Source organism: Flagellimonas abyssi (assembly GCF_019457905.1).
Taxonomy (GTDB): Bacteria; Bacteroidota; Bacteroidia; order Flavobacteriales; family Flavobacteriaceae; genus Flagellimonas; species Flagellimonas abyssi.
This window is the reverse complement of record NZ_JAHZSV010000020.1, coordinates 1-57,671: the sequence shown is the minus strand read 5'-3', so window position 1 is coordinate 57,671 and position 57,671 is coordinate 1. Positions and strand designations below refer to the sequence as shown.

The following is a 57,671-nucleotide window of genomic DNA, read 5'->3' as shown; positions in this document are numbered from 1 at the left end:
ACCCTAGCTTGCTCTTCGGTCATCTCGCCAATAAACTTTATCTCATCTGTATTGTTATTACTAGAATCGAGCTTATTTCCTTGATGTAGGATGGTTTTAATATCTTCAATAGCTTCCTTGATCTCTCTACAGGTTTCTTTGATGCCCTTTCCCGTTGCCATGGAAATGGCTTTATACTGAAAGCCATATTTCAAACACAGATTGATCACATGCCTCTTACTGTCATCCAATAAGGGCAGGACGCGTATGATACTTTCGAACTTTTCCTGTTCTCCTTCTTGTAGTTTAAAATTGGTATTGTCTTCATCAGGGTCATACCCGACCATATAGTCTTGGTAATTCTCAAAACTCTCCAACGAGTGGACTTTCCTGAAAAACCTGTTCTTAGGGCGCGTATAGTATGAAATACACTCCCTTTTCATCACAAACCGCAAGAAAAAATAAATATGCTTAGGGGATTCCAGACTGTCCCTATTCACCCACAACTTCAAGAATACATCCTGAACCAATGTTTGCACAACAAAACCATCATCGAGAAAGCTCTTTCCCAGCCAGTAAATTGGTCTATTGTATTTTGTATAGATTTCTGCAAAAGTCGAAGGGCAACCTTTCTTCAATAATTCAAGATGTTTGTTGTCGATATTTGAAATCACGAGCATAAAATTTTAATGAATACTTACCAAATGTAATCATTTATTTATTAATCGTAATTATTAACTTATTATAAGTATATTTTACAGTACTATAAATGAATTACTTGTCATTTTAGGGTTAACAAATACGCCCATGACAAAAAAAGATGATAATAAAGACCCTGCACTGGTTTCCATAGGTTCAATGTTCGAGACGGGAAAAATTCGAAAGATGTACACACTTGCAGAATTATATCCGACCCGAATTGCGAAATCCCTTGGCATAAATTATGGCAGGTATATGGTCAAGCTGAACCATCCCGACAAGTTCACTATGGGAGAAATAGTTAGACTTGCAGACTTACTAGATATAGAACCTGAAATGATTACCAAGGTTATATATGCAGAGTTGAAGTAAAAATTGAAACTAGCTCAGGAGTAACATTTTTTCCTGACTATTCCTTTAGAGGTATTTCAAAAGCTCAATAAACGATGAAACTCCATCCAATATTCAAATCTAGAACTGAAAATTTTAGATTAAACACAGATTTAGCAGTTTTAAAAAAGCATTTGAATGACGAAAGCAAAAAGTTTCATTTCATATGGCTATCGTAAAACAGTTTCATTATAAGTCTGAATTTCTCGGTCGGGACCAATTTAATCTTTGACACTAACTACCCAAGTACTAAAAGTGATATTATTTATTACGGGGATTTATTCGAAAATATAACATAGGCTAAAAAAGACAAAGAATTTGATTATTAGTCCTTATGATTACTGAATCTTTCATCCCAAAATTTGTGGCTTTTAAATTCTTTATTTTCTTGCCATATGAAATACTTTTTAACTCGCTGGGCATAAAAGTCCTTGTCTAATTTTTCATTAAATGGGTTCTGTCTCGAAAAAAATTGGGAAAACCACAATATTTGAAGCCCTTTGGCCTCCAATGCTTTTCGCAACATGTCCCATTTAACAACAAGCAACTCCTGTCGGTCTTTGAATGAGCCCTCTGAAACCTCGGAGATGGACCCGACAACTGTATTGGTGGTATCCAAAAATTTATCGTCTTTATAATCACTGATTCCTAAAAGGGCTCTTACTTTTTTTGCTGGGATAAAAACCTCCTTTTCTCCCTGGGTATCATTTTTAGTGACACTGGTTCGCGTAAAGAAGAAGGAAATTTCGTCAGTTATCCAAATTTCATTTTGGCTTTCCCCAATCCAGTCCATCCATACGATATCCGTTGGATTGGCATATACATAGGTGTCTGCCGAAGCTTGGTAGTTGTCACTGCCTCCCAGCCAATATCTACCGCCAGGTTGGTTGATAACAATGTCCTTGAGTACTTCAAAATTCCTTTTTTCTATTATACAAGCCTGAGTCTTCAAGGAAGTAATAAGTGTTTCCGACCTATTGTTCAACTCTGTCCACCCGTAGAGACTTACGGCTAATTCGTTTTTATTTAAGAATTCAAAATCTTTAAAAAAAAGCCACTTTTTGAAATCCAGATCGGGATCCTTTAGAACAGCTTTTTCTATATCTTCCCGAAAGCTATCAGATGGGACTATTTCTTTTACAAGGGACTCCTTGATTCGCCAAATGCTATTCCGTTTTTCTAGTTGATGGTTTATGGTTTCCTCATCCATAACATTTTCAACCGGATTGTGAATCGGTGTAAGCAAGTTATAGTTGGCAATCCAGTCCCTTTCCACACTATAAGAACGTTCCGCATAGGGCAAGTAATCCGATAGGTACCCCTGCAGATAATGAACCGCCAACCAAGTATATTTTTCCTCATAGGTATAAATCTTGCTTTTTGATCCATGAGAGGCATCAGTGAACCAACTGCCCTTAGTTCTGGTCAGCCCCAGCCCTTTAATATAATGAAGTGCTGCAGACATGGTCCAGGATCGCGGATATATCTCCTTATTCCCATAATTCTTCCGGTATTGGTCAAGAAATTGGTGTTCTAGCCTGATACTTTTATTCTCGGCCTCGTTCTTAGCCTCGTGACCCGTCAAAAAATTTTGATAGCCCTTTTCAATAACATACCATGCCAGGTCATGGACAATTGGATAATATTCTCGTTGGGCCTTGCGAAAATAGTCCGTATCCAATTTCAAAAGCCTAAAATCCTCCATGGGCCTTGGTCTGGCTAGGGCCACTTTTTCCTCGGAAATTAAACCAAACCGGAATGCCCTTTCCACTATGGACCTAAAACCTTGGCGGACGATAACATTTCGATGTACGCTACGATGTTCAAATATGGTGGACAGAGCCCATCCGGACAGTTCTTGGAGACCATCGAAGTCCTTCAGCCTGCTGGCAATTCCCAATGTAATGGAGGCCAAATCTTCTTGGACTTGGGGGTCGTTGCAATTAAAAATTTTAGTGAGAAGTAGCTTGTACTCCCTAGGGTTTAGGATACCCCATTGGGTTAGGGCGGAAGAAATACCCTCCCGTAATTCCCTGTCTATGGTAGAAAGCCCCCAAGCAAGGATCAAAGGGAACCCTTCATGTGTAGCATCATCGGATACCCTAGCCCTATCAAGGATATTGTCGGTCAAAAGTTTCCTTAGAGTATAGTTGGCCCTATAAAGATAACGTTCAGACTCACTAAAATCGTTCATTTCCTCATTGTCTAGATCCGACCAGAGTTTATCCCTTTCAAAGACCGTGGACTGCCCCATCAAGATTTCGTGCAACCAATTGGCATTAAAAAATTTGCCATTGCCTTTTGAGGAAGGGATGATCAGTTTTTTAATTACTTTAAAACGGATTTCGTAATTTTTGAAAAAGAGACCCCTAACAAATGAATCATATTTTACGGCCAAAGATTCGGGTGCTCTTAGCAATGCCTCAAATTGCAAATCCAGAACTTGGTCCTGGGAAAGCCCATCTACTAAGAAATCTTCCTCACCAATGAGTTTTTCCTGTTCATTGAAGATCCGTGAAACTAGATTTTGAATTATTTGCCTGTTTGGGGCAATTGATTTTCTCCTAAAATCCTTAATGGGCTCCTGGTGTTTTGGAAGGGCAAGGGGCCTAAAAAGTATATCCGGAAGTTTATCCTCACTCTCCACTTTTATGTTTTCATAGATTTCCTCGCTGATCAGTATCTCGATAATGGATTGGTACGTGATGCTGTAATTTGTTACTTTTTTTTCTAGAATACCTGTCTTTTCCAACTGTTCATATTTTGTCAAGACACCATTGTTAACTAAGAACTGTATAAGGCTCGCAGCTGTTTCAGGGGTGAAAAAGGCAGCTTCGTCTTGACTAAGCAGTTGGACCAACTCCTGATGCGTTATGCTTCCACTTTCATAGAATGCTTTGGATAATATGGACAAACCGTCCGTCACAGGGTTTTCAATTATGGTCATACCCGTTCCGACGTTCTTGGTGAACTCCGCATTTAAACGCGCCACTTTCAGGTTCAGTAGCTTTTGAACGGTTGTCTCGACCTTCCCGAGATTATCTAGGTTTTGACCCTCATATTCCTCGCAAAACAGCCTCAGGGCAAAAAGACTAGTAAGCCCCTGTATTGGGTGTGATAGTTTTCCGGTAATCCGATATTGTTCAAAATACGCGCCGATGACCTCGTATATCTGAACGTCACCATCACCCTCCAGGTGCACCTCTTCCGATAATGAATCGATACCCTTGGAATTGTCGTAAAAATAATGTCGTGCGGTAAATACAAATTTGATTCTCGGATATCGTAGGGTGATTTCCTTGGTTTCCGCTATTCGGTCATACCATTCCTCTTTCTTTTCAACGGCTTCCTCAAGTCCATCAATACAGATGAGTGCAACCGTTTTGGAATAATCGGTTTCTACACCATAATCTAGGGCCATGGCCTTTTGTATGTCCTTTTTGATTGCTAGGGCCTCCAATGCCGAAAAAAGCTCGTTCTTGTTCCATCCCCTAACATCCATAGCCTTCTCCAAAAGACTGGTCCAATTACCACTATTGGCGGTTTTGGCTCTGATCAAGATTGCTGGGTAATCATTGTCAATTGCCAGTTCAACAACATTGGCCAAACCTTGGGTCTTTCCAGTTCCGGGGCCACCAAAGATAAACTTTCTTGAGACGTTCAATAAATCCCCAATATCCATGAAAAAACCCATGGGGCGTATCCGAAGGAGGTCCTGTACTAGCCCTTTTAGGTCATAGACCGTATTTTTTTCAATGCCAATGGGCTTGAAGTCATCGAGATAATTGGCCAAAATAGAAATGCCTTCCGGTTCCTGACAATCCGAAATTACCCGGTAATTCATATTGGAAGCTACAATTTCCCTTATCAGATCGGAAGCGACCACATTTGTTTTGGCCAAATACGCTTCCACTTCCTTTATGGCTGGCAATAGACTTTTTTCGGAAACCGAATCGCTAAAACTTTCCAGCAACTTAGCCGTTTTTTGGATTTTTGTCTGTACATCCCTGACTCTGGAAATAAGTGCCACACGGTACTTCTTGGAAAAAATCAGTTGACCCACTTGTTCATGGATGACACCTCTTGTATGCAGGGCAGGAACATAACGTTCCTTAAGCCAATTATTGGTTTTCTGAAACCTGAATTGCTCCGTTAACAACGAAAAGTCTATGGTTTCCTTATCAAACCAATAGCGGTGGATACCTTCGTTGGCCGCTAGTTGTAATTCTCTTAGAATTCCATCTGTAGTCCACCAGGTCAGTTTTAGGTCGTTGTAAAGCTCTTTTATATCAGACACGAGTTTGTTTACCCTATCCTCTTCTGTATTTTTGGGAATCTTACCCTCTTTCCCTCTTTTTTTTGAAGCAAAATTTCTTGGGACACAAATGATATATTCCGAAATATTTGGCCTTATCTCCAATGCTGTGGTAATGGATTTCTTAATTTGATTGATCTGGGAAGTCTGCATCGCGGTAGGGAACCATTTGGACTGTACTGCCACAATACCTCCGACATGGAGTTCACCATAGGCTTCAATACCTCCGTCTCCCCCAGCTCCATTAATTACCCTAAACCTCGCGAGGTCTTTTTTATAATTTCTGTGCATAAACCTTTCAAAAAGTTGATTGCACAGTGTCTCGAAAGCTATTTCGGGACTATCTCCATAAGTTTTGAAGTTATTCCACATGTTTAGTCCATTGGAGCATTTTGAAAAATAGGCTTTCTAAAATAATAAATTAGTTGAGCTTTAACATATTGCTTTTGATACTTTTCTTATTTAAAAATAGTAATACGAAGGATTTCTTAAGAAATCGAATGCGTATTTTTCGAAGGTTTCCGTGGATATCGGAATGGTGTAGAAAACAAGCTATGAAAATCGTTTGCTCTTTTCCTATTCGCCAATTCAAATAATTAGGGAGTCATAAATGACTAGTTAGTTTATATTTATTTTAGATATTAACGGAGATAGGCATGATATGCTAAACACTCAAATGCCTAAGAATCATAAATTAATATCTTAAATTAATCCTAACGAATAGATATCTTTAAAGAGCAACACTTAACAAGATACTTTTTAACTAACATTAATAAGTTAAAAAAAACAATAGAAAATCAACCCTCCAAATTCTATTAAAAATCAAGAATTTCATCTCAATATCACTGCTTTTTACCACGTTGTTTCTGTCATGTAATGATTCTGGAAAAGAACAAAACTTGACAAAGGAACAGATAAAGGAAGTCCATCAATTTGTTGGGAACTTGAACGATGCTCTTAAAAATTTTGAATTCGATTTCATTAAAAATGCTTGGAACCATACCCTGTTCAAACAGAGAATCGGAAAATTGGGCAATATAGGTCACGGGGTATTTAACCATGTTTATGAAACTACGGTAAAGGGAAATGTTGAAAACCACAATTTGGACTTGATCAACAGGGTCAAACATTCAGGTGCTACTTTGATGCATATCAAAACCAATATCATAGATACCTATGCAGAAATAACTTATATCCTTATCGAGGATGGATATTACCATTTAACGAGGTACAGAGTTGATTTCCATCGAGGGAAACCATATCTGACCGACATATATAGCTATAAAGATGATCAATGGTTCAGTAAAAGCATGCGGGATGTTGTGCTATTGAACACAAAATACACAGCCTTCTCCCCAAAACGTCATGAAGCCAATAGGGCACTGGTGAACTACCGCAGTGCAATAAACAGTGGCGATTTTGAACTAGCACTGCTCTCTCTTGAACAAATACCGCCAAGCCTACAGATTACCAATGAATTTAAGATTGCCAAAATCAATACGGCCGCAAATATCAGTGATTCACTTTTGCTGAAAACCATTGAAGAAGTTGACGATCCACAAAACGGGAACAATATTTACGTGGATTACTTAATGGCATTATACTTAAATGACTCACTTTATCAAGATGATGTGAACGTAAGGATGCGTATGGAAATTGGGATTTCAAAACCTTTGTTAGATTCTCTAAATACAGAGGGCCTAATATGGAACTAGATTCAGTAGAAATCAATGCAATAATTAGAATCTAAATAAATGGCGAACGGAACGCAGTGAAGTGCTGCAAGCGTCCCAAATCCTTACCCCAACTTTTGCGCATGGATCCTGTCGGGTTTTTGTAGTGTTCCGGTAGATAAGCGTATTGCAAAAACCCGATAGGGCGCAACCTACCTTTTTCATTTCAGTAGCCCATGTCCTCACCAGCTCCCCTTGCCTTATCTATTCCCCTACCTAGAGCTTTGATGATCTTGGCTGCCATTTGCACTTTATTGGTCGGGATACTAGGAGCCTTTACCCCCATTGTTTTAAGTAATTTAAAGGCCATGTCCTTTTCCTTGGTGGGCAGTCCCATGACCTTGGCAAAGAACTTCCCAGGTTCCTTGGCATGGGCCTTTCTCCCAACATAGGATTCCACATAGTTCCTCTTGAACCCTGTTGTCCTGTCAAAGGTCTTTTCCGCAGCTTGGTAAAAGCTGTCCCTATCAAATCCTCTCTTGACCATCTTTCCGTTCAGTTCCACTTCGGATGCTTTGTGCTTTGCCATTGGGGAAAGTGTATAGGTGTTCGTTACGTCCTTTCTACTGACTATGATATGAATATGGGTCTGAGGTCCCTCTTTCTGCATTCCTGCGGCCACCAATTGTCCATTCTGTTTGTGCGGGGCCAATCTTGTTTGTTCTTTGATCCTCTTTTCAAGCTCATTGACATTCCCAATTGATTCGCCCCGTTCCACTTTCCGTATCTCGTTCCTGAGCCTTGCTATCTCACCTCTGTAGGGAGCGTTCTCCTGAACCTGCCTGTCAAAGCCCCGATAGGTGCGTTCATGCTCTATCTTGGCGTAATATTTCAGGTTCTCGGCCTTGACCTCTTGGTTCCTATGGAAACTCTTGGCATAGTCCTCCATCAGCTTCCTTGTGTATTCCCTTAACAGGTTCTGGTCATTGCCGATGGCCTTCAGTTCCCTTTGGTTGGGGCTGACCACTATGGAATAGAATTTCGGGTCTTTCTGCCTTAATTTGGCCGTATTGGCATCTATTTCATCGATGACCGTTTGAGGGCTTACGCTGTCGTTCTCTTGGTCAAAGAATTCCTCCCTTTGTTCGGGCAACCTATCTTGGTTCTCCTTTTCCAGATAGTCCACATAGTTCCCTACACTGGAGTTGTAGGTACTGCCCATTTTCTGAGCTGAGATGGTAAGGTACATGGTTGTTATTTTAATTGATGTTTCAGGCTTTCAAAATCCCCGATACCCATATTGATTTTCAGATAGGGCTTTCCCATCATTGGTTCTACCTTCTCCACATTTTGGAGCATTTCATTGCAGTGCTCTTTATAATCTTTGAATTCTTTTAGAATTCTGTCGTGCTCTGTTTTTGGAACGGAATTTCTAGGCTCCAAAAAATCTATTCGTTCTTCCTGTATCTGGATAGGTTCAGGCTTGGGTTTCCTCCCATCTTTTACATAGGCCTCATAAAGAATGAGTACCATTTCATAGGTGGGCCGGATACTCGTCTTTTCCATGTTCTTGATAATGGCGATGAGCCTATCGAATTTTTTCATCATCTGACGCTCCATCTTTTTGATACTGTCAAGGATAATCTTTGTTCCCTCTCCAAAAGGATCAAGGTTGTTCTCTTTGAAGTATTGTATCATTCCATCCAAAACATCGCTATGGGATTTGTTGAACTTTTTGGAATAACTGCGAAAGCGTGTGGCCGTTTCTTTCTTAAAAGTGATATTTGAATAACCACCTGTCCCTTTCTTTGTTTTACCGTTTATAGAATGCTTTTCCATAGGTGAGATTTGGTTTTTAGTGAAATTGCGTCAATTTTTGCGTCAAAAATTTCCAGTGTTTATAGGGCTTCCCAAAGGGTTTACTGTAGATTCCGGAAAAGTCTACTGTAACCCCTGATTTTGCACAGAATTCCAAAATCTGTTCAATCAACTGGTTTTCAACTTGTTGAAGACCCGAAAACAACCGTGATGGCGCAAATTGCGCATCACCCTCTTGCTATTCCTACGTCCCGCAAGCGGGACCGAAGAAATACATCCTTATCATCCTTCGGCTGCTTTTTTGGTCTGCATATGATTTATCAGATTTTGCATGTCCTCTCCTATCTTATGTTCCAATACTCTGGCATAGATTTGGGTAGTGGTCAGTTTTGTATGGCCCAGCATTTTGGAAACGGTTTCTATCGGTACTCCATTGGATAGGGTTACCGTTGTGGCAAAAGTGTGCCTGGCAGTATGGAAAGAAATATTCTTATAGATTCCACAGGCTTTTGTAATCTCCTTTAAATAACTGTTGGTCTTTTGGTTGCTCAATACAGGTAGCAACTTTCCGTGTACCAATCTTTCATTGCAGTTTTTATATTTATCCAAGATTTGTTTTGCTTTGGGGAGTAAGGGAACCTTGACCGCTTCATCAGTTTTTTCCCTTTTCGTATGAATCCAAAGGTTCCCATCTATACCGAACCGCATATGATCAATATCCAGTGCCTTTACATCTCCATAGGCCAATCCTGTATAACATGAAAAAAGAAAGGTGTCCTTGACCCTCTCATACCCCCTTCCTGAAAATGTTGTTTCCTCAATGAGCCTGAGTTCCCTTTCGGTCAAAAAAGAGCGTTCACTCTTCTTATAATGCTTTTTATAGTTTACAAACGGGTCTTTGTCCAACCATTCCAACCTAACGGCAAGGTTTACCATTTTCCTTAACCGCTCCAAATGTTTCATTGCCCCATTATTGGTACACTTCTTTCCCTTTTGCAGATCAGGCCCATTTATCAAATAGTTCTCAAAATCAGTAATGAACTTATAGTTCAATCGCTTTAAGTTGATGTCTTGAATTTTGCGGGTATGCTCCAAAAACCTTTTGAGATATTTTTCTGTACCATAATAGTTTTTCATGGTTCCCGGACGAAGCTTACTCTTTTGTGATTCGTAATGATACTTGATAAGCTCCATAAGGGTCTTGTGCTCTTCATCCTGTCCCAGATAACGGGCTTTGATTGCTTGTGAGGTTATAATCTTGTCCTCACGTAACAACTGTTTATGGGTATCCATGATCTCGCCATACACCTCATCCAGATAGCTGTTCAACAAACGGGCCTTGTGGGTAAGTCCATGTAGCCTTCCCTTATTTTCATCCCATTCATTCACCGAAACATAACGTTTCAAACTTATCTCGGCACGTTTTCCATTGACGGTGATACGGGCATAAATGGTCAATTTTTCAGGGTTGTTGGAAATGTCCCTAGTGAAGATTAGAACCTTTAAAGTGTTGGAATTGCGCATAATACATAATTTTTGGGTTTGACAAAACTGGTTTTGCAAAACACCCATAAACAGCGTCAAACTGAAGCTAAATTATGCACAAGAAACGTACCGAACCATTCACCGAACTCTACACCTTTTATATGGTTTTATTTGATATCAGATGAATGCATAAAAAACAAAAAGCACTGTCAATCAGTCGATTAACAGTGCTTTAATACCACCTATTTAGTGGTTCGTCGGGGTGGCAGGATTCGAACCTGCGACCTCCTGCTCCCAAAGCAGGCGCGATAACCGGGCTACGCTACACCCCGAAAATTTTGGAAAAAGCGGAGAGACTGGGACTCGAACCCAGGCAGCACTTACGCGCTGACAGATTAGCAATCTGCTCCGTTACCACTCCGGCACCTCTCCTATTATGTTCTATGAACGTGCACCCTAAAAATGCGGATGCAAATGTACCTTTTCAGATGTAAGATCGCAACTATTTTTTCACTTTTTTAATGGAACTTTTATAATACCCCTGCTATTCAGGATATTCCACACGCAAATGATAAATATTTGTAAGCTTTTGTTTGAGTACTTTCTTTACCATCTCAATCTCCTTTAGGGTAATATTGGCGTTCAAGTATTGATTGGCCTGCATCTGACCTTTTACGATTTTCTCCACAAACTCGTCAATAATGGTAAATGTAGGATTCTTCAAACTTTTTGATGCTGCCTCAACGGCATCGGACATCATTAATATAGCTGTTTCCTTGGAAAAAGGTATGGGACCCGGATACTCAAAATCACTCCTATCCACATCCTGTTCCAACTCTTGTTGTTTTTTATAGAAATAGTAGACCAATGTTGTTCCATGGTGGGTTCTGATAAAATCTATCACCCTGTCGGGCAGCTTATTTTTTCTTGCAATCTCTATTCCATTGATCACGTGGTCAATAATGATCTTGGCACTTTCTTTCGGAGGAAGGTCATCATGTGGGTTAACATTAGTGATTTGATTCTCCGTAAAGTAAGTAGGTCGCTCCATTTTACCGATATCATGATAAAGTGCACCTACCCTTACCAGCATGGCATTTGCCCCTATTTCGTTGGCAGCTGCCTCCGCTAGGTTTGCAACTTGCAAAGAATGATGAAAAGTTCCGGGCGCCTTGTCCGAAAGCTCTTTAAGCAATTTGGAGTTGGTGTCAGAAAGCTCCAATAAGGACACGTCGGACACAAGTCCAAAAATTTTCTCGAACATGTATATCAATGGTTGTGCAAAAAGTGTCAACAACCCATTTAGAACAAACACACCGAATAATATCCATTCAATGTTGTCCATATTGCCTTCATGTATCGCATGGAAAGCGAAATAACCAACAATATATATCAAGGTTATCTGACCTACGGAAATAAACAGGTTCGCCCTCTTATAAAGCTCAGAGGCAGTTAATATGGTAACTATACCCGTTATTATCTGCAAAAAGATGTACTCAAAACTATTGGGCACTATAAAACCAAGGATAAGTACCGTTAGTACGTGTACAAAAAGGCCTAATCTAGCATCAAAAAAGTTTTTTAAGATCAATGGTAGGATGCACAACGGAACCATATAAATAAAATCCTCATAATGCTTGACCATCAACGTTGTGGCGACAACCATTAATAAGATGTTGAAGAAAATGAATGTTACCTTGTTGTTGTTCTGAAAGATCTCGTTCCTGTAACGTTTTAAAAACAAAAACAACATAATCAACACCAAAGCCACCAAAATGGTGTATCCCAATAAAATGAAATAGTAATTGCTACCCATCCACAGATCGGACTCATATTCATCCTTAAGGGAATTAAGGATTTTAAAGTCATCATTCTCTACAATCTCACCTTTGGAAATAATCAATTGACCCTGATCGACCTCTCCTCGTGTGTAGGATACTTTAGAAAGTTCTTCGTTCAAGGCACTTTCCGTAAGCGTGTCATCATAAAAAAGATTTGCCTTGAGACTGCTCCTCAGTATAGGTTGAACACGTTCCGCCCCATCTACCCCCACGTTCGAAAAAAGCTCGGTCACCTTCTTTTTTGCCTGTTCAAGGCTCAAGTAATCACTTGGAGAAATGGGCTGTACTTCATTGCTCTTGACCACCACGGTAGATTTTGATTGTGGCAGGTTTTGAAAAATACCGCGAAGATATATTTCATCAATAACTTCTTCAGAAGCGTTTCTCAGGGATTGTCGTTCCGAAGTGGTGTAGTTTCCCGATTGAAGAAGTGCATTTAATTCTTCCCGTACTTCTTGCTTTACATCAGAAATCAAGGACGCATTGTAGGTATAATAATCTGTTTTGTTGGCTCTAATGGAAGACTGCTCCTCCTGTATTTCTTCTTGGGTCTTTTGTATGGAAAAATCTATTGGGGCATAAAGGTTTTCATATTGCCAAGGTTTTCCTTTCTGGAACTCATACTTAAACTTGCCTCCTTTTGGAAAGAAAAAAACAATGAGTGCCACCGATACTACATACAGGAAATACTTGTAGACCAGTGATTGATGTTTATATACATTATCCAAAGTTTTTCCCATTCCGTAAAACTGTTAGCTTCAAAAATAGAAAATTAATATATAAGAAGTGAGTTGCCCCAGCTCTTATCCGTTTGCATTTAAATTTAGTATTTTCGCAGGAGTAAAAATGCACATATGAAAAAAGTAGTAATCGTTTCCGCAGCAAGAACCCCAATAGGAAGTTTTATGGGAGCTTTGTCCTCTGTGCCCGCACCCAAATTAGGTGCCGTTGCCATTAAGGGGGCATTGGATAAAATAGGCCTTAAACCTGAACTTGTAGAAGAAGTTTTGATGGGCAACGTGGTACAAGCTGGTGCTGGACAGGCACCCGCCAGACAGGCTGCAATATTTGCCGGAATACCCAATACCGTGCCCTGTACCACAGTGAACAAAGTATGTTCTTCCGGAATGAAAACGATTATGCAAGGGGCACAATCCATCGCCTTGGGCGAAAACTCGATTGTTGTTGCCGGAGGCATGGAAAACATGAGCCTTATTCCCCATTACGCCTACATGAGAAGCGGAACCAAGTTCGGCCCCGCAACTTTGGTGGATGGTATGCAGAAAGACGGCCTAGTAGATGCTTATGACCAAAATGCCATGGGAGTTTGCGCCGATGCATGTGCAACCGAATATAAATTTAGCAGGGAAGACCAGGATGCCTATGCAATCCAATCTTACAAAAGATCTGCAGAAGCATGGAAAAGTGGAAAATTTGATAATGAAGTTGTTCCTGTAGAAGTACCTCAGCGAAGAGGCGAACCCATAATCGTTAGCGAAGACGAAGAATATAAAAATGTTAAGCTGGAAAAGGTAGCGTCATTGCGTCCCGCATTTTCAAAAGATGGCACGGTAACCGCTGCAAATGCCTCGACCATTAATGATGGTGCTGCCGCAGTTATCTTAATGAGCGAGGAGAAAGCCAAAGAACTTGGTTTGACACCATTGGCGACCATTAAAGGGTATGCCGATGCCGCACATGAGCCAGAATGGTTCACGACCGCTCCGGCAAAAGCGCTTCCAAAAGCGTTGGACCGCGCAGGGGTATCCATCGAGGATATTGATTATTTTGAGTTCAACGAAGCGTTTTCGGTAGTGGGTCTGGCCAATATGAAAATCCTTGGCCTTAATGATTCAAATGTAAACGTTAACGGTGGCGCAGTTTCCTTGGGGCATCCCCTGGGCTGCTCAGGAGCAAGAATCACCATCACCCTCTTGAATATATTGGAGCAAAACAATGCCAAATTGGGAGCTGCTGCTATTTGTAATGGCGGTGGTGGAGCATCATCCATTGTTTTGGAAAGAAATTAGTGATTCAATCTGTACAGTAAATGCAATATGGAATTTGTCCTCTAAGTATTGTTCCCATTAGAACAAATCCGGACGATTGTGCCGAAATGTCTTCCCAGTTATTATACGGGGAGCATTTTAAAGTTTTGGAGAGTAGGAAAAAATGGAGCAAGATCAGGTCGGCTTATGACAAATTTGAAGGTTGGATTCCCAATAACCAATTTCGATTTATCACCGAGGAGGTCTATGACCAAATAGGTAATCAGGTTCCACAAAAGATATCCTCTGACATTATTTCACACATCTGCACTAACGATGGCATGCTATTGCCCATCCTTTTGGGCTCTATGATAAATTCTTCTGCCCTGCTCAACCATACTTTTGAAGGAAATGTATGCATGGATAAAAATCCAAAGGAAAGCTTGGTGGATATCGCTGTCATGTACCTTAAAGCACCATATTTAGCGGGAGGAAAAACTCCGTTCGGAATCGACTGTTCCGGCTTTACACAAATGGTATATAAAATAAATGGCCATATGTTGGAACGTACGGCGGAAGGTCAGTCCAAGCAAGGAGAAGCGTTGAGTTTTATTGAAGAAAGCGAACCTGGCGACTTGGCTTTTTTTGATGATAACGAGGGTGTTATAGACCATGTCGGCATCATTCTAAAGGATAATTACATCATCCATGTAAACGGTCACGTGCGTATTGACAGAATAGACCATACGGGCATTTTCAATTCCGAAGAAAAACTGTACACCCATCAATTACGGGTCATCAAAAAAGTGATATAAAAAAAGCCCCGAATTATCGGGGCTAATTTTTTTATAGGAAGCGAAAGTGATTACTCTCCCAAAAGCTTTTTGATTCTCATGAAGTTTTCATTGTCTCCCAAAGCTCCATAAATATTTTTCAACTGGGTCAAGATGCTTTCGTTATCCGGGTTTGATTGCAAAGCATCTTCCAATACAGCAGCTCCTTCTTTGAACAAGCTATCTTTTTTCTCCTTAAGCTCATCGTACTTGGCGATATCGGCTTTGGAGGTTCCCAATGCGTTCATTTCATCAATAAGACCATTACCTTCGTTCACATAGGTAGTAGAAAGGTTCAATAGTGCATTGATATAACCTGGATCAATGGCCAACGCTTTCTTGTACGCATCCCTTGCATCTTGCAAGTTTCCTTGTTCCATATTGATCACACCGATATTGTACAGTAAATCGGCATTGTCGGGAGCCATAGCAGAGGCTTGCCCCATCAATTCTTTGAATTTGTCCTTATCCCCGATGGCATAGTATAAGTTAGCTTCACCCAATACCAAGTTTACATCTTCTGGATTTTCAGCTCGTGCATCTGCGTAAGCTTCAATAGCTTTTTCGTTCTCTCCCATTTGTTGGTAGATCAAAGCGATGTTCTTAACGATCTCAGGTTTTTTGGATGGGCTAACTTCCTCTTTAGGATCTTTGTGCGTACCTGCTTTTACATAAAGGTCACGGGTTGCCTTGTCCATGGTTTCAGTTTCACCGGACTCAACGTTTACAGCAGTATATGTTGTAGACTCACCATTGTAACCCAAATCTTTAAGCTCTTTGTAATATTTCAAGGCTTCTTCATAATTCTGACCGTTTACAGCACTACTGGCTGCATAATATAGATACACGGTATCTTTAGGGCTTAGTTTGTAGCCCATATACAATTTCTCAGCTGCGTCGCCGAACTTTTTGTTGTTGTTGTCCTCAACTGCAGAGTTAACCAAATCAGCCGTCATTTGGCTCATTTTTTCTTGGGCCACTGAAGTGTATTTGGATTTTCCGTCCGCTTCTTCTATTTCAACTACTTTGTTGTATGCATCAACGGCTTCTTGAAAGGCTGATACTTCTCCTTTCTTAGCTAGTTCATAGTTTGCATTTCCCAAAAGGGCATAATACTCGGCCTGATCTTTCTCCTTGGCCGAACCGATTGTGGAAGATGCACTTACCAAAGCAGCTTTTGCAGCTGCAGCATCACCATCTTTAAGAGCTTTTTCTGCCGTCTTCATCTCATCCTTCTGGGCAAATCCTATTGCAGACACCCCTACGGCCAATAGCATTAATATTCTTGTTCTCATGTTTAAAATTGAAATTATTTAGTGTTTATCGATTATTACTTAATATACTGATTTATTCTTTTTCGTCCGTAGTATCATCAATAGCCGTGCCATCTTCCCCTTTGACCTCGATATCCAAGATATCATCTTCGTCCACTGGGTCATCCTCTTTCATCACTTTTGCAACGGCAGCTATTGAATCACTATCCTTAAGGTTGATCAGGCGAACCCCTTGAGTGGCTCTTCCCATAACCCTAAGATTTTCAACTCCCATTCGGATGGCGATTCCAGACTTGTTGATAATCATTAAATCATCGGTATCGGTAACGTTCTTGATAGCTACAAGACCTCCTGTTTTCTCGGTGATGGAAATGGTTTTGACACCCTTTCCTCCCCTATTGGTTATCCTGTAATCTTCAATATTGGAACGTTTACCATACCCTCTTTCAGATACTACAAGAATGTTGTCTTCAAAATTATGAACGGAAACCATGCCTACGACCTCATCATTGTCATCGGCCAAGGTTACACCTCTAACACCAGAAGCGTTTCTTCCCATCGGTCTTGTCTTGGATTCTTCAAAACGAATGGCTTTACCAGATTTGAGCCCAAGGAATATTTGACTGGTTCCTGTGGTCAACTTAGCCTCTAAAAGCTCATCCCCGTCTTTTACGGTAATCGCATTGATACCATTTTGACGTGGTCTGGAATATTGTTCCAAGGAAGTTTTCTTTACCGTTCCCTTTTTGGTTGCCATAATAACATAGTGACTGTTCACATAGTCTTCATCCTTAAGGTCTTGGGTACAGATAAAGGCCTTGACCTTATCATCCTGTTCTATATTGATCAGGTTTTGGATAGCCCTACCTTTGGATGTTCTGCTTCCTTCGGGTATTTCAAAAACACGCATCCAGAAACATTTTCCATTTTGGGTGAAGAACAGCATGTATTGATGGTTGGTACCCACAAACAGGTGTTCCAAGAAATCCTCATTTCGGGTAGAAGATGCTTTTTGACCGACTCCTCCCCTGTTCTGCGTCTTGTACTCGGTAAGCGATGTTCTTTTGATATAGCCGGCATGCGAAATGGTAATCACCACTTGTTCATCCGGAATCATATCCTCGATGCTCAAATCACCGCCCGCGTAGTTGATTTCGGACCTTCTATCGTCACCGTACTTCTCCTTTACTTCAAGAAGCTCATCTTTGATGATTTGCATTCTACGCTCCTTCTTTTCAAGAATATCCTTTAAATCTTCGATAGTCTTCAAAAGTTCCGCATGCTCTTCACGCAATTTGTCCTGCTCCAGTCCGGTAAGCTGACGCAAACGCATTTCAACAATTGCCTTGGCCTGAACCTCGGTCAATTTGAAGCGCTCCATCAATTTATTACGCGCTTCCTCAACATTGGAAGAACCTCTAATAATGGCAATTACCTCATCGATATTGTCAGAAGCAATGATGAGTCCTTCCAAGATATGGGCACGGTCCTCAGCTTTTTTTAGCTCGAACCTGGTTCTTCGAACCACGACCTCATGCCTGTGCTCCACAAAATGGTGGATAATATCCTTAAGGTTCAACAATTCCGGCCTGCCATTGACAAGCGCAATATTATTGACACTAAAAGAGGATTGAAGTGCGGTGTACTTGTACAACATGTTAAGTACAATGTTCGGAATTGCATCTCGCTTCAAAATATAAACGATACGCATCCCGTTTCTATCGGACTCATCCCTAATAGTAGATATACCTTCTATCTTCTTTTCGTTGACAAGGTCGGCAGTCTTCTTGATCATATCCGCCTTGTTCACTTGGTAAGGAATTTCGGTAACAACAATACTTTCCTTCCCCTGGACCTCTTCAATAGTGGCCTTGGCACGCATCACAACACGGCCGCGTCCTGTATGAAAAGCTTCTTTTACGCCATCATAACCATAAATGATTCCACCCGTAGGGAAATCAGGTGCCTTAATATGCGTTATAAGCTCATCTATTTCAATATCATGGTTGTCAATATAGGCTACGGTACCATCCACAACCTCACATAGGTTATGCGGAGGCATATTGGTAGCCATACCCACAGCAATACCAGAGGCTCCGTTCACCAATAAATTGGGGATACGGGTCGGCAATACGGTAGGTTCCTGAATGGTATCATCAAAATTGAGTTGATGGTCCACCGTATCCTTATCGATATCGGCCAACATCTCCTCTGCGATCTTGCGCATTTTGGCCTCGGTATAACGCATGGCCGCCGGGCTATCACCATCCACAGAACCAAAGTTACCTTGACCATCCACCAGCATGTACCTAAGGCTCCACTCCTGGGCCATACGCACCATGGTATCATATACGGAAGAATCACCATGTGGGTGATACTTACCCAAAACCTCACCCACGATACGGGCGGACTTTTTATGCGAACTATTGGACCTGACACCCAAATCGTGCATTCCGTAGAGCACTCTACGGTGAACAGGCTTTAAACCATCACGAACATCTGGCAGGGCACGTGACACAATGACCGACATTGAATAATCAATGTAGGCAGATTTCATCTCATCCTCAATATTAATGGGAATTAACTTTTCTCCTTCCGCCATGCTTATTTATTATAGATTTTTTGTGGTTAAATTATCATGGCAATATACAGAAAATAGCAGCCTTTATAACCCTTTGCGAATACTTTATTAAAAATTTTATCAACATTACAGGTATTATCAACAATGCGATAATAAAGCTTTGTTAAATACCCAGAAAACATGAATTATTCCGACATTTACCACTACTTTATCGAATTAGGGTACGGTATTTGACCACCATAACAATACTTTTATTAATTTTAATTGCTGAAAAAGAAACGTATGGACGACAATTTTTCCCCCCGCGTAAAGGACGTTATAGCATACAGCAAGGAAGAAGCCCTTAGACTGGGCCATGATTTTATTGGCACGGAACACCTTATGCTAGGTCTTTTAAGAGACGGAAATGGCAAAGCCATAAATATATTGGATGCACTCGATGTGGATTTGGACCACCTGCGCAGAAAGGTGGAAATTCTTAGCCCCGCGAATCCAAATACAGGAACGATGCAGAAGGACAAGAAAAATCTTCATTTGACCCGCCAAGCGGAAAGAGCATTGAAGACAACTTTTTTGGAAGCAAAGCTATTCCAGAGTTCTTCTATAAACACCGCTCACCTGTTGCTCTGCATCCTAAGAAACGAGAATGATCCAACAACCAAGTTGTTGCACAAACTGAAAGTGGACTACGACAATGTCAAGGAACAGTTCAAATCCATGATCACCAGTGACGATGACTACATAGATACCCCACAAGCGGAATCTTTTCCCGGGGACACAGATGATATGGGAGATAGCAAAGAAGGCTCTTTCGGTTCCGGAGGCGCTGCACAAAAAGGAAATAAAAAATCCAAGACCCCTGTTCTAGACAATTTTGGACGCGACCTTACCCGTTTGGCCGAAGAGAACAAATTGGACCCCGTTGTGGGAAGGGAAAAGGAAATTGAACGTGTTTCCCAAATATTGAGCAGACGTAAAAAGAACAATCCGCTGCTTATTGGCGAACCTGGGGTTGGTAAGAGTGCCATTGCCGAAGGTCTGGCACTGCGAATCATCAACAAAAAGGTTTCGCGCATACTTTACAACAAGCGTGTAGTGACCTTGGACCTTGCCTCTTTGGTGGCAGGTACCAAATACCGTGGACAGTTCGAGGAGCGCATGAAAGCTGTGATGAACGAGCTGGAAAAAAACGATGATATCATCTTGTTCATTGATGAGATACACACTATTGTCGGCGCAGGCGGAGCAACTGGAAGCCTGGACGCCTCCAATATGTTCAAACCCGCCTTGGCAAGAGGTGAAATTCAATGTATCGGAGCCACAACGCTGGATGAGTACAGGCAATACATAGAAAAAGACGGTGCCTTGGAGCGTCGCTTCCAAAAGGTAATGGTAGAACCCACTACCGTGGAAGAGACCATCGAAATATTGATGAACATTAAGGGCAAGTACGAAGAGCACCACAATGTTAATTATACGGACGAGGCTATTTTGGCCTGTGTAAAATTGACCAACCGTTACATGACGGATCGTTTTCTTCCCGACAAGGCCATTGACGCCTTGGATGAAGCTGGGTCAAGAGTACACATCGTCAACATGGATGTTCCCAAACAGATCTTGGAACTGGAAAGCCAGCTCGAAGATGTTCGAGAACTCAAAAACAGCGTTGTCAAAAAACAGAAATACGAAGAGGCCGCCAAGCTAAGAGACGATGAAAAACGTTTGGAAAAAGATTTGGCAACCGCTCAAGAACGCTGGGAAGAAGAAAGTAAACTTCATAGAGAAACCGTATCAGAGGACAATGTTGCCGATGTGGTTTCCATGATGAGTGGCATCCCTGTTAACAGAATAGCACAGACCGAAAGCAACAAATTGGCCGAACTGCCCAATCTTATCAAAGGATTTGTAATCGGTCAGGATGAAGCCGTATCCAAGGTAGCAAGGGCAATCCAGCGTAACCGTGCCGGACTTAAGGACCCGAACAAACCCATTGGCTCATTCATTTTCTTGGGCCAAACTGGAGTTGGAAAAACCCAATTGGCAAAAATTTTGGCCAAAGAGCTATTTGATTCCGAAGATGCCTTGATCCGAATAGATATGAGCGAATACATGGAGAAATTCGCCATTTCAAGATTGGTAGGAGCACCTCCCGGATATGTAGGTTACGAAGAAGGCGGACAGCTGACTGAAAAAGTACGCCGCAAGCCTTACTCTGTGATTTTATTGGACGAAGTGGAGAAAGCTCATCCCGATGTATTCAATATGTTGCTTCAAGTATTGGATGATGGCTTCCTTACTGATAGCCTTGGGCGTAAAATCGACTTTAGGAATTCTATAATCATTATGACTTCCAATATTGGTGCAAGACAATTGAAGGATTTTGGACAGGGCGTAGGATTTGGTACCGCAGCAAAAAAGGCACAGGCCGACGACCACCAGAAAAGTGTCATCGAAAATGCCTTGAAAAAAGCATTTGCACCGGAATTCTTGAACAGGATAGACGATGTAGTCGTTTTCAATGCCTTGGAAAGAGAGGATATCCACAAAATCATTGATATAGAACTGAACAAGCTCTACAAAAGAATCAAGGAAATCGGTTACGATTTAAATCTATCCGACAAGGCCAAGGACTATATTGCCGACAAAGGTTTTGACAAGCAATATGGAGCAAGGCCCCTAAAGAGAGCAATCCAAAAGTATATCGAGGATTCATTGGCAGAGGAAATCGTGAATTCCAAACTGGAGGAAGGTGACAGTATTTTTATGGACTTGGATGAGAGCAAAGAGGAGCTTACCATCAAAATTAAAAAAGCTGAAAAATCTCCAGAAGCTGAAAAATAATAATTGTGATAAATTAAGGATAAGCCGGCAATAGCCGGCTTTTTTATGTTCAATCTACCCCATCCATACACTATAACCAACCATATAACACTTATAAACCCACCACAATCCGTATCCATGTCAAAAAAATCATAATTCGGTCAAACCGCTTGCCCATTGCCGAGTAAAAAATTATGTTTGGAATTTATTCGCAACTAACCAATGACCTATACACTAACCTACGAATCGGAAATCGTAAAACCAATGGACAGCCATGAGATGGGCCTTCTATTAGAACAATCCCGCAACAACAACAAACGCGACAATATAACAGGTTGCCTTATTTACTACATGGGTGGATTTATCCAAGTTCTCGAAGGGGAAAAGACAAAAGTTCTTGAATTATACGAAAAGATAAAGTTGGATGAGCGCCACAAGAACGTACATATGTTTTCCGAAGATGACAATGTGGAAAGAAGCTTCCCTAATTGGGGGATGGCTTACTACCCTATTGATGCCAACACAACGAACAAAAGTGAGTTTGAACAGTTCAAGAGAAACTTATTGCTTTTAGCTGATTTTACCGTACCAAAGCATCTTACTGCAAAATTATTCTGGGACAGGACAAAGTTTTTAATCACAAATCCACCAGAAGACCTTTAAGCCAAATCTTAAAATATTGTGCTAGAAAAAAGGTTTTTAAAATAGTGTTTTAAAACAGTCAAAGATTGTGCTAAACCATGTTTTATGACCAGGATGTACCATACATAAGATATTTTAGCGTTTAATCTATTATTTTTCCATCAGCCTCCCCTCCCCTCTAATTTCGTAGACGAGACACTATAATTACATTTGGGGATGAAAATAACTTCTAAAAAGAAGACCGTAGTGGTACGCGAGTACCAGCTGGAGGTAGGGACCGTACAGGTTTATCAAAATTACATGGTTGCTTCCTTCAACGAGGGCGCCACAATTACATTGGAAAGAACATATCAAATCATCGGAATATCAGAGATTCACTTTAGAGACCGAGATTTTGGCTATATCAGCTTAAGAAAAAACTCCTACGCAATCGACCCCACCGTTTACAACTACCTTAGAGGTCTTGATAACCTAAAGGCCTTTGCCATAGTTTCCAAAAAGGAGATAGACATGCATAATTTCAATATTGAAAAAATGTTCTATAAAAAGCCCATGGAATTCTTTATTGAGTTTGATAACGCCCTGGCATGGGTCCAAAAAAGACTTAAGATCAATATAGGGGACAAAAAATCCTAATTGCCCTCATTCTGTTCAATTTCTGGTTGACGGAGCAAATCAGCATAGGCATCCCCAATACTATCTACCAAAATTGAGGCCTTTAAAGCTTCGTATCCTTTTTTGGAAGCTCCCACATCTCCTGCCAATCCGTGTAAATAAACACCAAATATTGCTGCTTCTACGGACGGATATCCCTGTGCCATAAGACCGGTTATCATGCCCGTTAGCACATCACCACTTCCAGCAGTTGCCATACCGGGATTTCCGGTAGTGTTCACATAACCTTTGCCATTATATATAGTAATCGTATGGGCGCCTTTGATCACAATCACCAAATTATGCTGCAGGGCAAATTCTTTGGCCTTTTCCAACTTTTCAAAATCGGATTCCCAATGGCCAATCAACCGTTCCAGCTCCTTTGGGTGGGGCGTCAGCACAGATAATTGAGGAACATCCTTCAACAGTTCTGGGTTCTTCGATAAAATATTCAACCCATCCGCATCGATGACCATAGGTAATTTAATCTTCTTTAAGAATGAAGAAAAAGCATCAATCGTATCATCATCCTGTCCAATACCAACTCCTATCCCCACAACCGATGGTTCAAAAGGAATTTCTATCCTTGAAATATTCTTGTCCCTGGAACCAGTGAGCACCATCACTTCAGGGACTGCTGTTTGCAAGGAATCATATCCGCACTTTGGAACAAAAGCGCTGACCAATCCGCTTCCCACACTCAAACAGGCATTGCTTGCCAATTGCACAGCTCCTATCTTGCCATAGCTTCCCCCGACTATAACCGAATGCCCGTAGGTCCCCTTGTGGGAGAACTTTAGCCGGGGGCGATACATGGGCAATACCTCGGGTCGCCCGATCAATTCAAAATCTGCTTCGGTATTGGCAATAAAATCTTGGTTCAACCCAATATCAAGTACTTCCCATTGGTTTAGATATACTCCTGTTTCCGGTAAAAAGAAAATCAGTTTGGGTAATTGAAAACTTAATACATAACTCGCCTGTATCACATAAGAAGTATTCCATGGCGCTCTATCCACAGATAAACCAGAAGGGACGTCCACAGACAGCACAAATGCACGAGAATCATTGATATGTCCAATCAATTTTCCGACCCAATCATCGGGAACCCGGTTCAGTCCAATACCAAAAATGGCATCCACGACTATATCGTTAGGAGAAATCTCCGGTAAATCACTTTCTTTATTGATAAAATCAGGCCACACCTTAAGATCCTTTAACCGCTCCAAATTCAATAAGAAATCTTCTGAGCGCTTGTCACTATAATTCACCACATGGACTTTAATGGAATAACCATGTTCGTGCAACATTCTCGCCAACGCCATCCCGTCCCCACCATTATTCCCGATGCCGCAGAACAATTGAATATTGACTTGGGTGCCCCTTAAACGTGAATGAAGCCATTCGAACAACTGGGCTGCCGCCCTTTCCATAAGCTCTTCACTCTTTATCTGTTCTTTTTGTATTGTGGATTTATCAGCTTGATAGATTTGATCTGCAGAGAAAATTTTCATTCAGCAATAAAAAATGGTTATTTGTGATATTTTCGCAAAAAACAACACCAATGATTTGATGAAGCACACAAAAGTACTACTTTTATCATCTCATTATAGGGCAATGCAGATAAATCAAACGAATATTAACTTTATTTTGATGAATCCTTTTTCATCTACTTTCACTATTACTACTACCACCCCTTTGGGGTAATCTGCTATATATAATTCCGTCCGTTTTTTCAATCTATTTTCAATTTTTCACAACAATATTTTATCATGAAAGTCTTAAAATTTGGAGGCACTTCCGTTGCCAATCCAGAGAATATAAATAAGGTCAAATCTATCCTAAGCAATCAAAGTGAAGGGCAAATCGCCGTTGTGGTCTCGGCATTTGGAGGAATAACCGACCTACTGCTCAAAGCTTCCCGTTCTGCATCCGAACAAGATATCAGCTATACAGAAAGTCTTAAGGAAATCGAGGACAGACATATATCCACTATCAGGGAATTGATTCCCGTGAAATCGCAAAGTGCGGCCTTGAGCAAAGTAAAGAGTGAACTCAATATTTTGGAAACTTTGTTGGAAGGAGCCTTTTTAATAGGCGAGCTTACACCAAAACTATCCGACAAAATTGTAAGCTACGGGGAACTCCTTTCTTCCTTTATCATAAGTGAGTTCCTTAAATCCGAAGGATTGGACGCCGCTTTCAAGGACAGCCGTGAACTTATCAAAACGGATAGCAATTTTGGCAAGGCCAATGTGTACTTTACATTGACCAACACACTATGCCAAGATTTTTTTGCCACTAACAAGAACCAAATAACCATACTACCGGGATTTGTGGCCTCCAGCAAAAGCGGCGACCTGACCACTCTGGGCAGAGGTGGTTCCGACTATACCGCAGCTATTATCGCTGCTGCCGTAGATGCGGATATTTTGGAAATATGGACCGATGTCAGTGGCATGTACACCGCCAACCCAAAATTGGTAAAACAGGCCAAATGCGTAGCCAATATCAGCTATCAAGAAGCAATGGAGCTATCCCATTTTGGTGCTAAAGTGCTTTATCCGCCCACCATTCAACCCGTACTGGGAAAAGAGATTCCCATTGCCATTAAAAATACCTTCGCCCCGGAAGAACCAGGAACATTGATTGCCAAAAACAATAATGGAAATGGAAAAACAGTACGTGGAATAAGCCATGTAGGAAACATTAGCTTGCTTTCATTGGAAGGTCCCGGAATGATAGGTATCCCCGGTATATCTAAACGGTTTTTTGAAACGCTTTCCGTAAAAAACATCAGTATCGTACTAATTACACAAGCATCTTCCGAACATTCCATTTGCGTTGGTATTGCAGATGAGGATGTGGATTTGGCTGCAGAAGCAGTTAACGAAACCTTTGAATTCGAGATATCAACCAAAAAAATCAAGCCTGTTATCGTTGAAAAGGATTTGACTATCGTGGCTCTGGTCGGTGATAACATGAAAAGTCACCAAGGTTTGAGCGGTAAAATGTTCAGCACTTTGGGGAAAAACAATGTTAACATCCGCGCCATCGCCCAAGGTGCTTCGGAACGGAACATTTCTGCAGTCATAAAAAAGGAGGATGTAAAGAAAGCGCTGAACTCGTTGCATGAGACCTTTTTTGAAGAAAACATCAAACAGCTGAACCTGTTCGTGATGGGTGTCGGAAACGTGGGTTCCAAGTTTTTGCAACAGATACGTCAGCAGAAAAAATACTTAAAGGAAGAGTTAAAGCTCAACGTTCGTGTCATTGGCATCAGCAATTCCAGAAAAATGGCTTTTGATGAAAGCGGCATTTCCCTGAAAGACTGGGAGAACATTTTGGAACAAGGAGAGCCGGCGGACAAAGATTCATTTTATGATCGCATCATTTCCCTAAACTACCGTAACAGCATTTTCGTGGACAACACTGCAAATGCCGAGGTTTCCAAAAGCTATTCCAGCTACCTCAAAAACAGTATTTCAGTGGTCACCTGCAATAAAATTGCGTCATCTTCGGATTACGCCTATTACAAGGAACTGAAGCAATTGGCCAAACAATACAACGCCCCATATTTGTTCGAAACCAATGTAGGCGCAGGCTTACCTATCTTGGACACCTTAAAGCACCTGATTGCCTCGGGAGACAAAATCAGGAAAATACAGGCGGTTTTATCCGGCAGTCTGAATTTTGTCTTCAATACTTTTGATGATTCCACTACCTTCCACGATGTGGTAAAACAGGCTCAGGAACAAGGCTATACCGAGCCCGACCCAACCATTGACCTGAGTGGTGTTGATGTGATGCGAAAAATATTGATTTTGGCCAGAGAAAGCGGCCATCAATTGAATATTGATGATATTGAAAATGAAGCCTTTTTACCAAAGGAAAGCCTGGAAACCGACTCCAACAAAGCTTTTTTTGAAAGCTTGAAGAAATATGAGGCCGATTTTCAAAAATTGTACAAGGATGCGGCCGACTCGGATTGCAAATTAAAATATGTGGCCCAATTTGAAGATGGAAAGGCCAAAGTGGGGCTACAGCAAATACCAAAAGGACATGATTTTTATAACTTGGAGGGAAGCGATAATATCGTTCTTTTCTTCACCGATAGATATGTAAACCAACCTTTGATCATTAAAGGAGCCGGAGCAGGTGCCGATGTTACCGCATCGGGTATCTTTGCGGATATAGTTCGAATCGGAAATTTCTAAACGATGGAAAAAATTAAAGTATTCTGCCCGGCAACCATAGCCAACGTATCCTGCGGGTTCGATGTTTTGGGCTTGGCCTTGGATTCCGTCGGTGACGAGATGACCGTTCGAAAAACTACAGAAAAAGGCATTCGCATCACCAAAATATTGGGGCAAGACCTTCCTCTTGAAACCGAAAACAATGTAGCCGGGGTAGCAGGTCTGGCCCTATTGGCCAAAAGCAGCTACCAAGGTGGTTTTGAAATCGAAATCGACAAGCGCATCAAACCGGGAAGTGGTATCGGCAGCAGTGCCGCCAGTTCCACGGGGGCCGTTTGGGCCATGAACGAGCTTTTGGGCAAACCATTTTCTAATTTAGAATTGGTGGAATTTGCCATGCAGGGAGAAAAATTGGCCAGTGATGTGGCCCATGCCGATAATGTGGCCCCAGCAATTTATGGGGGCTTCACTTTGGTTAGGAGTTACGAGCCGCTTGACATTATCCCGATACCAACACCATCGGAACTGTATGCCACGGTAATCCATCCACAAATCGAGATAAAGACCTCGGATTCCCGAAAAATTTTGAAGACCACCATTTCCATGCAACAAGGCATTCGGCAATGGGGAAATTTGGGCGGACTTGTCGCAGGGCTATTCCAAAACGACTACGATTTGATCGGGCGCTCGTTGCACGACCATATTGTGGAGCCCATCCGGTCCATTTTGATTCCTGCTTTTGACGATATCAAAGCAAATGCCATAAAAGCAGGGGCTCTGGGAAGTGGAATCTCAGGTTCCGGACCATCCATTTTTGCATTGAGCAGAGGAGAAGAAACTGCAAAAAAAGTGGCGGAGTCCATGAAAGAAACATATCAAAACATTGGAGTGGATTTTGATATCCATGTTTCCAAAGTGAATAGCCAAGGCGTAAAGAAAATTGCTTAAATCCATGAAATTCTACAGTCTAAATAACCAAAATATTCAAGCTACCTTCAAAGAGGCGGTCATTGCAGGAATAGCTCCTGATAAAGGACTTTATTTTCCAGAAAGTATCATACCGCTTCCTGCTGATTTTTTCGAGAATATTGAAAAACTATCCAACCACGAAATAGCCTTCCAAGCTATTCATCAATTTGTGAGCGAGGACATTCCAGACGAAGCTTTAAAAGACATTATCGCCAATACGTTGGATTTTGATTTTCCCGTAGTCGAAATCGAAGAAAATGTGGCCACTTTGGAACTTTTTCATGGTCCTACAATGGCCTTTAAAGATGTTGGGGCTCGTTTTATGGCCAACTGTCTTGGATACTTTTCACAAGGAGAAAAACAGGATGTTACCGTACTTGTTGCTACATCTGGGGATACTGGTGGTGCCGTTGCCAATGGCTTTTTGGGGGTTGATGGCGTAAAAGTGGTCATTCTCTACCCTAGCGGAAAGGTAAGCGAGATCCAAGAAAAACAATTGACCACGCTTGGACTAAATATTGAAGCCATGGAAGTTGATGGCGTTTTTGATGATTGCCAACGTATGGTGAAGACAGCTTTTCTGGACACCGAAATTACCGACCACAAAAAACTGACCTCGGCCAACAGCATCAATGTTGCAAGGTGGTTGCCACAGTTGTTCTACTTTTTATTCGCTTACAAACAAGCGAAACCAAAAGGAAAGGAAATTGTCTTTTCCGTACCATCGGGAAATTTTGGAAACATTTGTGCGGGGATGGTCGCCCAAAAATTGGGCATGCCCGTCAAACACTTCGTGGCCTCCACCAATGTGAACGATGTGGTACCAAAGTTCATGGAAAGCGGGGTTTACGAACCCATGCCATCCGTGGCAACCATTTCTAATGCCATGGATGTGGGGGACCCCAGTAATTTCGTCCGCATCAGACATTTGTATCAAGATGATTTGGAGACGCTGCAAAAAAGTCTTTCCTCCTACTCCTTTACAGATGAAAACACCAAAGCAATCATGAAAGAGGTGTATTCCAAAACTGGCTACGTGATGGATCCCCATGGTGCCGTCGGTTATCTTGGACTGAAGGAATATCAGAAATCCAACCCGAATACCTTTGGTATTTTCTTGGAAACCGCCCATCCTGTGAAATTTTTGGATGTTGTGCAGGACACCTTGGAAATCAGCCCAAAGATTCCTCCCCAAATCATGAAAGTGATGGACAAAGAGAAAAAATCATATAAAATATCATCTTACGAAGAGTTAAAACAATTTCTTCTTGATGATTAATCCAACTTGGGCAGTTTAAAACTGTCCAAGGGACTGGGTTGTTTCATTATTTTTTCGATTTCCTCAGCCTTTCGCGGTGCCATCCCTGAAAGATTGACGGGACCATTTTCAGTAATCAAGATATCATCTTCGATCCTAACGGCGATGCCCCACCATTTTTCATCGCAATCACTGTTTTCAGGAATATAGATTCCGGGCTCTACGGTGATAACCTGGTTAGGTTTGAAAGTTTGATAAGTCCCAGGGTCGTGCACATCCAATCCCAAATAATGGGATGTCCCGTGCGGAAAATAGGTCCTGGCCTCTTTGGCGTCCTTGATAATGCCTAAATCCATCAATCCCTTTGTCACCACTTGCAAGGCAGCATTGTGCGGCTCACGAAAGGAAGCACCGACCACACTTGCGGCAATGCCCGCTTCCTGCGCATTGTAAACGATATCGTAAATGGCCTTTTGCTCTGGAGAGAATTTTCCATTGGCCGGGATGGTACGGGTCACATCGGCCGTATAACCATGGTATTCCGCTCCCAAGTCCATCAAAACCAAATCGTCGCCGACCTTGGTTTTATTATTTTCAATATAGTGAAGAATACAGCCATTGTGTCCGCCACCTACAATGGATGGGTAGCCTTCGTATTCGGCACCATATCTTTTATAAACGTATTCGTGCACTCCTTGGATCTCGGTTTCTGACATATTGGGGTGCATGGCCTTCATCACCTCAATTTGGCCAACCGCAGAAATTTCAATGGCCTTTTTCAACAGCTTCATTTCCTCTGGGGTCTTATCTTGGCGTAATTCTGCCATTACCTTTGGTAAAATACTGGAATCCAAATTGGTGGAACGTTGAATCACCAGCACCTTATTCTTGATTTCATCACGGATTTCATCATTATTGGCCTCTACAAAATCGTTTAAGATATCATCCTCTTGCAATTCTGGGTAACGCTCCATATACCGCTTTATGGTTTCCGCTACCTCACCACTGTTCTCAGAGTTTGCAGTTGCTATTCGTTTATAAAGGCTATTCCGTGTGGGATTATAATCCGAAGGGTAATTCGCCTTTATCTTAAAGGTTTTGATAAGATCAAATAAATCCGCTTTTCCGGATTTATCCCGATAATCATTCTGGAAATCCACAAATGAAACATTATCAAAGGAAGTAAAATCCAAGGGGAAGTTTTCAAATTCACTTCCATTGTAGACCATATCGAATCCCAATTGTTCCTTCACTCCTTCTACACCCAAGCGTTTTCCTGTCCATTGCTCTGCTCGCGCATCTCTTTCCTGTACATAGAAAATCTCATTGAAAGTATTGCCTGAAGCATCGGTCTGCTCTTCGGAAAAAATAACCAAGACTGCATTGGGCTCCTTATAGCCTGTCAGGTAATAAAAATTGGGGTCTTGATGATACACATAATCAACATCATTGGCCCTATTTCGTTCGGCATTGGCAAAGAGGACCACAGCTGTATTTGTGGGCAATTTTTTCCTAACAGCATCTCTTCTTTCCTTATGAAAATCGGCGGGCAAGTAGTCCGTTGGCAAATTCTGTGAAATTGCCATTGCCCCCACCAACAAAGCGGAGAAAAGGCTCAATATAAATTTTGACATGCTTTTATTTTTTTTCAAAATACGAATTTTGGACATATAATGAGACGCTTGTTGATTCAGTTTTAGGAAAATCATAATATCCAAAAATAAGCGTATCCCTAATTAATTACATAAATTTGCCAATCTTAAAAATAGAGTCAATGAAAAATACTGCCCTTACCAAAACACATGAGGCCCTTGGGGCCAAAATGGTACCTTTTGCCGGTTATAATATGCCTGTTTCCTATGAAGGTGTGAATATTGAGCATGAAACCGTCCGCAAGGCGGTAGGTGTGTTCGATGTGTCCCACATGGGCGAGTTTTTGATAGAGGGCCCAAAAGCTTTGGAGCTGATTCAAAAGGTATCCACCAACGATGCTTCCAAATTGGAGATAGGTAAAGCGCAGTATAGCTGTTTGACCAACGAAACGGGGGGTATCGTAGACGATTTGATTATTTATATGATCAAGGACGAAACCTATCTTTTGGTGGTAAATGCATCCAACATTGACAAGGACTGGCAACATATTTCCAAGTACAACGAAAGTATAGGTGCCGATATGCGCAACCTATCCGATGATTATTCCCTATTGGCCATCCAAGGACCAAAAGCTGTGGAGGCCATGCAATCTTTGACTTCTGTGGATTTGTCGTCCATCAAGTTCTATAATTTTGTAGTAGGAGATTTTGCAGGAATCGAACACGTCATCATTTCCGCCACCGGATACACGGGTTCTGGCGGTTTTGAGATTTATTGTAAGAATTCAGAAGTACAACAGGTGTGGGACAAGGTTTTGGAAGCAGGTACTGATTTTGGCATCAAACCCATCGGTTTGGCCGCTCGTGACACTTTACGTTTGGAAATGGGGTATTGCCTTTACGGAAACGATATCGACGATACTACTTCCCCTTTTGAAGCTGGACTGGGCTGGATTACCAAGTTCACCAAAGATTTTGTGAACAGCGACAATCTCTCCAAAGAAAAGGCGGAAGGATCTAAACGTAAACTGGTCGCCTTCCAAATGGAAGAACGTGGGATTCCCAGAGCTGGTTACCCCATCTTGGATGCCGATGGCAACGAAATCGGGAAAGTAACCTCAGGGACTATGTCTCCTTCGCTTTCCAAAGGAATTGGTTTGGGTTATGTGACTACAGCTCACTCCAAATTGGACACCCCGATTTTTATTCAAATCCGAATCAACAAAGTTCCTGCAACCGTAGTCAAATTACCATTCTACAAAAATACCTAGGTAGCCTTTGGATAAAAAAAAGATATTGATATTAGGTGCAAGTGGATTTGTGGGCAATGCCATATACAAAGAACTCTGCTCCTATTTTGATACCTACGGTACTTACTATTCCAACCGCTCTTTTGCAAAAAACAAGCAATTTATTCGGTACGACTTAGAGGAGGATGATATTTTTCAGGTACTCGAACAGGTTAGGCCCGATGTCATCGTCTCTGCTCTCCGCGGAAATTTTCCTGCACAGATACAGGCTCATCAACATTTGATGGAATATTTGATAAAAACCGATGCCAAGTTATACTTTATTTCATCGGCCAATGTATTCGATGCCTACAGCAAATTTCCATCCTATGAGCAGGACAAAACATTGTCGTTAAGCGTTTACGGTCGTCTAAAAATCAAAATTGAGAACATGATGATGCGGTTGCCCAAGGAAAAGACCGCCATTCTCAGAATCCCCATGGTTTTTGGAAACTTCTCGCCCAGAATCAAGGAAATCAAGGAAAATATAGAGAACAACGAACCTATTGAAGTGTTTCCTAACCTCATCATCAATGTGACCAACGACGATAGGCTTACCCAACAAATCCACTACCTCATCAATCGGAACAAAACGGGCATTCATCATTTAGGCAGCAGCGACCTTATCCAGCATGAGGAATTCATCAAAGAGGTTATTGCACATTTGGGAAATTATCATCCAATCTACAAAAGGGTCTACACCACCAACGAAGACCGATACTTGGCCGCTTTGCCCAAGGATAACTTACTTCCTAAAAATTTACGAGTCAGCTGTCAGGAGATAATCGACCATCATCTTCCCGTATAGTTTTCTTTTCAGTGTTAAATTGGTTATCTTCTGAAAAAACATATTTATGAAGAAGATGAACACCAATGAAATTGAAAAAGCCCTTGAAACATTATCTGGCTGGTCCCTAAAAGAGGAAATGATCGTTAAGTCCTTCACTTTTGAGGATTTCAAGGAGACGTTTTCCAAAATGACCCATATCGCGTTTGAATGTGAAAAACAAAATCACCATCCGGAGTGGGAAAATGTGTACAACAGCCTCACTATAAAACTGAGCACTCACGATGCCGATGGGGTTACACAAAAAGACATTGACCTCGCTACATCCATTGAAAAAATTATTGGCTAGCTTGAAAGATAATCATCTTGACAAAGGTGCATTTTTTGCTAAATTTGCCAGCATCCAGAATTTAAGAATATATGGGAAGAGCGTTCGAATTTAGAAAAGCACGGAAAATGAAGCGTTGGGCCGCCATGTCCAAAGCATTTACCCGAATTGGGAAAGATATTGTAATGGCTGTTAAGGAAGGTGGCCCGGATCCAGATGCCAATTCCAAGCTACGTGCCGTAATTCAGAATGCTAAGGCGGTCAACATGCCCAAGGACAATATTGAGCGCGCTATTAAGAGAGCTTCTGACAAAAACCAAGGGGATTACAAAGAGGTGTTGTTTGAAGGTTACGCCCCCCACGGAATCGCCATTTTGATAGAGACCGCAACCGATAACAATACGCGTACGGTGGCGAACATCCGTAGTTATTTTAATAAATGTAATGGAAGTTTGGGTACATCGGGCTCGGTTGAGTTTATGTTCGATCACACCTGTAGTTTCACGATCAATGGCGAAGGATTGGACCCAGAGGAACTGGAATTGGAACTGATTGATTTTGGTGCCGAAGAGGTTTTTGTTGATGAAGATGGCATTCATATTTATGCGCCTTTTGAAAACTTTGGGGCCATTCAAAAAGAGTTGGAGTCCAGAGAGATTGAAATAATCTCTTCTGGGTTTGACAGAATTCCACAAGTGACCAAAGAATTAAATGAGGAAGAGGTTGCAGATGTAGAGAAATTGCTGGAAAAAATAGAGGAAGACGACGATGTTCAGAACGTATTTCACAGCATGAAAGAGTAAGGTTGTACCTACATCTCAAAAAGTAATCACTTCATCTACTTTAGTTGCATTTTGGACTAAAAGTTAAGTACTTTTATTCTAAATTTAATTTGTTCCCCAATGAAGAACTCCATAAAGGCTCTTGGTTTATCCGCATTATTCCTTATTATATTTTCCTGTAGTAGTTCTGATGGAGAAAACTCGCCGGAAGTCATCCCAACTGGCGAACCCATAGAGTTTACTGGAGAATGGTCGGCAGAAAAAGCCGTATTTGATATTGAATTTGAAGACTTTACGGAAACAGCTGACTTTATAGCTGAAGGGGGTTCCATAAATCTGACTGTTGAAGAAAATGGAAGGTTTTCCATTCAATTTGTACTGGGGCAAAACTCAGAGAACATCACAGGTCAAATGAGTCTAAATGACGACTTGCTCACCATTGTTTTTGATTACTCCCCTTCCGATAGATCTTATTTTGAAGTCCATCATACGGATAATATTCTTGAAATTGATGGAGGTCCATTGGAGTATGACTTTGATATGGATGGAAATCCTGAACCTGCCTTGGTAAGTTTTAGATTCATTTCCAATCAATAGAACAGTACAATTTCCCCGAACTTTATTAGAGATCAATATCTAAGGAAAATTTAAAGAACATAACATAAAAAAGGGCTTGCCGAACGGCAAGCCCTTTTTTATTCATTTCAATAGGTCCTATTCAAATTGAGATGCATCCAAATTGAAGAAACGTACGGCATTATTGAAGAATATATCCCGTTTTTGCTCTTCTGACAGATAATTGGCACTCTCAATAACCTGAATTGAAGTTTCGAAAAGTTCTGGCCACATCATAAAATCGGTCCCGTATAAAATCCGTTTTCCAAAACCGGCCTGCACCAATCGTTTTAGGTAATCGTGGATCTCTTCTAAGGGATATGACCAGATAAATCCGGCCAAATCTACATACACATAGGCATTGGCCCCCATTAAGGCAATCATTTGGTCGGCCATTGGGTATCCGGCATGCATTACCCAAATCTTTAACTTCGGATGTCTGGCCAACATATCTTCCAACAAAAAGGGTTGTCCCAATGAGGCTCTATAAGCCGGTCTGGTAATATTAATGGTACCATTGCCCCCTGTTCCCATGTGGATTCCAACTGGGATTCCCCACTCTTCGGCTACACCAAAGTACTCATCCAAGGACATATCGCTTGGGGACATTCCTTGATATTGAGGAGCCACCTCCCCCATCACTTTGTAAAATCCAGTGGACAGTGAATCGCGAAATGCCTCCACCGTCATTTGGTCAGCATTACTGATAGCCAACGATGGAATGATTTTATCAGGAGCGGCCTTATGCCATCTATGAATCACTTTAGCATCTCCACTTACCACCATTGTGATGTTCAACTCCTTATTGGCCCTAAGAATGGCAGCGTCCATTTCGGCGTCGCTTCTGGCGGGTTGCAATGGATTAATGCAATCAGTATCCATAAAAACAGGCGGTTCTTGATTTGGGTCACCCCCTGGCATATCCTTTAAAAACCATGGACACATGGGAGAGCCATTCGGATTTCCGCCCATGGCGTGCACATGTACATCGATTATGGGCAAGCGTTTTTTAGTTTCCTGGGCGGTTGAAACAAAAACAAAACAGAAAGATAAAATACATGGAAAAATAACTCTTCGCAATAATAGGTTGGTTGAAGGTTTCATATTTAGTTTGTTAGTTAATAAGGCTTCAATTTAAAGCTTTTACCTAAAATATGATTACTCAAAAACCGCTAAAAAAGCCAAGGGGCCTACAAAAATGTAGACCCCTCAGTCACCAAAATAACCCAACCTAAAACTTTATCTTAATTTATCAAACTACTTTTTTGTACGTAATTTCCTATACTTACGAAGAAACAGTTGAACCGGTTTGCTTTTTTTTAAATTTTTTTTTGAAATAAAAAAGGGTCCACAAAATGTGGACCCCCGTGACATCTAATTCACTTTCCCTAGCTTAGTATTTCAATAGTTTTTAGTTGTTATACAAATACATAGAGGAAGACCCTGCCAAATCCATACTCCATGATGGATATACATTACCTTCCGACTCCAAGCTGTTCTCAAAACCAAGGACTTTTCCATTTCCTATTTCGGATATGTAAACGGTCTGTGTTTTGGCATCGTAGGCTACATCGATTGGGTTGCCCAACTCTGTGTAAGATCCTGCAATTCTCTTTTGACTGGAGAGGGCAATAGTTCCTCCATTCTCCGTATTACTTATTAGCCCACTAAAGTTTGCCATGGTATGGATGCCTCCATCGTCTGTTGTATTTGCAGCATCTCCTATATCCGTCATCACCAAAACGTCGTCTGAAACACTATACGTAATGCCATGGGTTCTCACGATACCTTCAATGGTCACTCTTTTTGAGGCTGACAACATAGAATCTTCAGTATTTGCAAAAAAGTCAGCGAATATCGCCAAGTCACTGGAATTATCAACTACAGCCAATAGGTTGTCCCCCATAAAGGTGATTCCCCAGACATCAAAATCAATATCAAAAGTGTTCATCAAAGTAAATGAGGAACCATTTTGGGTATACACATAAAAGGTATGGTTCATGTTATCGGAAACCACTACTTTATTTCCGTAGACAGCTATTTCCCGTGGACTCATTAAATCAGCTGAGCTGGAAAAATCAATATCCAACGTTACTCCATCACTGTTAAATCCAAAGCCTCCGTAATATTCCAAAGCAAGGTTAGATCTTGAGGCTTGAATCAAATAATCGTTTAAGCCAGAATAATATATTCCTTCGGAAGTAGCCGAACCTGTGATTATTGTTTTTGAGGTGCCATTCATCAAATCGTATACAACCACATTTCCGTTGGCCGTACTTGTTGTGTAAAGTTGGGTCATACCCATTTCACTGGAATCGCCCATATCTCCATCGGTCTCATCACTGGAAAAATAAATGGAGGAGGCCGCGGTCAAATCCACATTGAACGTTGGCGCAATATTACCGCCGCTACCTATGGATGAAAAACCAAGTACTTTGCTGGTCCCGATATCCGAAACATATACAATATCAGTTTCCGAGTCATAAGCTACATCAATGGGGTTGCCCATTAAGGTGGAGGACCCAGCTACCCTGATTTGATTATCAGTAGTCAATACGTCACCATCGGAAAGGGCATCAAACTTTAGGGAAAAATCGCTGATGATGTGAAAACCTCCATCATCATCGGTATTTGTCGCATCTCCAATGTCGGTCATGACCATTACATCATCGGAACCACTATAGGTAAGTCCGTGGGTTCTCACTATTCCCTCGATAGTAACTCGTTTGTCCGGATACATTGTACCGTCCATAGCTTTGTCCAAAAAGTTGTAATAAACGGCCAAATCACTGGAAATATCAACCACGGCGTACAAGTCGCCTCCTTTAAAGGTTATTCCCCAAACTGGAAACGGGACATCAACTGTAGTTTGTAAGGAAAACATTGTTCCTGTTTTTTGATATACAAAAAACTTATTGGAACCGTTATCCGCAACCACAAAATAATCACCGTAAACGGCCAATTCACGTGGGCTTTCCAAATCCGCATCACCGTTGAAGGAAATATCCAAGCTTAGGTCTACGTCCAAAAGGTCGGTTACATCAAAAGATTCAAGCCAATTGCTCGACCTTGATGCCTGTATTACCAAATCTTCGGATGCATCATAATAAATACCTTCTGCTGCCGTGGACGAAGTTCCAATAGTAAGTTGAGTGTCATTGGTGATATCAAATTTGGTGATGTCGCCATTGTCATTGTTCGTTACGTACAGCTCTGCACGTCTACCTTCTACCATTTCATCATCATCGTTGCCACCCATATCATCGGGCATCATAGAGTTGTCGTCTTCACTACAGGATACCATGACCATAAACATGGACAGCAATCCCACTTTAAAAATTGAGGTTGTTAATGTGTGTTTCATATGACAATTTTTGATTAGTATTTTGCCATACTTACGGAAACATGTGTGGGAGGGTTTGGTTTTTATTGAAAAAACTAAGCTTTAAAACTAAATTCGGGTATTCTTCCTTTTACCCCGCTGTAAAATCTATTGATTTTCTCAAAGTCGTCTTCTATACTACCTATAGCATAAAAAGGCTCTGCTATCTTGATTTCCTTTTTATCAAAATCAAAAGCGACCATCACAATGGGCACGTTGGCCTTTTGGGCAATATGATAAAAACCTGTACGGAGCTGTTCCACTTTTTTTCGTGTCCCTTCCGGGGCCAATGCTAAACGGAATATTTTTCTGGAGTTGAAAATCTGGACTATGTTATCCACTGTATTGGACGTTTTGGAACGATCTACGGGAGTGCCACCGGTCCATCTAAAAAACCAACCAAATGGAGGTTTGAAAAGACTCTTTTTTCCGATATAATTGATTTCCTCGTTGATGACTTTTCTAATTAAAAGTCCTAAAAAAAAGTCGAGCCAGTGCGTGTGGGGAACCACAATCAATACACATTTATCCAAGTTGGGAAAGTTGCCGTTGAGCTTCCAGCCCAATATTTTATAAAAAATAAATTTCGACAGCGATTGCATTTTATGTGGTTGGTCCCATAGTGGACCAATCTTATATTTTTTGATATATGGCCTGAAGACGTTCAGGCGTCATGATACTTTTCCAATCCTTACCCAAGGCATTCTCCCAAAGTGGCTCCAATCCCAAGGAAATGTTCACCATAACATCAAAATCATTTTGGGTAAGCTCTGCGCAAATGCCTTTTGGCAACACTATTCCGTGTTTGTCCATCATTTTGTTGAAAAGTGAAACCCCTTCGGGATAAAACTCTTCCAAATGTTGGAATACCAAGCAGTTTCCTATACCATGCCTGACCCCCAAAAGATAGGACAGCCCATAGCTCATAGCGTGGGCGACACCAACTTGCGAGTAAGCAATGCTCATACCTCCATGCCAAGAAGCCATCATTAATTTATCACGGGATTCCTCTGCCGGGATATCCTCAAGAAATACTTCCTTGCACAGTTCCATGGATTTTTCACCATAACTCTGACTGAATGCGTTCAAATAGGTTCCCGTTAGCGATTCCACACAATGAATAAAGCAATCCATTCCCGTGTAGAACCATTGCTCCTTAGGAACGGTTTTGCTGAAATCGGGGTCCAAAATCACTTGATCAAAAGGCGTAAAATCTGAATTGATGCCCAATTTCTTTTCAGGGCCGAGAAGAACAGTGGTCCGGGATACTTCGGCCCCAGTACCGCTGATAGTGGGTATGCCCACATGATAAAGGGCCGGTTTGTTCACCAAATCCCATCCTTGATAATCCTTGGCCTGTCCTTTGTTGTTCAATAATATGGAAACGGCCTTGGCCAAATCGAGCAAGGTGCCCCCTCCTATTCCAATAATGCCAGAGGGTAGCTCCGTGTATTTTTCCCTGATTTGGGCCACCAAAGCATCAACTTGTGCTGTTTTGGGCTCCTCATCTGCAGAAATGAATATGATTTCATCATGGAACATTAGCGGAACTTTTGCCATGAACTCTTCATTTTCAAAGAAATCGTCCACCAAAAATATAAAGGGTGCCTCCGAACTTTTGCGTTGGGGCAATAAAATATCTCCCAATTGCGAAAAACATCCCGATCCAAACACTACTCTGGGTACCATGGGAAAGTTTTTATAAGAGGTTTTATGACTTGAGGCTGTTACTTCTTGCTTCTTCAAATTATTGTCTGTCTTCATTAGTTGTCCAAATACTTCAAAATATCTTTTAGGCCGTTCAATTTAAGATGATTGTTCTCCATTTCGTCTTCCGACACCATTTCATGGGCCCATGTGGTATGAAACGGCACATGTACCGCTTGCGCACCAATATTCAAGATAGGCAATACATCCGACTTTAAGGAGTTTCCTATCATTAAAAATTCGTTGACATCTATTTTTAAATGCTCCAACAAATTCTTGTAATTGCTTTCCTTTTTATCGCTCAATACCTCCACATGATGGAAATATTGGGACAATCCCGATTTTTCCAATTTTCTTTCCTGATCTAAAAGGTCACCTTTGGTGAGCACGATCAATCGGTATCTGCCCATCAACTTGGAGAGAACCTCCTCCACACCATCTAGCAACTCTACCGGGTGAGAAATCATGCTTTTGCCAAGTTCCAATATTTTGGCAATGGTTTCTTGGGAAACCTTGTTGTTGGATAGGTCCAGGGCAGATTCTATCATGGAGAGCATAAATCCTTTTATGCCATATCCATATATATCCAAATTGGCCATTTCCATCTTAAAAAGCTCTTGGTCTATCTTGTTCTTGGTCTCGTAACCTTCCAATAGCTCTGCAAACTTTTCCTCTGTATCACGGAAATAGGTCTCGTTTACCCAAAGGGTATCATCTGCATCAAAGCCGATAGTTTTTATGTTGGAAAAATCTACTTCCATACTTTTCTTGCTCGTTCTAGGTCCTCAGGCGTATCGATTTCGATACCTGTGACATGGGTTTCGACCATTTTTATTTTTTTGCCATATTCCAAAAATCGGATGGCCTCAATTTTCTCCTTTGCCTCCAATGGCAGCATGGGCAATTTTTGAAAATCCATCAACGCGCTTTTTCTGAACACATAGACTCCCTTGTGCTTGTAATATTTCGCGTCCACCTTTTCGTCCCTCGGATAAGGAATCGGTGACCTAGAAAAATACAGGGCAAAATCCTGATTGTCCACGATCACTTTTACCGTATTGGGATTGGCTATTTCTTCCCAATCGGTAATCGGGGTCATCAAGGAACCCAGGTCAATCTCTTTCTCGGTATCATTTTTAAAGACCTTGATTATTTTTTCCAAGCTTTCAGCATCAATGAAGGGCTCATCTCCCTGGACATTTATCACAATATCCACATCCATATCTTCGACCGCTTCGGCAATTCTATCGCTTCCGCTTTCATGGGTATTTTTGCTCATGATCACCTTGCCCCCTATGTCCTGAATTACATCGGCAATTACCGGGCTGTCGGTTACTACATATACCTCGTTAAAAAGTCCAGTTTTTACAGCCGCTTCGTAGGTTCTTACGATTACGGGCCTCCCGCCAAGGTCCTGCATTAGTTTGGCAGGGAAACGTGAGGCTTGGTAGCGAGCGGGAATCATGGAGATTATATTCACTTTATTCTTTTTGGTTGAATGATTTCTATTTTGACTTAGGTCTTATTTTTCTGTATATCCTGAAGATGACCACTAATATGATAATGACCAAAATTGCCGCTATCGGAGGTACTAGTATAGATGCTGTACTTACAGTGACGGCCGCACCGGTCTCCAGTGTGGACACCAAAGGATTGGCGAGCCCTCCAGTAGCGCCCGTAGAGGCCAATCTACCGGTTGCATTGGCTCCTTTTATAGCAGTTGCGGTACCCCCTCCTGCTATAATGGCCAAGGTCCAAGTTATCACAGGGTCCAAATTGGCTGCCGTGGAAACAACCACCGCCGTACCTGCTATTCCCGCCAAGGGAATCGCAATACTGTCCAAAACATTGTCCACCCATGGGATAAAGTAGGCAAAAATCTCAACAACGGTGGCCACTCCCAACGTTATGAGTGCGGTAAGGCTGCCTATCCATTGCCAACTATCGTTCAATTCCCAAACGCCCATATATGCCGCAAAACTGAGGGCAAAAAGAGGAAGAAAAACCCGAAAGCCTACAGAAGCCGCCAATCCGATGCCGAGGAACAAACTTATTATGGTATCTGGTTCAATATTCATTGTTGCAGTCTAAAATAGCCTTTTCCTAGTCAAGAAAAAAATCATCCTTGAAACCTATAAGATAGAGTTGTCGTTCCGCTCTGGTCACAGCGGTATATAGCCACCTTAAATAATCCTTGTCCACGCCGTTGGGCAAATAGGGTTGTTCCACAAAAACGGTATCCCACTGCCCTCCCTGCGATTTATGGCAGGTTATGGCATAGGAGAATTTAACCTGAAGGGCATTAAAAAACCTATTGTTCTTGACGCCCAAGAATTTTTTGTACTTGGATTTTTCATGGGCATAATCCTTCATCACCTCTTGATACAATTTGTTTCCATCATCGTAAGAAAGTGAAGGGGTCTCCGCGGTAATGGTATCCAACAAAAGAACTGTCTCAAAAGGTTTCTGGTTGGGATAATCCACCATTTTCACCTTTACCTCTGCAAACTTGAATCCGTATAACTCTTTAATCGCAAAAAGCTCCAAGACTTCTATAATATCCCCGTTCGCTATAAAACCAGCTTCGGAGTTGGGTTTTAGCCAGAAATAATTGTTTTTCACGACCATCATATAGTCGCCAACGGAAATCTCATTGTCCAGAAACAAAATTCGTTCTCTTATATTTTGATTGTAGAGATTGGCTCTTTTATTTGAACGAACGATAATAGCCGTCTGTTCCTTTCCATTATCGCTGTATGATGAATCTATGGCCTCTTGTATTTCGTTGCCATCGATCAAACGGACAATATCTTTATAATGATGGAGCTCAAATTTAAAATCTTCAAAAAACTCCGATTGTAATTGTTGCCTAAGGTTGGTGGCATTGTAAAGAATCCCTGAATCGTCGGATTGCCTCATTACCTCGTCCAGCTCCAAACACTCCACTTCCTTATCATAATTTAAGGACAAACGGTTTTCGTCCAGGGCAGGGCTCAGTTCCAGTTTTACGGGAGGTAACTGTGCTGTGTCCCCGATCAATATCAACTTACAGTTATGGCCAGAGTGGACATAAAACATTAAATCGTCCAACAAAGAACCGTTCTCGAACAATTTGGAATCGGCAGGTGTATCGGGAATCATGGATGCTTCGTCAACTATAAAAACAGTGTTTCGATGTTTATTGGGGGCTAAAACAAATTGAATTCCCCCTCCTGATTCCTTTTTGGGAAAATAGATTTTTTTGTGAATGGTAAATGCCTTGTTCCCCGAATAAACTGACATTACTTTGGCCGCTCTACCGGTCGGTGCCATTAAAACAGAGCTCATTTTTACTTTCCAGAGGCTGCTCACCAAAGTGGCCACCAAGGTGGTTTTTCCAGTTCCGGCAAACCCCTTTAACAGGAACACATCATCCTTTTTTCCTTCTAAAACAAAGTTAGCCAGTCTATTAAGTGCTTCCGCCTGTTTTGAGGTAGGTGTATGGGGAAATTTTTCGGTTAAAATCTTTAAAAATCCAGGTGCGTTAAAATCCTTCATGAGCGCTAAATATAGTGGTCTTTTTTAAAGCAAAAAGTTTCGCAATAAAAAAAATATTGTAGATTTGTCTGTAACCACTAAATTAACTTTGAAAGACAGTAGCAGATATGTTAAATTTAATTCTTATTGTTGTTTTAATATGCCTTGTGACCGTAGGGCTAGTTTTCTTGATCGATAGATTTTTACCTCAAAAAGTAAAGCCGGTTTTAGTAATTCTATTCGGAGTTCTGAGCATTTACCTAGGATACAAAATCTATGATTCAATCAATGCCCCCATAGAGTTCAACAAGGTAAGAAATGAAAGGTTTACCCAAGTCATTAAAAAACTTAAGGACATCAGGGATTCCCAAGAAGCTTATAAAACCGTGAATGGTAAGTATGCTGGTAATTTTGAAAGCTTGATTCAATTTATTGATACTGGAAGCTACACCATTACAACGCAGCGTGATTCCTCTTTCATGAGATATGACAGAGCTTATCAAATCGATATGCAGCAAGACACTATCATCATCGACACTTTGGGTACTGTAAAGGTCAAAGATTCGCTTTTTGGAGCAGATGATCGTTACAAAACCATGATGAATGTGCCTTTCGCCCAAAACAACGAGAAGTTTGAAATGAAGGCCGATATCATCGACAAAAGCGGATATAAAGCACCTGTTTTCGAAGCTAAAGTTAAGAAAGAGGTTGTACTATATGATCAGCCACAAGACCTTCTTGAAAAAGAAAAGTCTTATCAAAGTGTTGAAGAAGTAAACGGTACTGAAATAAAAGTTGGTTCATTAACCGATGTTAGCACCAACGGTAACTGGCCACCTATCTACGATAGAAAAAAGAAAAACTAGCTATAGCACAGAACGTACAAAATAGCACTTATAGAAAACTGTCCATTCAAGCTGGCTTGAATGGACTTTCTTTTTGTGTAGTGGATACCATTACCAACAAAATTGTTGCTTTTGAGAGGGTAAGTTTTAAAACCCAGCTCACCCCATATCTGATGCTCAAAGAGCTAAAGGAAAAGTTGGGCAATCAAAATCAAATCGGGAAAGACTTTTCCGAGGTATTGGTCATCCACAAGAACAATATGTTCGGTTTGGTGCCAAAGCCACTTTTCAACAAGGAAGAGTTGCCAAACTATCTTAAGTTCAACGCCAAGATCATGGCCAGCGATCTTATAGCATACGATGAAATCCCCAATCAGGATATTGTAAATGTTTATATTCCCTATACCAATATCAACAACTACATTTTTGAGCTATTTGGGGAGTTTGAGTTTAAGCACAGCGGAACAGTTCTCATAAACGCACTGCTAAACCACAACAGAACTTCATCAGAGCCCACATGCTACATACAGGTATCCGAAAGAGAGATGGAGATGTTGGTGGTATCGGAGAAAAAACTGCTCTTTTATAATCAATTTGAGTTCAAGAACAAGGAAGATTTTCTCTACTATTTGTTGTTCAGTTTGGAGCAATTGGACATGGACCTGGAAAAAATACAACTCAAATTATTCGGTGTTATTGAAGAGGACGACCCTATTTACGAGCTCTGTTACCAATACGTAAAAAACATATCCGTTTTTGTTCCCAGCAATCCCTCCTTTACTTTGGAACAGTTGGAAAACGAAAGCATTGACTTTTCCATATTAAGCGCACTGTAAATGCGGATCATTTCAGGAAAATATAAGGGCAAAAGATTGACGGCACCTAAAAAGCTGCCCGTACGCCCGACCACGGATATGGCCAAAGAGGCCCTGTTCAACATCTTGAACAACCGTTTCTATTTTGACGAATTAAAGGTATTGGACCTATTTTCCGGTACCGGAAATATAAGCTACGAATTTGCATCCCGTGGAGCTAAAAACATTACCGCCGTTGATGGTTTTCCTGGATGTGTCCGATACATTTCGAAGACCGCTCAGGAACTCGAGTTTTCCATCGATACTATAACATCGGACGTGTTTAAGTTTTTAGAGGGCACACCGGAAAAATTCGACCTTATTTTTGCCGACCCTCCCTATGATTTTAGCACCGACCAGTTTTTAAAAATTGCCGATTTGGTTTTTGAAAAGCAACTCCTTTTGGATGATGGTGTTTTGATCATTGAACATTCTGACCAGACCAATCTTTCCGAGCATCATCAATTTTCGGAAAAACGCAAATACGGCGGAAGTATATTCAGTTTTTTTGAAATAGAATAAAAAGCAGGCCATAAGCCGGATTCTGTGCACCCCAAATTAAATTGGGAACTCCTTATCATTTATCTAGACAAATGGTTGCCCAAGTGTTCCAACCGCCTACCCTCCAACTCGGGCGTGCAGCCCTCGAACATTGGTTTACATGACGTTTCACCGCATAGAGTTTACCTGATTTCACTACAGCCGAACTGTACTTGCTTTCTGTTGCACTGGTCCTCGCCTCACGGCGGACGGGCGTTACCCGCTATGCCGCACTATGGTGTCCGGACTTTCCTCTTCAAGTTTGGTCGCCCATACTTGCAGCGATAAGGTGGCCTGCTGAGCGCAAAGGTAATCCAATTGTTAATAAAAAAAGTGGTAACTCCCATATTGGGTTCAACTTTGGCCAATGCTATTTTTATATTTGTATGAAATCTATTTTTTCAGCGTATTGGAACCCTTTATTGTATCAGCAAGAAAATATAGACCCCAAACATTCAAGGATGTTGTGGGACAATCCTCCATTACCAATACGTTGCTGAATGCCATTGAGAACAATCACTTGGCACAGGCCTTATTGTTCTGCGGACCAAGAGGTGTCGGAAAAACTACCTGCGCACGTATCTTGGCAAAAAAAATCAATCAAGACGGAACAGAACGGGAGGACGAGGATTTTGCTTTCAATATTTTTGAGCTGGATGCCGCTTCCAATAACTCCGTGGATGATATCCGTAGTTTGATTGACCAAGTACGCATTCCTCCACAAACAGGAAAGTACAAGGTTTACATCATCGACGAGGTCCATATGCTCTCGCAATCGGCATTCAATGCCTTTTTGAAGACGCTGGAGGAGCCGCCAAAACACGCCATTTTTATTTTGGCTACAACGGAAAAGCACAAAATTATCCCGACCATACTCTCCAGATGTCAAATTTTTGATTTCAAAAGAATAACGGTAAAGGATGCCTCGGAATATCTGAAGTACATAGCCGAACAGCAAGGCATACAAGCCGAGGAAAGTGCATTGCACATTATTGCCCAAAAGGCGGATGGCGCCATGCGGGATGCTTTGTCCATTTTTGATCGTGTAGTGAGCTTCTCGGGAAAAGAATTGACCAGAAAGGCCGTAACGGAAAACCTCAACGTTCTAGATTACGACATTTATTTTTCTGCAACCGATTTGATTCTTGAGAACAATATTCCTGAACTATTGCTCTTGTTCAACAAAACACTCTCACTTGGTTTTGACGGCCACCACTTTATCACGGGGCTGGCTTCCCACTTTAGGGATTTAATGGTTTGCCAGCATCCTGATACCTTAAACTTGCTTGAGGTCGGAGAGGATGTGGCAAAACACTACCAAGAGCAAGCCAAAAAGACTTCGAAACAGTTCTTGTTAAAAGCCATTGATATGGCCAACGATTGTGACCTGCAATACAAGAGCAGTAAAAATCAACGGCTCCTTGTAGAGCTCACCCTCATGAAATTAGCGTCCATCACCTATGATGGAGAAAAAAAAAACTCTAGTTTCATAATCCCAGCATCCTTTTTCAAAGAAAAAAATATCAATACGAACGGAACCAAAGCCCCAGAACACAAGGGTGTAGAAACCGTGCAAACTACATCTCAGATTGAGGAAAAAAAGGGAACAATACCCTCGGCAACGAAACCAACGCCCGCTGATGAGGTTTCAACTCCTAAAGAAGAAATTGAAAAAGAGCTGATCAGTGAACCTAAGGAACCTTATCAACCTAAAAAAATACAAATCAAGGGGTCCGAAAAAAGGGTTTCAGGGCTATCGTTGTCCAGTATCAAGGTGAAAAGGGCACATGAGAATACCAAATCCCCGAATATCGACGAAAAAGACCTTCCCAAAGATGCTTTTGAAGAATCGGAAATGCAGCAGCATTGGGATGATTTTGTACATGAACTGGAAAGACAGGGAAGGAAAATATTGGCCAGTAACCTTCAAACAGATGTTCCAAAGCTTAAAAACGACCATGTAATTTGGATTGAGTTGCCGAACGGCACCATGAAAAAAGAGATTGAACGGGAACAAAGTCTAATGCTGGACTACCTCAAACAAAAACTGAACAACTATTCCATTTCCCTTTACATAACCGTAAATGAGGAGATCGCCAAAAAGTTCGCTTTTACTCCAGAGGAAAAGTATGAGAAATTGAAAGAAAAGAACCCGAATATCGAGCTCCTGCGCAAGGAGTTTGACCTGGATTTTTAAGATCCCGTTCTTTCCAGTTATCTTTGCACCCATAATATCAAAAAAATATATTCATGCTAGGCCTAAAGCTTCCAACGGACCCAAGATGGGTAAACATTGTAGAAAAGAATATTGAGGAAATTTTGACCGATCATGCCTATTGCGAACAGAAGGCCGCCAGCACTGCCATTTCATTGATAATCGGTTTTCCTGAAAAATCAGAGCTGGTCAAAGAAATGACTGCCCTGGCCCGTGAAGAAATGGGTCACTTTAACATGGTCCATGATAAAATTTTGAAACGCGGATGGGTCTTGGGCCGCGAACGCAAGGATGAATATGTAATCCAACTGATGAAATTTTTCCCTAAAGGTGGAAGTAGGGATACACATTTGGTTCACAAACTTTTATACGCCGCTTTGATTGAGGCCAGAAGCTGCGAACGCTTTAGATTACTCTCCGAAGAAATAGCCGATGAAGAACTGTCCGAATTTTACCGGAACCTAATGGTAAGCGAAGCCAATCATTATACCATGTTCCTAAAATTTGCACGGAAATACGGCAATACGGAAGAGGTAAACCAAAAATGGGAAGACCTCTTGGAATATGAGGCCCAACTCATGAGGGACCTTGGCAAAAAGGAAACCATGCACGGTTAAGCCGAGTCATAGTTCATCTAATTTTCCAATTTCTTCTTATAATAATCATACATTTCAAATTGCGACCTTAGTTCGGGTTGCCCTTTCAACTTTTTCCTGTAGGCGTTGTCCTGCTTTTCGGAAAATATCCTTGCCTTGGAATTATCCTTCCACGATATCTCAAACGTATCGAGCAGTTCTTGTCTAATATCCGGGTCGTAAATGGGACAGCCAACCTCTACCCTAAAATCGAGATTACGTGTCATCCAATCCGCTGAAGAAATATAGATTTTTGGGTCTCCATCATTACCAAAAATGAACAGTCTGGGGTGTTCCAAAAACTTATCCACTATACTAATGGCCTCAATATTTTCGCTCATGCCCTCAACTCCGGGAATCAGACAGCAAATACCCCGAACGATCATTTTAATCTTTACTCCCGCTCTACTGGCCTCGTACAACTTATCCACCATTTTATAGGAAGTAAGGCTGTTCATCTTTATTTTGATGTAAGCCTCTTTGCCTGCTTTGGCCAATGCGATCTCTTTATCGATCAACTTGGTAAAAGTCGATTTGGTATAATGTGGGGAAACAATCAGGTGCTTATACTTATTGATTTTATAGTTGGTCTCAAAAAATCCGAACACTTTGCTCATATCCTTAAGAATACCCTGATGAGCCGTAAATAAGGTATAATCGGTATAGATTTTCGCCGTTGACTCATTGAAGTTACCGGTACTGATGAACCCATAACGCTTGATACCTTCTTCCTCTTCCCGTTCCACCAAGCAGATTTTACTGTGGACCTTGAGACCGGGCACACCAAAAATTAGGTTTACGCCTTCATCTTGCAAGTAATTGGCATACTCAATGTTGTTCTGTTCATCAAAGCGAGCTTGCAACTCAATCTGTACGGTAACCTGCTTACCGTTCTTTACGGCATTTACCAAAGCGGACGCAATCTGGCTGTCGCTTGCCAATCGATAAATTGTAATCTGTATTCTACGAACTTTTGGGTCCAAAGCGGCCTCTCGCAGAAACTTGGTCACATAACTGAAGGTATGATAAGGCGCATAGATCACATAATCTTTGTGGGCGATCATATCCAACAAACTACCCTTCATGCTGAGTCCTTTCACAGGAAGTGGCTCAATTTTATCGTACATAAGGTCATGTCTCCCCAAGCTCGGGAAGCCCATGTAATCCCTTCTATTATGATAACGACCACCAGGAATCACACTATCCGTGCCCATAATGTCCATTTTTTCCTTTAGGAACTGTAACGTATCCTTATCGATGCTTTTATCGTATACAAAGCGTACAGGATCACTTATTTTTCTGTGCTCCACACTGGAAGATATTTTCTCGATGAAACTCTTGCTCAAATCGTTATCGATATCCAGTTCTGCATCCCTTGTTATCTTGATCATGTGGGCGGAAATGGATTCGAAATCGAACATGGTAAATACACTGTCCAGACAAAAGCGAATCAAATCATCCAACATGATCACGTAGTCCTTATCCCCTTCTTTGGGCAATACAACGAAACGGTCGATACCTTTGGGAATCTCGATCAATGCATATCGGTTGTGCTTTTTTCGGGCGGTTCCGTTTTTCATCACCACTTTAACGGCCAAATAGGCTGCTGTGTCCTTTAGAAGAGGAAACTCGGTAAGGTCGTTCAGTATGATGGTCATCAACTCCTGGTTCACCTTTTTAAAGAAATAGTCCCGAATAAACTCGGCCTGACTTTCATTTACCTCGGTCTCCCTGATGATGAAAATATTCTTTTCCCGCAGCTCCTTATCTATCTGTTTAAAAATTTCAAGGCTACGTGTCTGCTGGTTGATTACAATTTTGGTGATTTCCTCCAAAAGATCCTTGGCCCTTTCACCTCCCAAAACACTTTTACCCGTTTTTCCAGCATCTACAATCCGCTTTACCGTTGCGTACCTTACTTTAAAAAACTCATCCAGGTTATTACTGAAAATCCCTAAAAAGCGAAGTCGGTCTATCAGTGGGACTCGAGGGTCCTTGCTCTCTTGCAACACCCTTGCATTAAAATGTAACCAACTGATTTCCCGATTTATATATTCGTTCTTTGTTTTAATCATTTATTTCTTCAAGTGTTTTGGAAAGACCATTTGTTTAGTAGTTCCTTCTAATATTTTAGACCATTCATCCACACCAAATGTAATATGGACAAGTCCGGCAGTGGGAACGTTCTCAATATACTGATCTCCCCAAGTATTTGCAAGCGAGGTGAAGGCATAATTATGCCCGAATATTGCAACGGTGGCCAAACTATTGTCGAGCTTTTTCACAAATTGCTCTACACTATTGCCCGAAAAATCGTAAAGTGCATTGGTGACTTTATATTTTGAAAGATCAAATTCAAGGTTCCTCATAAAAATCATACTGGTGTGCAAGGCCCTATTGGCGGGACTGGAATATATAAAATCGATTGCAGGTGCATGTAGTCCAAAGGTCTTGGCAACCATGTGGGCGTCGTTAATGCCTCTTTCCTTTAATGGGCGGTCCTTGTCGGAGACATCGTAATCCCAGGAGGACTTTCCGTGCCTCATCAATATAATTTGTTTCATTGTTGTGGGTTTTATGGTGCCAATCGTTCTATTTTCCAATCGAAATCTTCTTGTAGGGAATATCTAATTCTATCATGCAACCTATTGGGGCGACCCTGCCAAAACTCAATGGAAATAGGTCTTATGAGATACCCTCCCCAATATTCAGGTCTGGGCACTTCTTTTCCATCATATTTTTGCTCAAGATTCTTCAACTTGTCCTCCAAATATTCACGGGACGGCACCACTTGGCTCTGGTCCGAAACCACTGCTCCCAATTGGCTCCCATGCGGACGTGATTCAAAATAACCGTCCGAAAGATTTTCCGGGATTTTCTCTGCTTTACCTTTTATAATGACCTGACGTTCCATGTTGGGCCAAAAAAAAGATAGGCATACTGATGGGTTTGCCTCGATGGCCTTACCTTTTTCGCTGTGGTAATTGGTGTAGAAAATAAAGCCTTCAAAAGTAAATTTTTTCATCAGGACCACCCTGTTTTTTGGGAAGCCGTCCAAACCTATGGTGGAAACCGTCATAGCATTTGGCTCATCAACTCCATCTGAAGCCTCTGTCTCATAGAACCATTTTTGAAATTGTTCCATGGGGTTTTCCTTTACTGATACTTCGGTCAGTTCGCTTTTCTCGTAAGATTTCCTGTAATCGCCAAGGTCTTTTTGCATAATGTGAAGTTCGGCAAAAATAGGGTCACCTCAAAGCAACGGATTTGTAAAAGTTTTGTAATTTTTTCAGACATCAAAATCGAACACCTTGCCATCGTCGGCCAATTCTACAACTGGAAAAACTTCTTGCGCCTCTTTTTTGAACAGTTCTATGGATTTGTAGCGCGTTGAATAGTGCCCGAGTATCAAAAGCTTTGCATTGGCCTTTTCTGCAATCAGTGCTGCCTGTTTGGATGTAGAGTGCTTTGTTTTCTCGCACAGATGTACCTCAGAATCTAAAAAAGTGGATTCGTGGTAAAGTACGGTCACATCTTTAATGATGGGCAAAACGGTTTCGTTGTACATGGTATCGCTACAAAAAGCATAGCTTTTCGGTGCAGGAGGGGCCAAAGTGAGCTTTTTATTGGGTACTACTGTTCCGTAGCTATCGACACCATCAACCCCTTTTTTAATATTGTTGAACTGGCTCTTATCCACACCGAATTTTCTCGCTGCTTCGATATCCAAGGTTCGGGGAGCCTCCTTTTCCTCAAACAAAAAACCATTGGTATAGACCCTATGGATCAACGGAACCGTTCTTACCGTAACCTTATCATCTTCAAAAATGAGTTCAGACCCTTTTGATTCCAACTCATGGAAGATCAAGGGGTAGTTGGTCCATGAATCGCCCAATTTCAAAAATAATGTGATGGCCTGTTTGATTCCCTTTGGACCATAAATATGGAGTTCTTTGTCCCTACCCAACAATCTAAAAGTTGATATGAGCCCTGGAAGCCCAAAAAAATGGTCTCCATGGAGATGGGAAATAAAAATGTGGTTAATTCTGGAAAACTTGACCCTATACTTTCTAAGTTGCACTTGGGTCCCTTCACCGCAATCAATCAAAAAAAGATGGTTCTTTATTTCAAGTACCTGGGAAGTGGGATTGGTAAATGTTCGTGGTGTAGCGGCATAGCAACCTAGTACTGTTAGTTTCACTAATGATAAATTTAAAATGGAAAGTTGAAAATTCCCATTATGTTTTCGAATAATTCAACTTTGAAGACTTTACTATAGAAGCCAATAATCGAATTATTTGTTGTATTTCGTCATCAACCTTGGTAAAATCCAAGCTTCCGATTGAATTTGATTCTCTCAAAAGGTCCAACCAATACCTAGTTTCATTGGCCTCCTTTAAGGAAATAGACATTTTATGTATAAAATCCTTTTTACTCTCCGCATGTTCGGCCTCTCTAACCAATGCCCCGATTGCAGTGCCCGACCTCAATAACTGTCTTGATAATACAAACTCCTTCTGCTCTTTTTCCAAGTACTTGGTAATCCGTATTATTTCCAAAGCAAAATCAAAACTCTTGGTATATATGATATTTTGACCTGCCAAACTAAACAATTTTTAATTTTGCACTTTTAACTTTCAAATTCCTAGATCGCGTTCAATTTCCTCCATTTCGATAAGGTCCTTGGCCTCTTGCAGGGTAGGCACCACACTGATTTCGTCGGGAACTTCATCATAACTTAACTTATCGGTCACCAAAACAAAGGATTGCCCACCAGCTTTATGAGTGTTGGAAAGGTCTAAAAACTCCAAGATATCGTTGACCTTCAGTTTGTCAAATGAAAAAAGGTTGATGACAATGTTGTCGTGCTTTATTTTGGGATAAGCCTTATTGAGGTTCTCCAAAAATCCAGATAATGTGGTTTTTTCCTGAAAAACAATGGTTGTTGTCCCGTCTTTGTCGAAAATCATGTTACTTAATTTTTGATGCCAATAGGTAAAGTACGGCCATTCGCACGGCCACTCCGTTTTCCACTTGGTGCAGAATTATGGACTGGTCGGAATCGGCCACATCACTTGTAATTTCAACACCTCGGTTGATAGGGCCCGGGTGCATGATCACAATTTGTTTGTCCAGACTGTTCAGCAGTTCCTTGTTGACCCCGAATTGTTGGGTATACTCACGAGTGGACGGAAAATAGCTGATATCCATCCGCTCGTTCTGTACGCGGAGCATATTGGCCACATCGCACCACTCCAACGCTTTTCTTAGGTTCGTTTCAACTCCAACGCCCAAGGATTCAATATGCTTGGGAATAAGGGTTTTTGGACCGCAGACTTTTACGTTGGCTCCTTGCAATTTAAGTGCAAAAATATTGGAAAGTGCCACTCGGGAATGCAGTATATCCCCAACAATAACCACATTTTTTCCACCTACATCGCCCAGCTTTTCCCGGATGGAAAAGGAGTCCAATAATGCCTGTGTCGGGTGTTCGTGAGCACCATCGCCTGCATTTACAATAGATGCCTTCACGTGTTGGGACAAGAAGATTCCAGCTCCAGGATTGGGATGTCGCATCACCACCATATCCACCTTCATGGACAGGATATTGTTCACGGTATCGATAAGGGTCTCTCCCTTCTTCACGGAAGATTGCCCTGCCGAAAAGTTCACCACATCGGCAGAAAGCCGTTTTTCCGCGAGTTCAAAAGAGAGTTTTGTACGGGTACTGTTCTCAAAAAAGATATTGGCTATGGTAATATCTCGAAGGGTGGGCACTTTTTTAATGGAACGGTTGATCACTTCTTTAAAATGGTCTGCCGTTTCAAAAATGAGCGATATATCCTTTTTGTTCAGATACTTAATTCCTAACAAGTGATTTACACTTAACTCGCTCATTTTCTATTATTTGCTTACTAAATATACTTTATCTTCACCGTCGTTTTCTTCCCACATCACCTTGACTTTTTCCTCGTTTATGGCATCTACCTGTCTACCACGGTAAGTAGGCTGTATGGGCAAGTGTCGACTAAATCGCCTATCAATCAAGGTCAAGAGTTCTATATTGCTCGGTCTTCCAAAGGATTGGATGGCCGTAAGGGCCGACCTAATGCTTCTTCCCGTATAGAGGACATCATCAATAAACACCACTTTTTTATCTTCCACCAAAAAATTCATCTGTGTGGAGTTGGCCTTGAGGATTTCCCCTCGTCCAAAATCGTCTCTAAAAAAAGTGATGTCCAAGAAACCAAGGTCTATATGTTTGATCTTGTATTCCTTTTTGAGAATCTTTACCAATCGTTCAGCCAAAAAAACACCTCTGGGTTGAATACCGATCAATGCGGTATCGGTAAAATCCAAATGATTTTCCATTAGTTGACAGGCCAACCGGTGCAGTATGATGTTGATTTCCTTTGAAGTAAGCAGAACTTTTTGACTCATATGCTATGTGCGACCAACTCGGTTGAATACAAAAGTAAGGAATTCTTTAAATTTTCGGGACATAAAAAAGCCCCGTCTGTTTCCAGCGGGGCTTTATATTATTGAAAAGTCTAATTACTTTTTCTTGGAATCAGCTTCCATCTTGTCTTTCAATGCTTGCAACTGTGAGTTGGCATCTCCAAGGGTCGGAGCGGCTTCATCACTAGATGCAGCTCTTTTCTTGGCAGCAGCCTTCACATTTCTATCTTCTTGCTCTCTAAAGATTGCAGTGTGGCTGGCCACAACTCTCTTGAAATCTTTGTTGAACTCGATGATCTTGAATTCGGCCTCTTCTCCTTTTTGAAGTTTCTTGCCGTCTTCTTTTTCCATGTGACGTTGTGGAACAAACCCAACGATATCCTCGTTGAAGTTGATTGTAGCTCCTTTGTCAACAACCTCTGCGATTGCAGCAGTGTGCACTGTGCCTTCAGCGAACTCATCGGAATATTTGTCCCAAGGGTTCTCTGTGGTCTGCTTGTGACCAAGGCTCAATTTGCGTCCTTCTACGTCCAATTCCAATACTTCCACTTCCAACGTGTCACCTACAGTAACAAATTCGGATGGGTGCTTGATTTTCTTGGTCCAAGAAAGGTCGGAGATATAGATCAAACCGTCGATTCCTTCTTCCAACTCTACGAATACACCAAAGTTGGTAAAGTTTCTAACGATTCCTTTGTGACGTGATCCAACAGGATATTTAGAAGTGATATCGGTCCATGGGTCAGGAGTCAATTGCTTGATACCCAACGACATTTTACGATCCTCCCTATCCAAGGTCAATACAACTGCTTCAACCTCATCACCTACGTTTACGAAATCCTGAGCAGATCTAAGGTGAGTGCTCCAAGACATTTCAGAAACGTGGATCAATCCTTCAACACCTTCTGCAACTTCGATAAATGCACCATAATCAGCGATTACAACTACTTTACCTTTTACCTTGTCACCAACTTTGATTTCATCACCAAGGGCATCCCATGGGTGTTTCTCCAATTGTTTAAGACCCAACTGGATTCTTGACTTGTTATCATCAAAATCAAGGATAACAACGTTCAATTTCTGGTCTAGGTCCACAACCTCGTTCGGGTGGTTGATACGGCTCCAGGAAAGGTCGGTAATGTGTACCAATCCATCCACACCTCCAAGGTCGATAAATACCCCGTAAGATGTAATGTTCTTGACGACACCTTCCAATACTTGACCTTTTTCCAACTGGCCGATGATCTCTTTTTTCTGTTCTTCGATGTCCGCTTCGATCAAAGCTTTGTGAGATACCACTACGTTCTTGAACTCGTGGTTGATCTTCACTACTTTGAACTCCATGGTCTTGCCTACGTACTGATCGTAATCACGGATAGGCTTCACATCGATTTGAGAACCTGGTAAGAACGCCTCGATACCGAATACGTCAACGATCATACCACCTTTGGTACGACATTTAACGAAACCTGTAACGATTTCTTCTTTATCGTGGGCGTTGTTCACACGCTCCCACGCCTTAATGGTTCTTGCTTTTCTGTGAGACAATACCAATTGACCGGTCTTGTCTTCACGGATATCAATAAGTACCTCAACTTTATCACCAACTTTTAGGTCAGGATTGTATCGGAACTCATTCAAGGAAATTACACCTTCGGACTTGGCATTGATGTCAATGATGGCCTCACGGTCCGTCATGTGGACAACTTCTCCTTCCACTACTTCCTCATCGGCAGTGTCCACAAAGTTTTCCTCTACAAGTGTTTCGAATTCCTTAAGCTTAGTATCGTCTACGCGCTCAATTCCTTCTTCGTACTTGTCCCAATCAAAATTTTCAAGAAATTCCTTTGGATCTTGTTGGGGTTGTGTTTCTTCTTTTACTGGTGCTGCGGTAGTTTCTTCTACCTCAACGTTTTGTTTTTCTTCAGCCATGCTTTGCTGATTAAAATTTGTATTCCACGTTTTTACAAGAGTTGAACAATTACCGCGGAAGTGGTTTTAAATTGATCTTCTAAATTCCCTTTTTTCTCTTGCCTCCTTGCCAAAAGGGGTGCAAAAATACAATTAAATTATTGATATACAAAGCATACAAGCAAGGTTTCCGCAAAAAAAGTATTACAATTATTTAATGGCAAAATAAAGGCAGATTGATTATCTTGAGAGTTCTAATTATTAACTGTAAAAAAGTACCCTTATGAGTGTAAAAGCAAAGTATCAACCTGTATTGGACCTAGGTGAGAAATTGGAAGTGAAAAACGGCGATGTAAACGTTGAAGGCGACGTTTTAAAAATAAAGGGAATGACCAAAACCCAGTATGAAAAAAACTTGCTGTGGGACAAAATCAAAGAAATAGGCGGCGAAAACCCTTCGGACATTAAAGCAAATATAACGGTGGAGGATGACTCCGTATATGCATACCACACTGTAAAAAGTGGGGAATCTTTGAGCAAGATTTCCAAGCATTACTATGGGGACCCGATGAAATACAATAAGATATTCGAATCAAATACCGATCAATTAAAGAATCCTGATGTTATACATCCGGACCAAGTTTTGAAGATTCCGAATTTGTAAAGACGTTGTCAGTTCGAGCGCAGTCGAGAACTTATTTATTTACATCTCGACTCCGCTCGATGTGACATTTATAGAATTGATAAAAGCGCCCTTGGGGCACTAGTGGTCGGAAGAAATTCCGGCCACTTTAAGTTT

General features: G+C 41.4%; 48 protein-coding genes, 2 tRNA genes and 1 other RNA gene (1 of these 51 running past the window's edge). 21 read left to right on the top strand and 30 right to left on the bottom strand.

Features of this window, described 5'->3' with window-relative positions; all coding sequences use genetic code 11:
• A protein-coding gene (locus K1F36_RS13720; RefSeq protein WP_313790079.1) for a sigma-70 family RNA polymerase sigma factor crosses the window boundary here: on the bottom strand, nt 1–653 show its 5' portion. 139 nt of this gene lie to the left of the window's left edge; only the first 653 of its 792 coding nucleotides appear in the window; the start codon lies at nt 651–653; its stop codon lies beyond the left edge, outside the window.
• A 133-nt stretch (nt 654–786) separates the two neighbouring features.
• On the opposite strand from K1F36_RS13720, the gene K1F36_RS13715 reads away from it, so the two are divergent.
• On the top strand, nt 787–1,050 hold the full coding sequence (locus K1F36_RS13715) for a hypothetical protein (protein WP_220114331.1): 264 nt from the start codon (nt 787–789) through the stop codon (nt 1,048–1,050).
• A gap of 343 nt (nt 1,051–1,393) precedes the next feature.
• Here the strand turns inward: K1F36_RS13715 and K1F36_RS13710 are convergent, their stop codons facing one another.
• Nucleotides 1,394–5,755, bottom strand: a complete 4,362-nt coding sequence (locus K1F36_RS13710) for an NACHT domain-containing protein (RefSeq protein WP_220114330.1) — start codon at nt 5,753–5,755, stop codon at nt 1,394–1,396.
• A 527-nt stretch (nt 5,756–6,282) separates the two neighbouring features.
• Here K1F36_RS13710 and K1F36_RS13705 point away from each other — a divergent pair.
• The gene (locus K1F36_RS13705; protein ID WP_220114329.1) at nt 6,283–7,098 is read left to right on the top strand and encodes a hypothetical protein; all 816 of its coding nucleotides are present in this window, start codon (nt 6,283–6,285) and stop codon (nt 7,096–7,098) included.
• A gap of 184 nt (nt 7,099–7,282) precedes the next feature.
• Here the strand turns inward: K1F36_RS13705 and mobB are convergent, their stop codons facing one another.
• From mobB to K1F36_RS13675, 6 genes are all read right to left on the bottom strand, one after another.
• Nucleotides 7,283–8,305: a MobB family relaxase gene (gene mobB / locus K1F36_RS13700; protein WP_220114328.1), complete on the bottom strand. Its 1,023-nt coding sequence runs from the start codon at nt 8,303–8,305 to the stop codon at nt 7,283–7,285.
• Between the two features lie 5 nt (nt 8,306–8,310).
• Nucleotides 8,311–8,895: a BfmA/BtgA family mobilization protein gene (locus K1F36_RS13695; protein ID WP_220114327.1), complete on the bottom strand. Its 585-nt coding sequence runs from the start codon at nt 8,893–8,895 to the stop codon at nt 8,311–8,313.
• 261 nt (nt 8,896–9,156) lie between these two features.
• Nucleotides 9,157–10,398, bottom strand: a complete 1,242-nt coding sequence (locus K1F36_RS13690) for a site-specific integrase (RefSeq protein WP_220114326.1) — start codon at nt 10,396–10,398, stop codon at nt 9,157–9,159.
• A 218-nt stretch (nt 10,399–10,616) separates the two neighbouring features.
• A tRNA-Pro gene (locus K1F36_RS13685) sits at nt 10,617–10,691 on the bottom strand.
• A gap of 16 nt (nt 10,692–10,707) precedes the next feature.
• Nucleotides 10,708–10,791, bottom strand: a tRNA-Ser gene (locus K1F36_RS13680).
• 112 nt (nt 10,792–10,903) lie between these two features.
• The gene (locus K1F36_RS13675; RefSeq protein ID WP_220114325.1) at nt 10,904–12,940 is read right to left on the bottom strand and encodes an HD family phosphohydrolase; all 2,037 of its coding nucleotides are present in this window, start codon (nt 12,938–12,940) and stop codon (nt 10,904–10,906) included.
• Between the two features lie 114 nt (nt 12,941–13,054).
• On the opposite strand from K1F36_RS13675, the gene K1F36_RS13670 reads away from it, so the two are divergent.
• Nucleotides 13,055–14,230 (top strand): acetyl-CoA C-acyltransferase, encoded by a 1,176-nt coding sequence (locus K1F36_RS13670; RefSeq protein WP_220114324.1) that lies wholly within the window; start codon nt 13,055–13,057, stop codon nt 14,228–14,230.
• Between the two features lie 20 nt (nt 14,231–14,250).
• A complete protein-coding gene (locus K1F36_RS13665; RefSeq protein WP_220114323.1) occupies nt 14,251–15,003 on the top strand; it encodes a C40 family peptidase in 753 nt (250 codons plus the stop codon).
• Between the two features lie 50 nt (nt 15,004–15,053).
• On the opposite strand, the gene K1F36_RS13660 is transcribed toward K1F36_RS13665, so the two are convergent.
• Together K1F36_RS13660 and gyrA are read right to left on the bottom strand one after the other, a co-directional pair.
• Nucleotides 15,054–16,316 carry a tetratricopeptide repeat protein gene (locus tag K1F36_RS13660; protein ID WP_220114322.1) on the bottom strand — a complete coding sequence of 421 codons (1,263 nt, stop codon included), beginning with the start codon at nt 16,314–16,316 and terminating at the stop codon, nt 15,054–15,056.
• A gap of 52 nt (nt 16,317–16,368) precedes the next feature.
• Nucleotides 16,369–18,897 carry a DNA gyrase subunit A gene (gene gyrA / locus K1F36_RS13655; RefSeq protein WP_207036794.1) on the bottom strand — a complete coding sequence of 843 codons (2,529 nt, stop codon included), beginning with the start codon at nt 18,895–18,897 and terminating at the stop codon, nt 16,369–16,371.
• 261 nt (nt 18,898–19,158) lie between these two features.
• Between gyrA and K1F36_RS13650 the strand changes: the two genes are divergently transcribed.
• The 3 genes from K1F36_RS13650 (at nt 19,159) to K1F36_RS13640 (ending at nt 22,974) form a co-directional block, all read left to right on the top strand.
• Nucleotides 19,159–21,717, top strand: a complete 2,559-nt coding sequence (locus K1F36_RS13650; RefSeq protein ID WP_220114321.1) for an ATP-dependent Clp protease ATP-binding subunit — start codon at nt 19,159–19,161, stop codon at nt 21,715–21,717.
• A gap of 201 nt (nt 21,718–21,918) precedes the next feature.
• Complete coding sequence (locus K1F36_RS13645; protein WP_220114320.1) at nt 21,919–22,359, top strand: BLUF domain-containing protein; 441 nt, start codon at nt 21,919–21,921, stop codon at nt 22,357–22,359.
• A gap of 195 nt (nt 22,360–22,554) precedes the next feature.
• Complete coding sequence (locus K1F36_RS13640; protein ID WP_207036788.1) at nt 22,555–22,974, top strand: STAS/SEC14 domain-containing protein; 420 nt, start codon at nt 22,555–22,557, stop codon at nt 22,972–22,974.
• On the opposite strand, the gene K1F36_RS13635 is transcribed toward K1F36_RS13640, so the two are convergent.
• Nucleotides 22,971–24,506, bottom strand: coding sequence for an NAD(P)H-hydrate dehydratase (locus K1F36_RS13635; RefSeq protein ID WP_220114319.1), 1,536 nt, complete (start codon nt 24,504–24,506; stop codon nt 22,971–22,973). The genes K1F36_RS13640 and K1F36_RS13635 overlap by 4 nt on opposite strands.
• Before the next feature lie 258 nt (nt 24,507–24,764).
• Between K1F36_RS13635 and thrA the strand changes: the two genes are divergently transcribed.
• From thrA to thrC, 3 genes are read left to right on the top strand one after another with little or no spacing between them, the layout of a single operon-like run.
• Nucleotides 24,765–27,209: a bifunctional aspartate kinase/homoserine dehydrogenase I gene (gene thrA, locus K1F36_RS13630; RefSeq protein WP_220114318.1), complete on the top strand. Its 2,445-nt coding sequence runs from the start codon at nt 24,765–24,767 to the stop codon at nt 27,207–27,209.
• A gap of 3 nt (nt 27,210–27,212) precedes the next feature.
• On the top strand, nt 27,213–28,136 hold the full coding sequence (locus K1F36_RS13625; RefSeq protein WP_220114317.1) for a homoserine kinase: 924 nt from the start codon (nt 27,213–27,215) through the stop codon (nt 28,134–28,136).
• Between the two features lie 4 nt (nt 28,137–28,140).
• A complete protein-coding gene (gene thrC, locus K1F36_RS13620; RefSeq protein WP_220114316.1) occupies nt 28,141–29,436 on the top strand; it encodes a threonine synthase in 1,296 nt (431 codons plus the stop codon).
• On the opposite strand, the gene K1F36_RS13615 is transcribed toward thrC, so the two are convergent.
• The gene (locus K1F36_RS13615) at nt 29,433–31,049 is read right to left on the bottom strand and encodes an aminopeptidase P family protein (RefSeq protein WP_220114315.1); all 1,617 of its coding nucleotides are present in this window, start codon (nt 31,047–31,049) and stop codon (nt 29,433–29,435) included. The two genes, thrC and K1F36_RS13615, sit on opposite strands and share 4 nt — an antisense overlap.
• A 140-nt stretch (nt 31,050–31,189) precedes the next feature.
• On the opposite strand from K1F36_RS13615, the gene gcvT reads away from it, so the two are divergent.
• The 5 genes from gcvT to K1F36_RS13590 all read left to right on the top strand — a co-directional run bounded on the left by gcvT (nt 31,190) and on the right by K1F36_RS13590 (nt 34,790).
• Complete coding sequence (gene gcvT / locus K1F36_RS13610) at nt 31,190–32,278, top strand: glycine cleavage system aminomethyltransferase GcvT (RefSeq protein ID WP_220114314.1); 1,089 nt, start codon at nt 31,190–31,192, stop codon at nt 32,276–32,278.
• A gap of 7 nt (nt 32,279–32,285) precedes the next feature.
• Nucleotides 32,286–33,104 (top strand): sugar nucleotide-binding protein, encoded by an 819-nt coding sequence (locus K1F36_RS13605; protein WP_220114313.1) that lies wholly within the window; start codon nt 32,286–32,288, stop codon nt 33,102–33,104.
• 46 nt (nt 33,105–33,150) lie between these two features.
• Complete coding sequence (locus K1F36_RS13600; RefSeq protein ID WP_220114312.1) at nt 33,151–33,432, top strand: 4a-hydroxytetrahydrobiopterin dehydratase; 282 nt, start codon at nt 33,151–33,153, stop codon at nt 33,430–33,432.
• Nucleotides 33,433–33,503: 71 nt separating this feature from the next.
• Complete coding sequence (locus tag K1F36_RS13595; RefSeq protein WP_108245042.1) at nt 33,504–34,214, top strand: YebC/PmpR family DNA-binding transcriptional regulator; 711 nt, start codon at nt 33,504–33,506, stop codon at nt 34,212–34,214.
• Between the two features lie 99 nt (nt 34,215–34,313).
• Complete coding sequence (locus tag K1F36_RS13590) at nt 34,314–34,790, top strand: hypothetical protein (RefSeq protein WP_220114311.1); 477 nt, start codon at nt 34,314–34,316, stop codon at nt 34,788–34,790.
• Between the two features lie 117 nt (nt 34,791–34,907).
• Here the strand turns inward: K1F36_RS13590 and K1F36_RS13585 are convergent, their stop codons facing one another.
• The 8 genes from K1F36_RS13585 to K1F36_RS13550 form a co-directional block, all read right to left on the bottom strand.
• Nucleotides 34,908–35,912, bottom strand: a complete 1,005-nt coding sequence (locus K1F36_RS13585; protein WP_220114310.1) for an amidohydrolase family protein — start codon at nt 35,910–35,912, stop codon at nt 34,908–34,910.
• Between the two features lie 307 nt (nt 35,913–36,219).
• On the bottom strand, nt 36,220–38,172 hold the full coding sequence (locus K1F36_RS13580) for an autotransporter outer membrane beta-barrel domain-containing protein (RefSeq protein WP_220114309.1): 1,953 nt from the start codon (nt 38,170–38,172) through the stop codon (nt 36,220–36,222).
• Nucleotides 38,173–38,246: 74 nt separating this feature from the next.
• Entirely contained in the window at nt 38,247–38,792 is a 546-nt protein-coding gene (locus K1F36_RS13575; protein WP_220114308.1) for a 1-acyl-sn-glycerol-3-phosphate acyltransferase, read from the bottom strand.
• 31 nt (nt 38,793–38,823) lie between these two features.
• On the bottom strand, nt 38,824–39,879 hold the full coding sequence (locus tag K1F36_RS13570) for an iron-containing alcohol dehydrogenase family protein (RefSeq protein ID WP_417944274.1): 1,056 nt from the start codon (nt 39,877–39,879) through the stop codon (nt 38,824–38,826).
• Nucleotides 39,880–39,953: 74 nt separating this feature from the next.
• Complete coding sequence (locus tag K1F36_RS13565) at nt 39,954–40,658, bottom strand: HAD family hydrolase (RefSeq protein ID WP_220114306.1); 705 nt, start codon at nt 40,656–40,658, stop codon at nt 39,954–39,956.
• Nucleotides 40,649–41,362, bottom strand: a complete 714-nt coding sequence (gene kdsB, locus K1F36_RS13560) for a 3-deoxy-manno-octulosonate cytidylyltransferase (protein ID WP_220114354.1) — start codon at nt 41,360–41,362, stop codon at nt 40,649–40,651. The genes K1F36_RS13565 and kdsB overlap by 10 nt, the downstream gene beginning before the upstream one ends.
• 40 nt (nt 41,363–41,402) lie before the next feature.
• Entirely contained in the window at nt 41,403–41,969 is a 567-nt protein-coding gene (locus K1F36_RS13555; RefSeq protein WP_207036810.1) for a DUF4126 domain-containing protein, read from the bottom strand.
• 31 nt (nt 41,970–42,000) lie between these two features.
• A complete protein-coding gene (locus tag K1F36_RS13550) occupies nt 42,001–43,434 on the bottom strand; it encodes an ATP-dependent DNA helicase (RefSeq protein ID WP_220114305.1) in 1,434 nt (477 codons plus the stop codon).
• A gap of 107 nt (nt 43,435–43,541) precedes the next feature.
• On the opposite strand from K1F36_RS13550, the gene K1F36_RS13545 reads away from it, so the two are divergent.
• Genes K1F36_RS13545 through K1F36_RS13535 form a run of 3 tightly spaced genes read left to right on the top strand, consistent with a single transcriptional unit; the run spans nt 43,542 to nt 45,634 of the window.
• The gene (locus K1F36_RS13545) at nt 43,542–44,279 is read left to right on the top strand and encodes a hypothetical protein (protein WP_220114304.1); all 738 of its coding nucleotides are present in this window, start codon (nt 43,542–43,544) and stop codon (nt 44,277–44,279) included.
• 56 nt (nt 44,280–44,335) lie between these two features.
• Nucleotides 44,336–45,094 carry a DUF3822 family protein gene (locus tag K1F36_RS13540; RefSeq protein ID WP_417944271.1) on the top strand — a complete coding sequence of 253 codons (759 nt, stop codon included), beginning with the start codon at nt 44,336–44,338 and terminating at the stop codon, nt 45,092–45,094.
• Nucleotides 45,095–45,634 (top strand): RsmD family RNA methyltransferase, encoded by a 540-nt coding sequence (locus K1F36_RS13535; RefSeq protein WP_220114303.1) that lies wholly within the window; start codon nt 45,095–45,097, stop codon nt 45,632–45,634.
• Here the strand turns inward: K1F36_RS13535 and rnpB are convergent.
• An RNA gene (gene rnpB / locus K1F36_RS13530) (RNase P RNA component class A) lies at nt 45,631–45,953 on the bottom strand. The two genes, K1F36_RS13535 and rnpB, sit on opposite strands and share 4 nt — an antisense overlap.
• 66 nt (nt 45,954–46,019) lie before the next feature.
• Here rnpB and K1F36_RS13525 point away from each other — a divergent pair.
• Nucleotides 46,020–47,849, top strand: a complete 1,830-nt coding sequence (locus tag K1F36_RS13525; RefSeq protein WP_258539070.1) for a DNA polymerase III subunit gamma/tau — start codon at nt 46,020–46,022, stop codon at nt 47,847–47,849.
• A 53-nt stretch (nt 47,850–47,902) separates the two neighbouring features.
• Nucleotides 47,903–48,484 carry a MiaE family protein gene (locus K1F36_RS13520; protein WP_220114302.1) on the top strand — a complete coding sequence of 194 codons (582 nt, stop codon included), beginning with the start codon at nt 47,903–47,905 and terminating at the stop codon, nt 48,482–48,484.
• A 17-nt stretch (nt 48,485–48,501) separates the two neighbouring features.
• On the opposite strand, the gene ppk1 is transcribed toward K1F36_RS13520, so the two are convergent.
• From ppk1 to rpsA, 9 genes are all read right to left on the bottom strand, one after another.
• A complete protein-coding gene (ppk1, locus tag K1F36_RS13515) occupies nt 48,502–50,577 on the bottom strand; it encodes a polyphosphate kinase 1 (RefSeq protein ID WP_220114301.1) in 2,076 nt (691 codons plus the stop codon).
• Entirely contained in the window at nt 50,578–51,066 is a 489-nt protein-coding gene (locus tag K1F36_RS13510) for a SixA phosphatase family protein (protein ID WP_220114300.1), read from the bottom strand.
• Nucleotides 51,067–51,077: 11 nt separating this feature from the next.
• Nucleotides 51,078–51,725, bottom strand: coding sequence for a pyridoxamine 5'-phosphate oxidase (gene pdxH, locus K1F36_RS13505; protein ID WP_220114299.1), 648 nt, complete (start codon nt 51,723–51,725; stop codon nt 51,078–51,080).
• A gap of 66 nt (nt 51,726–51,791) precedes the next feature.
• On the bottom strand, nt 51,792–52,703 hold the full coding sequence (locus K1F36_RS13500; RefSeq protein WP_220114298.1) for a ribonuclease Z: 912 nt from the start codon (nt 52,701–52,703) through the stop codon (nt 51,792–51,794).
• 37 nt (nt 52,704–52,740) lie between these two features.
• Entirely contained in the window at nt 52,741–53,106 is a 366-nt protein-coding gene (locus tag K1F36_RS13495; RefSeq protein WP_220114297.1) for a four helix bundle protein, read from the bottom strand.
• A gap of 33 nt (nt 53,107–53,139) precedes the next feature.
• On the bottom strand, nt 53,140–53,472 hold the full coding sequence (locus tag K1F36_RS13490; RefSeq protein ID WP_220114296.1) for a ribonuclease Z: 333 nt from the start codon (nt 53,470–53,472) through the stop codon (nt 53,140–53,142).
• A 1-nt stretch (nt 53,473) separates the two neighbouring features.
• Nucleotides 53,474–54,400, bottom strand: coding sequence for an aspartate carbamoyltransferase catalytic subunit (locus K1F36_RS13485; protein WP_127136996.1), 927 nt, complete (start codon nt 54,398–54,400; stop codon nt 53,474–53,476).
• 6 nt (nt 54,401–54,406) lie between these two features.
• Nucleotides 54,407–54,943, bottom strand: a complete 537-nt coding sequence (gene pyrR, locus K1F36_RS13480) for a bifunctional pyr operon transcriptional regulator/uracil phosphoribosyltransferase PyrR (RefSeq protein ID WP_220114295.1) — start codon at nt 54,941–54,943, stop codon at nt 54,407–54,409.
• A 114-nt stretch (nt 54,944–55,057) separates the two neighbouring features.
• Nucleotides 55,058–56,893, bottom strand: coding sequence for a 30S ribosomal protein S1 (rpsA, locus tag K1F36_RS13475; RefSeq protein ID WP_207036736.1), 1,836 nt, complete (start codon nt 56,891–56,893; stop codon nt 55,058–55,060).
• A 262-nt stretch (nt 56,894–57,155) separates the two neighbouring features.
• Here rpsA and K1F36_RS13470 point away from each other — a divergent pair, with 262 nt between their 5' ends.
• Nucleotides 57,156–57,536: a LysM peptidoglycan-binding domain-containing protein gene (locus tag K1F36_RS13470; RefSeq protein WP_207036734.1), complete on the top strand. Its 381-nt coding sequence runs from the start codon at nt 57,156–57,158 to the stop codon at nt 57,534–57,536.
• Nucleotides 57,537–57,671 lie beyond the last annotated feature (135 nt).

Bases quoted from the DNA above. Each gene is read 5' to 3' on its own strand.
- K1F36_RS13715 (WP_220114331.1), top strand. From the start codon at position 787: ATGACAAAAAAAGATGATAATAAAGACCCTGCACTGGTTTCCATAGGT.
- K1F36_RS13710 (WP_220114330.1), bottom strand. From the start codon at position 5,755: ATGTGGAATAACTTCAAAACTTATGGAGATAGTCCCGAAATAGCTTTC.
- mobB (WP_220114328.1), bottom strand. From the start codon at position 8,305: ATGTACCTTACCATCTCAGCTCAGAAAATGGGCAGTACCTACAACTCC.
- K1F36_RS13695 (WP_220114327.1), bottom strand. From the start codon at position 8,895: ATGGAAAAGCATTCTATAAACGGTAAAACAAAGAAAGGGACAGGTGGT.
- K1F36_RS13690 (WP_220114326.1), bottom strand. From the start codon at position 10,398: ATGCGCAATTCCAACACTTTAAAGGTTCTAATCTTCACTAGGGACATT.
- K1F36_RS13675 (WP_220114325.1), bottom strand. From the start codon at position 12,940: ATGGGAAAAACTTTGGATAATGTATATAAACATCAATCACTGGTCTAC.
- K1F36_RS13670 (WP_220114324.1), top strand. From the start codon at position 13,055: ATGAAAAAAGTAGTAATCGTTTCCGCAGCAAGAACCCCAATAGGAAGT.
- K1F36_RS13665 (WP_220114323.1), top strand. From the start codon at position 14,251: ATGCAATATGGAATTTGTCCTCTAAGTATTGTTCCCATTAGAACAAAT.
- K1F36_RS13660 (WP_220114322.1), bottom strand. From the start codon at position 16,316: ATGAGAACAAGAATATTAATGCTATTGGCCGTAGGGGTGTCTGCAATA.
- gyrA (WP_207036794.1), bottom strand. From the start codon at position 18,897: ATGGCGGAAGGAGAAAAGTTAATTCCCATTAATATTGAGGATGAGATG.
- K1F36_RS13650 (WP_220114321.1), top strand. From the start codon at position 19,159: ATGGACGACAATTTTTCCCCCCGCGTAAAGGACGTTATAGCATACAGC.
- K1F36_RS13645 (WP_220114320.1), top strand. From the start codon at position 21,919: ATGACCTATACACTAACCTACGAATCGGAAATCGTAAAACCAATGGAC.
- K1F36_RS13640 (WP_207036788.1), top strand. From the start codon at position 22,555: ATGAAAATAACTTCTAAAAAGAAGACCGTAGTGGTACGCGAGTACCAG.
- K1F36_RS13635 (WP_220114319.1), bottom strand. From the start codon at position 24,506: ATGAAAATTTTCTCTGCAGATCAAATCTATCAAGCTGATAAATCCACA.
- thrA (WP_220114318.1), top strand. From the start codon at position 24,765: ATGAAAGTCTTAAAATTTGGAGGCACTTCCGTTGCCAATCCAGAGAAT.
- K1F36_RS13625 (WP_220114317.1), top strand. From the start codon at position 27,213: ATGGAAAAAATTAAAGTATTCTGCCCGGCAACCATAGCCAACGTATCC.
- thrC (WP_220114316.1), top strand. From the start codon at position 28,141: ATGAAATTCTACAGTCTAAATAACCAAAATATTCAAGCTACCTTCAAA.
- K1F36_RS13615 (WP_220114315.1), bottom strand. From the start codon at position 31,049: ATGTCAAAATTTATATTGAGCCTTTTCTCCGCTTTGTTGGTGGGGGCA.
- gcvT (WP_220114314.1), top strand. From the start codon at position 31,190: ATGAAAAATACTGCCCTTACCAAAACACATGAGGCCCTTGGGGCCAAA.
- K1F36_RS13600 (WP_220114312.1), top strand. From the start codon at position 33,151: ATGAAGAAGATGAACACCAATGAAATTGAAAAAGCCCTTGAAACATTA.
- K1F36_RS13595 (WP_108245042.1), top strand. From the start codon at position 33,504: ATGGGAAGAGCGTTCGAATTTAGAAAAGCACGGAAAATGAAGCGTTGG.
- K1F36_RS13590 (WP_220114311.1), top strand. From the start codon at position 34,314: ATGAAGAACTCCATAAAGGCTCTTGGTTTATCCGCATTATTCCTTATT.
- K1F36_RS13585 (WP_220114310.1), bottom strand. From the start codon at position 35,912: ATGAAACCTTCAACCAACCTATTATTGCGAAGAGTTATTTTTCCATGT.
- K1F36_RS13580 (WP_220114309.1), bottom strand. From the start codon at position 38,172: ATGAAACACACATTAACAACCTCAATTTTTAAAGTGGGATTGCTGTCC.
- K1F36_RS13575 (WP_220114308.1), bottom strand. From the start codon at position 38,792: ATGCAATCGCTGTCGAAATTTATTTTTTATAAAATATTGGGCTGGAAG.
- K1F36_RS13570 (WP_417944274.1), bottom strand. From the start codon at position 39,879: ATGGTACCCAGAGTAGTGTTTGGATCGGGATGTTTTTCGCAATTGGGA.
- K1F36_RS13565 (WP_220114306.1), bottom strand. From the start codon at position 40,658: ATGGAAGTAGATTTTTCCAACATAAAAACTATCGGCTTTGATGCAGAT.
- kdsB (WP_220114354.1), bottom strand. From the start codon at position 41,362: ATGATTCCCGCTCGCTACCAAGCCTCACGTTTCCCTGCCAAACTAATG.
- K1F36_RS13550 (WP_220114305.1), bottom strand. From the start codon at position 43,434: ATGAAGGATTTTAACGCACCTGGATTTTTAAAGATTTTAACCGAAAAA.
- K1F36_RS13545 (WP_220114304.1), top strand. From the start codon at position 43,542: ATGTTAAATTTAATTCTTATTGTTGTTTTAATATGCCTTGTGACCGTA.
- K1F36_RS13535 (WP_220114303.1), top strand. From the start codon at position 45,095: ATGCGGATCATTTCAGGAAAATATAAGGGCAAAAGATTGACGGCACCT.
- K1F36_RS13525 (WP_258539070.1), top strand. From the start codon at position 46,020: ATGCTATTTTTATATTTGTATGAAATCTATTTTTTCAGCGTATTGGAA.
- K1F36_RS13520 (WP_220114302.1), top strand. From the start codon at position 47,903: ATGCTAGGCCTAAAGCTTCCAACGGACCCAAGATGGGTAAACATTGTA.
- ppk1 (WP_220114301.1), bottom strand. From the start codon at position 50,577: ATGATTAAAACAAAGAACGAATATATAAATCGGGAAATCAGTTGGTTA.
- K1F36_RS13510 (WP_220114300.1), bottom strand. From the start codon at position 51,066: ATGAAACAAATTATATTGATGAGGCACGGAAAGTCCTCCTGGGATTAC.
- pdxH (WP_220114299.1), bottom strand. From the start codon at position 51,725: ATGCAAAAAGACCTTGGCGATTACAGGAAATCTTACGAGAAAAGCGAA.
- K1F36_RS13490 (WP_220114296.1), bottom strand. From the start codon at position 53,472: ATGATTTTCGACAAAGACGGGACAACAACCATTGTTTTTCAGGAAAAA.
- K1F36_RS13485 (WP_127136996.1), bottom strand. From the start codon at position 54,400: ATGAGCGAGTTAAGTGTAAATCACTTGTTAGGAATTAAGTATCTGAAC.
- pyrR (WP_220114295.1), bottom strand. From the start codon at position 54,943: ATGAGTCAAAAAGTTCTGCTTACTTCAAAGGAAATCAACATCATACTG.
- rpsA (WP_207036736.1), bottom strand. From the start codon at position 56,893: ATGGCTGAAGAAAAACAAAACGTTGAGGTAGAAGAAACTACCGCAGCA.
- K1F36_RS13470 (WP_207036734.1), top strand. From the start codon at position 57,156: ATGAGTGTAAAAGCAAAGTATCAACCTGTATTGGACCTAGGTGAGAAA.